The sequence below is a fragment of the Dechloromonas denitrificans genome, assembly GCF_020510665.1.
In the GTDB taxonomy this organism is placed as follows: Bacteria; Pseudomonadota; Gammaproteobacteria; order Burkholderiales; family Rhodocyclaceae; genus Azonexus; species Azonexus denitrificans_B.
The window spans coordinates 760172-817842 of sequence record NZ_CP075187.1 but is presented as its reverse complement, the minus strand read 5'-3'; the positions used below and the strand labels follow the sequence as shown (position 1 = coordinate 817842).

Sequence of the window (57671 nt, the reverse complement as noted above, 5' to 3'; positions counted from 1 at the left end):
CTTGCCGAGCCGGACGCGCAACTCTTCAAGCGCCACGTCGGCCGTTACCTTGCCATCGCCCTCGGCCAGATCGCCCCAGACGCGAATTGCGCCGCGGCCTTGCGGCAGGTGCACCGGGTAATCGACCCATTTTTGCCAGCCGGCCAGATCGGCATAATCCAGCTCGACAAATATCTTGCCCTTGAGCAATTCGAGCGCCTCGCCGAGATCGCCACGCACCTCGCCACGAATGTCGATGCGCGCCGCCAGTTCGGCCGGTGGAGCGGCAGACAGCCCGAAGCGATGGCGCCGACCGCTGTTGTCCAGCCCGAACTGCAAGTCCTCCAGCGCCAGCGGCGGCGCCTTGCGCAGGCGATCTTCCCAGACGATGCTGGCATTGCGGATGCGAATATGCTTTTGCTGCAGCACCCACTCGGCAAAAGCCGGATCGCTCTCGCCTTCGGTATCCAGCCCGGCCACGGTGATCTTGCCGCTGGTTTCGCGCCGGACATGCAGCACCGGCCGTTCGAAAGCCAGCAGATCAAGGCGTATCTGCAAACGCCACAAACTTTCCCAAGACAACACGCTCTCGACGCTGGCCAGTGAAAAAGCCGGCACGCCATTGCGATCGAGCAGCAGCACGTCATTCAACACAAGATCGGGATTCAGCCCTTCCCAGCGCGCCTCGATACGGCCGATGCGCACCGGCTGGCCGATGGCGCGGCTGGCCGCAGCCTCGATTTGCGGCTGGTAGGCCGCCACATTCGGCAGGACGGCATAGCGCAAGGCAAGGATCAGTGCTGCGAAAACCAGCCAGGCAGCGAACAGCAGCCAACCGAGCAGACGCACTGCCGGATGGGCCAGCACGGGCCATAACCAGTGCAGCCGATGGTAGACCGCGGCACGCACTTGCTGATGCGACGCTGCGCAGGCGCGAGCGCTTTCGCTATTCACGCGTCAAACCGTTTTGCCAGAATGGGTAATAGATCACTACAATCAAAAATTCGGTAAAACCCGCATTCTATCCTTTTCGGCCGACCTGCCGATTGAGCAATCATGGACAACACACTCGACCCACGCTGGCAAGCCGCCCTGGCTCACAGCCGTTACCTGGCCAATCAGCTTCAGGCGAACCCCGGCCTGATTCCGGAACTGGCTGCCACCTGGCTTGCCCCACTCTCCGAAGACCTGCTGCTGGCGCCGCTCAAGCAGGATTTCACCGATGACGATGCGGTCAAGGCGGCACTGCGCCGACTGCGCCACCGCGCCATGTGTCACATTGCGCTGCGCGACCTGTGCGGCCTGGCGCCGCTCGGTGAAATTGTCGAAAGCATGACCATGCTGGCCGACGTGACGACCAACTTCGCGCTCGACCATTACCACCGCCAGCTCGTCGCCACCTACGGCGAACCACTCGACAAGGCCGGCCAGCCGCAGCGCCTGCTGATCATCGGCATGGGCAAGCTGGGCGGGCGCGAGCTGAATGTCTCGTCCGACGTCGATTACATCTTCATCTACCCGGAAGAAGGCGACACCGCCGGCCCGAAGAGCATCGAGAACTACGATTTCTTCACCCGTCTCGGCAAGCGGGTGATTGCCGCACTCGGCGAACTGACGGCGAACGGCCAGGTATTCCGCGTCGACATGCGCCTGCGCCCGAATGGCGACTCCGGTCCGCTGGTCTGCTCGCTCGATGCGCTGGAGAACTATTTCATCACCCAGGGCCGCGAGTGGGAACGCTACGCCTGGATCAAGTCGCGCGTCATGAACGCCGGCCCGAATGCCGACGGTGCGGCGCTCGGCGAATGGATGGCGGCGCTGCGCCGCATTTCCCGCCCCTTCGTCTTCCGCAAATACCTCGATTTCGGCGCGATCAACGCCATGCGCGACCTGCACGCCCAGATTCGCCGCGAAGTGGCGCGCAAGGACATGGCCGACCACGTCAAGCTCGGCCCCGGCGGGATTCGTGAAATCGAATTCATGGCCCAGGTCTTCCAGCTGATTCGCGGCGGACGCGATCCCGGCCTGCAAATCCGCCCGACGCTTTCCGTGCTCAAATTGCTCGTCGACCGCAAGCTTCTCCCGGCCGAAACCGAAATCGAGCTGCGCGAAGCCTATGTTTTCCTTCGTCGCCTCGAACATCGCCTGCAATACGTCGAAGACAAGCAGACACACATGCTGCCGACCGATCCGGCCGGCCAGGCCAGCGTCGCGCAGAGCATGAATTTCGCGGACTGGGCGAGCATGCTGGCCGAGCTGAACGCCCACCGCAACAAGGTCAGCAAGCATTTCGAAGCCGTTTTTTCCGACCCGGAAGCCGGCGAACACCCGCTAACCGGCTTGTGGATGAGCCAGCTCGACGAAGACACGGCGATCGAAGCTTTCGGCAATCTCGGCTTCCGCCGTCCGAAAGACGCCATCGCCCGGCTTGCCGAACTGCGCGACTCCAGTCGCTACCAGCAATTGCCGAGCACCAATCGCTCACGCATCGATGCCGTCGGCCCGCGCCTGATCGAAGCAGCCGGCGCGACGAACGACCCCGACACCACCCTGGTTCGTGGCCTGAATTTCCTTGAAAGCATCGCCCGGCGCGGCTCTTACCTGGCCTTGCTGCAGCAATACCCGATGGCCCTGCGCCGCGTCGCCGACATGATCTGCGCCTCCAGCTGGGCAACCGAGTATCTCAACCGTTACCCGCTGCTACTCGACGAACTGCTCGACCCCCGGCTTTACGAAATCGCCACCGACTGGGCCGGCTTCCGCGAATCGCTGCGCCGCACGCTGGCCGACCATGCCGGTGATACCGAGCGCGAGATGGATATCCTGCGCGAAGTGCATCACGCCCAGGTTTTCCGGCTGCTCGCCCAGGATCTGGCCGGGCTGCAGACCATCGAACATCTCTCCGACCACCTGACCGAACTGGCCGACACGCTGGTTCAGGAAACCCTGCCGCTGTGCTGGAACACGATCAAGAAACGGCATTGCGAGGCACCGAAATTTGCCGTGATCGGCTATGGCAAGATGGGCGGCAAGGAACTCGGCTACGCTTCCGACCTCGACATGGTTTACCTGTTCGAAGACGACGATCAGGATGCAGGCGAAAACTACGCCCGACTCGGCCAGCGTCTGAATTCGTGGCTATCGAGCCAGACATCGGCCGGCATCCTGTTTGAAACCGACCTGCGCCTGCGCCCGAACGGTGATTCTGGCCTGCTCGCTGTCTCGGTCGACGCCTTCCGCGACTATCAATTGAAAAATGCCTGGGTCTGGGAGCATCAGGCGCTCACCCGCGCCCGTTTCTGCGCCGGCGACCCGGCGGTTGGCGCCCGCTTCGAAGCGATCCGCACCGAAATCCTGCGCCAGCCGCGCGATCTGGGCACGCTGAAGGCCGAAGTCATCGCCATGCGCCAGAAAATGGCCGATGCCCACGCCTCGCACAGCGAAACCGAATTCGACCTGAAACACGACAGCGGCGGCATTATCGATGTCGAGTTCATCGTGCAATATCTGATTCTCGGCCACGCCCATCAGCACGCCAGCCTGACCGGCAATCTCGGCAATATCGCCCTGCTCAGGATGGCCGCCGAGCTCGGCCTGATCGATGCCGGGCAAGCCGACGCGGCGGGCAATGCCTATCGCGAATATCGCCGCCTGCAACACGCCAAGCGACTGAGCGCCACGCCAGCCGCCCGGATCGAGTGCGAGCCGATCGAAAAACACATTGCTGCGGTCAACCTGCTGTGGAAGGCGGTTTTCGGGGCGTAAACCGACGGCGACCGAAAGTGCAGACGTAAAAAAAGCCGCTCGAAAGCGGCTTTTTTCTTGGGCGGAAGAAATTTATTTCTTCAGCGAATCGCGGATTTCACGCAGCAGCGTGATGTCTTCCGGCGTCGGGGCGGGTGCGGCATCGGCAGCGGGTGCGGCCGGCGTACGCAGGCGGTTCATCTGCTTGATCATGATGAAGATGATGAAGGCCAGGATGATGAAGTTAACCAGGATGGTCAGGAAGGAGCCGTAGGCAAAAACCGGGATGCCGGCTTTCTTGATTTCGGCCAGCGCCATCAGGTTGTTCGGGTTGTCGCCGAGCACGATGAAAAGGTTGGAAAAATCCAGCTTGCCGACAATGCGGCTGACCAGCGGCATGATCAGATCGCCGACGATGGAGTCGACAATCTTGCCGAAGGCGCCACCGATGATCACGCCGACGGCGAGATCCATGGCGTTGCCCTTGACTGCAAATTCCTTGAATTCCTGAAGCATGCTCATACGGGTTCCTCTGTTGAATGTTATGTAATGGCGGGATTATTCTCGGCGGCCCCGACCAGCGTCAAGGCGCCACTCATAATTTAACGCTACTTCACAAATGCTTTACATAGGCGATCGGCCGCGGCCAGAAGGGTTTCCTCCTTTTTGGCGAAGCAAAAACGGACGACACGATCGTCGCGGCCATCTGAATAAAAGACCGAGACCGGGATCACGGCGACGCCGACTTCGCGCGTCATCCATTCGGCAAAGGCGCGATCGGGCAAATCGGAGATCGCGTTGTAACGCGCCAGCTGGAAATAGGTGCCGCGACAGGGCAGCAGTTCGAAAGGTGTTTCAGCCATCAATTTGCGGAAGAAATCACGCTTTTCCTGATAAAAATCGGCCAAACCGAGGTGCCGGGAAGCATCCTGCATGTATTCCGCCAAACCCAGTTGCGATGGGGTGTGGACGGTGAAGACATTGAACTGGTGCACCTTGCGGAATTCGGCCATCAGTTCGGCCGGGCTGACGACGTAACCGATTTTCCAGCCGGTGATGTGGTAGGTCTTGCCGAAGCTGGAAACGATGATGCTGCGCTCGGCCAGTTCGGGATGGGCGCAAAGGCTGGCGTGTTTTTCGCCATCGAACAGGATGTGTTCGTAAACTTCGTCGGAGAGCACGACGATATTCGTGCCACGCAGCAATTCGGCCAGTTTGTCGAGGTCGACCGCACTCAGCAGGCTACCGGTCGGGTTGTGCGGCGAGTTGAGCACGATCATCCGCGTCCTCGGCGTGATCAGCTGCGCCACCTGATTCCAGTCCGGCGTGTAGTCGGGAAACTGCAAACGGGCATAAACCGCCTTGCCGCCGACCGTTTCAATCGCCGGCACGTAGCTGTCGTAGACCGGATCGAAGACGATGACCTCATCGCCCGGTCGGACAAAGGCGGCAATCGCCGTAAAAAGGGCCTGCGTCGCCCCGGCCGTCACCGTCACCTCGGACTCGACGTCGTAGCGCGGACCGTACAGCGCAGCGACCTTGTCTGAAATGGCCTGGCGCAACTCCGGCATACCGGCCATCGGCGCGTACTGGTTGCGGCCCTGGCGCATATGCTTGTGCACCGCGTCGAACAGCGCCGGATCGGCCTGAAAATCCGGAAAGCCCTGCGACAGGTTGACCGCGCCGCACTCGGCGGCCATGCGGCTCATCACGGTGAAGATGGTCGTGCCCATCTGCGGGAAACGGGAGTCGATCTGGAGGGAGGTTTGCATGCTGCGGTCCACGGTCGGAAAGGGGCAAATCTTGCGGCATCCGGCGTCATTCAACAAGTCTCGGCCCGCCCCAGCGGCGAAGCGATGGCGTGAAATTGCAAGCAACACTTCCTAGGCCGGGCCGGGACCGGCAAAATGTCGGCTGTGGCGAAATTTCGCCTGAATCAATCCCACGGCAAACATGAACATCAACGGCATTCCGACCCGCACCCTGCGCGCCCATCCCGAACAGCGCGTCATCGACATCATCGACCAAACGCGGTTGCCGCATGCGCTGCATTGGGTTCGCCTCACGACGCTGGCCGAGGCGGCACACGCCATCCGCGCCATGCAGGTACGCGGTGCACCACTGATCGGTGCAACGGCGGCTTACGGGCTGGCCATCGCGCTCGGCACGACGGCTGACGATACCCATCTGGCCAGCGCAGCAGCCGTACTGCGGTCGACCCGGCCGACAGCGGTCAATCTGCACTGGGCGCTGGCGCGCATGGAAAAAGTCCTGCGCACCGTCCCGCCCGAACTGCGCTGCGCTGCTGCCTGGGCCGAAGCCGAAGCGATCGCCGAGGAAGATGTCGCCCAGAATGCGGCCATCGGCCAGCACGGCCTGAAATTGTGGAATGACTTGATCGTCGCCGACGGCCAGACACTGAACATCATGACCCACTGCAACGCCGGCTGGCTGGCCACCGTCGACTGGGGCACCGCCCTGTCACCGGTCTACGCCGCGCACGATGCCGGGGTACCGGTTCATGTCTGGGTCTCGGAAACCCGGCCGCGCAACCAGGGGCTGCTCACCGCCTGGGAACTGGAACAACACGGCGTGCCGCACACGCTGATTGCCGACAACGCCGCCGGCTTGCTGATGCGCAGCGGCAAAGTCGATGCGGTGATCGTTGGCGCCGACCGTATCGCCGCCAACGGCGATGTGGCCAACAAGGTCGGCACTTACCTGAAAGCCCTCGCCTGCGCCGACAACGGCATTCCCTTCTACGTTGCTGCGCCGCGCTCGACGCTCGATTTTGCCTGTGCCGACGGCGCCGACATCCCGATCGAAGAGCGCGACGGCGATGAATTCCGTCTGGTTCACGGTCTCGACCAACACGGCCAGCCCGCCGCCCTGCGGCAATTGCCGGCCGGCGAGGATGTCGCCAACCCGGCCTTCGACGTGACCCCCAACTGGCTGGTCAAGGCGATCATCACCGAACGCGGCGTCTGCCCGGCCAGCCAGGCCGGACTGCTCGCACTCTATCCGGAAGAAGCCGGTGTCTGACCCGCGCCAGCAACTGATCGCCACCGCCTGCGCCATGGGTCCGGCCGGCCTGAATCGCGGCACCTCCGGCAATGTCAGCGTGCGCAGCGGCGACGGTTTTTACATCACGCCGACCGGGATGCGCTACGAGCAACTGCTCGCCGATGATATTCCGCTGATGGCGCTCGACGGTTCGCATCAGGGACGGCGCAAGCCCTCCTCCGAATGGCGCTTTCACCGCGACCTTTACGCCGCGCGCCCGGAAGTCGGCGCCGCGCTGCACGCCCATTCGCCGTTTGCCGTCAGCCTGGCCTGCCTGCGCGCCGACATTCCGCCCTTCCATTACATGATTGCCCGTTTCGGCGGCAACACCATCCGCTGCGCCGATTACGCCATTTTCGGCTCGGAAGCCCTGTCGACCGCAGCAATGGCCGCCATGCACCAGCGTAAGGCCTGCCTGCTGGCCAATCACGGCATGCTGGTGGCCGGCCGCGATCTCGACGAAGCCCTGGCGCTGGCCGGCGAACTCGAAGAGCTTTGCGAACAATACTGGCGCGCCTGCCAGCTTGGCCAACCGATCCTTTTGTCCGACGACGAAATGAACGCCGTGCTGCAGCAATTCGCCACTTACGGACAACAATGAAACACGATCTTTCCCGCTGGCTGCACGACCACCAATTCAGCCAGGGCAACGCCGCAGCCGAACGCAGTACACGCATCGTGATGTGGATCACCATCGCCACCATGCTGCTCGAAATCGTCGCCGGCTGGTGGTTCAACTCGATGGCTCTGCTTGCCGACGGCTGGCACATGAGTTCGCACGCACTGGCCATCGGCCTGGCTGCCTTTGCCTACGGCGCGGCGCGCAAATACGCCAACGACCCGAGCTTCGCCTTCGGCACCTGGAAAATCGAGATCCTGGCCAGCTACACCAGCGCCATCGCCCTGCTCGGCGTCGCCGGCCTGATGGTGGCCGGCTCGCTCGAACGCCTGTGGTCGCCGCAAACCATCCACTACCCGGAAGCAATTGCCGTCGCCGTACTCGGTCTTGCGGTCAACCTCGCCTGTGCGCTGATTCTCGGCCACTCGCACGAGCATCACGATCATGGTCATGGCCACGATCACCACCACGGCCATGACCACGCACACGACCACCACCATCACGAAGACCTCAACCTCAAGGCCGCCTACATCCACGTCATCACCGACGCAGCCACCTCGGTACTGGCCATCGTCGCGCTGCTCGGCGGCTGGTTCTACGGCTGGGACTGGCTCGATCCAGCGATGGGTCTGGTCGGCGCCGTACTCGTCGCACTGTGGGCCAAGAACCTGCTGCTCCAGTCCGGCCGCGTACTGCTCGACCGCGAGATGGACCACCCGGTTGTCGAGGAAATCCGTGAGGTGATCGCCAGCCTGCCGGCTGCCGGCCAGACCGAACTGACCGACCTGCACGTCTGGCGCGTCGGTAACGGCGCTTATGCCTGCGCGCTCAGCGTGCTGACCCACGACACCAGCTTGCAGGCGCTGGACATCCGCCAGCAACTCGCCATCCACGAAGAAATCGTGCATGCGACCATCGAAATCCACCGCTGCGACACCTGCGGCGAAATTCCCGCCCAAGCCTGATGCGCATCGAAGAAATCCGCCAGCAGCTGCGTGCGGCCGGCGCCAAATCCTGCCATGAAGAGCGCGTGCTGCGTGCCTGGACCCAGTTGGTCGGCCTCGATACCCGGCACCGCAAGGCCGAGGATTTCCTGCCGCTGGCCGTACGCAATCTGCTGCCGGCACTGACCGCACAACTCGACGGTCTGGTCCGCCTGCGCTCCGAACACCCCGGCGAGGATGGTTCGGCCCGCCTGCTCGTCGAACTGGCCGATGGCCAGACCGTTGAAAGCGTACTGCTGCCGCGCGACGGGCTGTGCGTTTCCACCCAGGTCGGTTGCGCCGTCGGCTGCCTGTTCTGCATGACCGGCCAGGAAGGTTTGCTGCGCCAGGTCGGCAGCGCCGAAATTGTTGCCCAGGTGGTTCTCGCCCGACGCATGCGCAAGATCAGCCGGGTCGTTTTCATGGGCATGGGCGAGCCGTCGCACAATCTCGACAACGTGATGGAAGCGATTGAAACGCTCGGCACCTCGGCCGGCATCGGTCACAAGAACCTGGTTTTCTCGACGGTTGGCGACCACCGTGCCTTCGAGCGTCTGCCGCAAGGCCCGGTCAAGCCGGCGCTGGCCCTGTCATTGCACACGACCAAGGCCGATCTGCGCGCCAGACTGCTGCCCAAGGCGCCGCGCATAGCCCCCGAGGAACTGGTCGAACTGGGCGAGCAATACGCCCGCGCCACCGGCTACCCGATCCAGTATCAATGGACGCTGCTGGCCGGCGTCAATGACAGCGATGAGGAACTGGAGGGCATCATTCGTCTGCTCAAGGGCAAGTACGCGATGATGAATTTCATCCCCTACAACAGCAACGAAGGCTTGGGCTTCGAGCGCCCGTCGGCGGCACGCGCCGGTGAAATGGCCGGACGCCTGCACCAGAGCGGCATCCTGGCCCGCCTGCGCGACTCGGCCGGTCAGGATGTCGATGGCGGCTGCGGGCAACTGCGGGCGCGCGCTTCAAGCAAGCCGATCCGGATTCATGCGCCGAAAGCCCCGCACAAATAGTTTCCCCTGCGCAATGGTAGCCCCCACACCGAATAAAACCTGAGCCTGCTGCGTACATAAAAACAAGCCAGCTCAAAATCTCGCCGACAGGTAGATTTTTATATCTCCCCAAACTAATGTGACAATTTGTCGCGCGGCAATATGCCACATTGTGGGCAAAAGCCACAAAAACTAGACTCCGGGCCGATTATTTCAAGTTTTGCTTGAAATCCGCATTCATACCCGAGGTCATCATGTTTCCCCTTTCACCTGTTAACAGACAGCTTTCGCTGGTCTTTGCGCTCAGTTTCCCATTGGCCATCCAGGCCGCAGAAAACAATCCCCTGCTCTCAGAAATGGTTGTTACAGCCACCAAAACCGAGCGCAGCATCAAGGATATTTCGTCTGCCGTAACGGTGATTGACAAGGAACGCATCGAGAAGTCTGGAGCCACCACGGTCGACCAGGTATTGCAAGGCGTCCCCGGCGTTTACGCGGCCCGCATGGATGCTTCTTCACCGAACCGTATCGCCCAGACCTACTCGCGCGGCCTGCCTGGCAATGGCCGGACACTGGTTCTGGTCGATGGCATTCCGATGAATGTCCAATATGACAGCCAGGTTGACTGGTCGCAGCTCGGCACCATTGATGTCGAACGGATTGAAGTCGTACGCGGCGCCGGCTCTGCGCTGTATGGCAACCATGCCATGGGCGGCGTGATCAACGTCATTTCCAAGGTGCCTGCACCGGGCATGCACGGTCGCGTTGAGGCGGATTACGGCAGCCTGGACACCAAACGCGGCGCCGGTGTGGTGTCGTATCGCGGGGAAAGCAGCGGATTCGCGCTTTCCGCCAGCTATCTGGAAAGCGATGGCTACAACATGTGGCGCCCGGATACCTCGACATCGAGCACACCGCTCTCCCAACGCGCCAAGACGGGGACAGAAAAGACCAATGTCGGCGCAAAATTCTTTCACGAAATCAATAACGCCAACCTGCTCGATTTCAATTTCTCCTACCTGCGCGACGTCACCACCGGCCTCTACAACATCCCCGACTACAACGCCCAGGATCGTCAACAATATCTGGGCTCAGCGCGTTACCGCCACTTCGGTGAGTCATCGGAAACCACCGTCGTACTCTACAGCCGGATTGGCCAGATGGATGCCGACAGTGCCAATGCCCCGAACGCCACCAGCCCCGATGTCTCAGCCCCCGGCACACCGGCGGCCAGCCGGATTGCCTACAGCGGCAACTTCGATGACCGCGAAACCGGCTTCCACGCCCAGAGCAGCCACCGTCTCGGCCAGCACCAGAAGCTGACCTTCGGCGGTGAATATGCCGATGGCGAGATGACCATGACCAACCGCTACCCGGCCGAACCGGGACGCCAGCAAGTCACCAGGGGCAACGTCACGCGTAGCGGCCTGTTCATTCAGGATGAACTGACTTTCGGCGGCCTGAACCTGAACCTGGCCGGACGCTGGGATAACTGGAAGACAAGCGGCAGTTTCCGCGACACGAAGACCTCCTTCCCGAATCAGGGCACCTGGACCGAACGTTCTGAAACCGCTTTTTTGCCCAAAGGCGGCATCAGTTACCGCTTGCTGGACGACTTGATCGCACGCGGATCGATCGGCAAGTCGTTCAACTCCCCCGACGTTTCTCAGTTGTACGGCAACAGCCGTCGCGGAACGACCGTCGCTTATGGCAATCCTCTGCTTGAGCCGGAAAAAGCCACCTCACGCGATGTTGGCCTTGACTACTATTTCGGCAAGACCGCCTACGCAAAATCGACCTATTACTACACGACGGCGGAAGATTTCATCTCGACCATTCAACGCGCAGGCTCGCCGGCCGGCACCACAGACAAGGTGAACTATGGCGGCGTGCGGGCGCGCGGATTCGAATTTGAAGGCATGTTGCGCGCCACCGAATGGGCCACGCTTTACGCCAGCTACACCAAGAATGACTCGATCATTACCAAATACGACCAGAACCGCAGCCTCGAAGGCAAGCAACTGACCAATGTTCCCCAGCATCAGGCCTACCTGAGAGCAGACCTCAGCCTTCCCTTCGGCCTGACCGCTTTCGGGGTCGCCAACTATGTTGGCACTCGCTACTCGAACGAAGCAAACACGACCGTTTATAAAGGCTACACGACCTTCGATGCCGGCCTGAGCAAGACGCTGACCAAAGACGTCAGCCTGCGCCTGACCCTGATCAACCTTGGCGATAAAAAATACGAAGGTATCGGCTACATAGCACCGGGCTTCACCGTCAGTAGCGGCCTGATCGCCAAATTCTGATCTCGCGGGGAGGAAGCAATGCGGTCAACACCAGTACAACAGCAAAATTCCATGGGGAAAGCCGCTTTCCTCCTCGGACTATCGATGTTCGTCAGCAACGCCTACAGCCATGGCGAATCACACGCCCCCAACGCGGCGACGCGCAACGATAGCAGGCCGGCCAGCGAAACTTTCTGGACCGCCCTGCCCGCTATTTCGCCGGGTGGCGGTCGCCCCGAACGCGGCCAGGCGAGCCTGGTAGCACGCAACCTGAGCGCCCCTGAACTGCTGGTCTACAGCCCGAACGATCCCGAATTGCCGGCAAAGCTGACGCCTGAAAACAATCGCTGGCTAGTCAGCCCGTCCAGCCCGGACAAAGGCGGACATCACTGGCTCATCGCCCGTGAAGTCCGGGGCAATACCATCGTCACGGCGACCACCGCATGGACTTTCCCGGCCAAAGGCGACGCACCGACCCGTCTGCTCAAGCAGCAACGCTCCGGGCTGGAAATTGTCCCAGACCACATTCCGGAACACGGCGGCATGCGCGAAGGTGAGGATTGGGCCTTTCACGTTCGCTACGATGGCGCCCCACTCGCCGGAACCGGCGTGCGATTCGAAACGGAATCAGGAACCCGGTCACGCGTCATCACCGATGCACAAGGCGTGGCTCATATCGCGTTCCCGCGCGACATCGACCCGGCCGAGATTGATCCTCAAGCCGGTGCGACCCGAACGCGCAAGGGATTTGTCCTGGCGGCCGAACACCAACACGGCGAAACACACCATCTCAGTGCCTTCAATTTTTTCTACTACCCGGATCTGATGCGCGAACGCAGTCTTTCCGGGGGGTTCGGCTTCCTGGCGCTTGGCATATTGCTGGCCCTGCCGCTACTGCGTCGCAAGGAGACCGGACATGCCTGATTTCATCAAAAAAATGCTCCCTAACCTGTCTCGCCTGCGCTTCATCGTTCAGATACTGACGCTATTCATCACCGTCTGGGGAAGCACCGTCGTCGGTTACTACGCCGCCGATAAAATTTCTACGGCGCTCCCTTCCCTTTCCTGCGCTTACGACAAGAGCAACGGAGGCTATTGCGTCCTGATCCCGCTGCAGCACCAGATGCATCACCGAATTGGCGAGTCACTGGTCAAGGCACAGCAGATCACGCAGCGAGTCATCATGCCGACGCTGATCGCACTCGGCACCTTCCTGATTTTCTTTGCGGTACTCGGCAAGGCTTTCTGCGGCTGGGTCTGCCCACTCGGCACGATCCAGGAGTGGATCAACAAAATCGGCCGACGTTTCAATCGCCCGCAACACCTGCTGGACAACAAAACCGCGAAACGGGCACGGCCAGTCAAATGGCTGATCCTGCTCGGGCTGGTTTTTCTTGTCCCGATTCTTGCCGGCATGGGCGTTGCCCCACACTCGATGGGTAATCCATATTGCGATATCTGTCCCTCACGCATCGCCACCACACTGCTGACCGGCGACCCTGAGCAAATTGCGCTCAAGCAAACATCGACCGGCAGCATGATTCTCAGCGCGATTGCCAACATCCTGACCGGCTTCACGCTGATCGGCGCGCTTGCCATGCGCCAGCCGTTCTGCCGGATTTGCCCGATGCTGGCGATGAATGCCACTTTCCGTCATCTGTCGCTGACGAGACTCGTCAAGGTCGAAAACGACAAATGCGACAAGTGCGGCATCTGCACCAAAGCCTGCCCGATGGACATTCCCGAAATACACCATGAGCATGGCCTGAAAGCATTCAGCGAGGACTGCACCCTGTGCGGCCGTTGCGCCGAATTCTGCCCGGACGATGGCATCATCAAAGTGAAATTCGGGCCCTTTGCACTCTTCTCGTCAAGCCGCGACTATTACAAAAATCGGGTCAAGATCGAGTCACCAGAAGGCATGCCTAAACCGATCAAGTTTGTCCGCAAACCAGTCGTGGCGAGCAGCGATGCTGGCTGAAGCTGAAGTTTCGGCATTTTCGGTTTTTCTGCTGGGCCTGTCGCTCGGCCTGACCGCCTGCGCCGTCACCTGCCTGCCCTTCATCGGCACACTGGCCTTTGGCAAAGCAGAAGGTGCCGCGAGCGGCCTGCGTGACACCGCATTCTTTCTCGGCGGCCGGCTCATTTCCTACACCCTGCTTGGCGGACTCGCCGGCTTGCTGGGTGCGTGGTTTGTGCGCGAACTGGCATCCGGCATCGGAAATTTGGTGATTGGCTTAAGCAGCCTGTTTGCTGCGGCATGGCTAAGTTGGCCAAGCCATGCCCGTTGCGGCTCGATCAAGCGCCTGAACGGTCTATCGCCAATACTGCTCGGCATGGGGCTGACCCTGATCCCCTGCGCGCCACTGGCCACCTTGCTGGCAGCGGCCGCACATGGCGGGAGTGCCGCGCACGGCGCCTGGTTCGGGCTGCTTTTCGGCCTCGGGGCGCTACTTACACCAATGCTGGTCCTGATTCCCGCCGCAGCCGGTGTCGGCCGTGTGCTCCGGCAGGAACATGAATGGCTGGTCATCTGGTTGCGCCACGGCGCTGCACTGGTCATGGGGCTGCTCGGTATGCGGCGCATCGACCTGTTCATGCCAGGCAGCGGCGCTGCTCTCCTGGCGATTGCCGGCCTGATCGTATTCTGGAAGTTACTACGTGTGCGCCGGACACAAGCACCGATGCGACGAACCATACATATCAGGCCTGTTTCCTGATCAGCTCAGTTCGTGCCGTTCGTGCTCGACCCGCACGATGTAACGCTGAATCCGGTTCTGATCGGCGAAGGGCAAGTCGTCGAAATTCAGGCCGATACGCCATTGCCGCTGCCCCGAGCGAGCTTCCTGCTCGGTCAGGTGATGCACCGACACGGCCGTAAACAGCGGGCCACTGTCCTCGGGTAGGGTAATCCGGCAATTCTCCATTTTCAGGCCGACGATCAGATCATCGGGTAGCATCGCTGCGGTCAACCCGATCCCCGACACCGAAATGTCGTGGGCCGGCAAATTGAGCAGCGCGCCGCCCGACAAGCGACCGAAAAACTGCAAGGGCTGGACGCGCGGCGTCTCGATGCGAAAATTCTCGCGCCGCTGCAAACGCACCAGCACCTTGGGCAGCGTCACGACAAAGGCCCGGGCGCCCTCGAAATTGACGTCCATCGCCGGGCCGGCCGAAAACTGGACCTGAATGCCGCCGGGCCGCCCGACGAACAGATGCTGCTCGCTCTCGCGGAAGCGACGATTAAGCTCCGGACTTCCGCTGCAATCGAAAACCAACTGTCCCTTGTCCGGCAAAACACCGAGCAGGCGGGTCGGAAACGGTTCGCGCTCCGGGCCGAAAAGAACCGTGAATGGCGTACGTTCGCGACCGAAGCCGAGCAACATGAACTGGATTTCGGTCCGCCCGGTGATATGGAAACGCGCCTCGATTTCCGCTTCGGACAATTGGGCAATCTGGCTCATGCCGGCCCCATCACTTCGAGCACGCGCAACAGCGACGAGGTGTCGTCGCGCCCCCAGCCTTGCGCCATCAAGGCGTTCAATTGCTGGCCGACGGCTGCGGTCAACGCCACCGGAACGCCGCTTTTGCGTGCCGCCTCAAGCACCAGACCGAAATCCTTGTGATGCAGGCGCGCCTCGATGCCAGCCGAAAAATCGCGCCGAACCATACGCTCGCCCATCACATCGAGCACACGCGAAGCCGCCGATCCGCCAGCCAGTGCCTGTTTGACCGCAGCACAATCGACCCCGGAGGCAGCTGCCAGGTGCATGGCTTCGGCGGCGGCCTGAATCGCCGCGACCATGATCATCTGATTGCACGCCTTGGCCACCTGACCGGCGCCATTCGGGCCGACATGGACAATCCGCTGGCCGAGACAGTCGAGCAGCGGACGAACCCGTTCCAGCACCTCGGCCTGGCCACCGGCCATGATCGCCAGCGAGGCGTCGATCGCGCCCTGAACGCCGCCGGACACCGGGGCATCCAGCATCTCGATACCCTTTTCCCGCAGTCCGTCGGCAATCCGGCGCGCTGCATCCGGCGCGATGGTCGAGCAATCGACCAGCACCGAACCGGGCGCCATACCCTCGATCAGCCCGGACTGGCCGAGCGCGACCGATTCGACATCGGCGCTCGACGTGATCACGGTAAACACGACCTCGCAGGCGCGGCCCAATTCGGCCGGTGTGGCGCAGACCGTCGCCGGCAAATCGCCGACCGACTCAGGGCGCCGTGCCCAGACGTGCAAGCCGTGTCCGGCACGCTGCAGATGCAGCGCCATCGGACGCCCCATCACGCCCAGGCCGATGAAACCGACTTTCATGTTTGTCCCGACAGGCTTTCAAGCAATTTGAGCACGGCAATCGAATCTTCCTCGCCGTGGCCGGAGCCGACCATGGCATTGAACATCTGCGCCGTGGCCGCCGACCCCGGCAGGCTGAGGCCCAGTTCATGCGCCGTCTGCATCACGATATTCAAATCCTTTTCATGCATCCAGCTCTTGAAGCCGGGCTTGAAATTGCGGTCCAGCATGCGTTGACCGTGGTTTTCGAGGATTTTCGAGTAGGCAAAACCACCGAGCAGCGCCTCGCGCACCTTGCTGCGGTCGACGCCATTCTTGGAGGCAAAAGCAAAGGCCTCGGCAACGGCCAGCACGCCCATGCCGGTGATGATCTGATTGGCCGCCTTGGTCACTTGTCCGGCGCCGCTTTCGCCGACATGGACGATATTCTTGCCCATGCATTCGAAAGCCGGATGCGCCGTGGCGAAGGCCGCTGCTGAGCCGCCCGCCATGATCGACAAGGTGCCGGCAATGGCCCCGACCTCGCCGCCGGACACCGGGGCATCCATGAAATCGACCCCGGCCGCCGCCAGTTCGGCGTGAATGGCACGCGCCGCAGCCGGTGCGATGGTGCTCATGTCGACCGCAACCAGTCCGGGGCTGGCGCCCTGCGCCACGCTACGCATGACTTCGGCGACGTCCGGGGCATCAGCCACCATTGAAACCAGCAATTCATTGCCACGCGCTGCCTCGGCCGGGCTGGCTGCGGCAATCGCGCCGGCCTCGATCAGGGGCTGCATGGATTCGGCGCGACGCGCCCAGACGGTCACTGTATGACCGCCCTTGATGAGATTGAGCGCCATCGGGCGCCCCATGATGCCAAGGCCGACGAAACCGATTTTCATGCTGGACTCCGAGTCAGTGAGGCTCGAATTTTAGGGGAGCCGGCCGGCCGGTCAAGCGCTTAATGCTTTTTGGCCGTCGCGCCGAGAAAAGCATCGAGTTCGACAATTTTATCGGCGGCAACCGGACGGAAGAAATGGAAGCCCTGCACCCGTTCGCAAGCCATGTCGCGCAGGAAGGCCGCCTGCCCCGGACTCTCGACGCCTTCGGCAACGAGGTTCAGGCCGAGCGAACGGCCGAGCGCAATGATCGACGAGACCAGCGATGCGGCATCGCCGTCCGATTCGACATCGGCCACGAAGCTGTGGTCGATCTTCAGACGATCAACCGGGAAACGGCGCAGGTAGGACAACGAGGAATAGCCGGTCCCGAAATCGTCAATCGCCAGCTTGACGCCCATCGCCTTCAATTCGTTCAACACGCTGATCGAGGAATCGGCGCTGTGCATCACGACGCTCTCGGTGATTTCAAGCTCCAGCCGGCTGGCCGGCAAGCCTGTTTCGTCGAGAATGGCTTTGACCGACTGGGCAAACTCCGGCTGGCGGAACTGGAGGGCCGAAATATTGACGGCGATCTCCCCCAGGTCGATGCCCTGATCGAGCCAGGCACGCGCCTGCTCGCAGGCCGTCCGCAGCACCCAGTGACCGAGCGGCAGAATCAAGCCGCTTTCCTCCGCCACCGGGATGAAATCAGCCGGGGGGATCATGCCGCGCTCGGGATGCTGCCAGCGGACCAGCGCCTCCAGGCCAACCACCCGACCGCTCGGCAAATCCACCTGCGGCTGGTAATGCAGCACCAACTGGCGTTCGGCCAGCGCCTTCCACAACTCGTTTTCAAGATGCAGGCGCTTGTTGGCTGCCGCGTTCATCGGGGCGGCAAAAAACTGGTAATTGTTACGGCCGGTCGATTTCGCGTAATACATCGCGGTATCGGCATTACGTATCAATGTTTCAGGAGAGTCACCATCGTTCGGAAACAGGGCAATTCCGATCGATGGGCTGGTATGCAATTCACAGCCGTCGACCAGGCAAGGTTCGCTGACTTCGCGCACCAACTGGTGCACGACTTCAACCACCCGGCTTTCGCAGGTAAACGCTTCGAGCACAACGACGAACTCGTCGCCCCCGAGCCGCATGACATGCTCCCCCGCGCCGAGTACCCGGCGAAGGCGCGACGCCACTTCGCAGAGCAACTTGTCGCCGGCGTGATGGCCGAGCGAATCATTGACCGTTTTGAAATTATCGAGATCGATGACCAGCACCGCGAGCTGTCCGGCATTGCGACGAATGGCGGGGATGGCCGACTCCAGCAGCTGGTTGAGCGCCAGGCGGTTGGGCAAGCCGGTCAGCGGATCGTGATGGGCCATGTATTCGATGCGCGCCTCTTGCGCCTTGCGGGCGCTGAGATCGGCGAAAACGGCGACATAGTGGGTCAGCGTCTCGCGACGGCCTTGGCGGATCGCACTGATGGTCAATTGCTGGGGGTAAATCTCGCCGCCTTTGCGCCGATTCCAGATTTCGCCTTCCCAGCGGCAAGACTCGCGGATCGCTGTCCACATCGACTGATAGAAATCGGGGCCATGCCGGCCCGAGCTCAAAATACTTGGTTTATTACCGATCACGTCCGCGGCGGAAAAGTCGGTAATCCGTTCAAACGCCGGGTTGACCGCGACAATCCGCAAGTTGGCATCGGTCAGCATGATCGCCTCGGACGAATGACTGACCAGGGTTCGATGCAACTCGAGTTGCTGCCCGGCATGGCGCAACAAGTAAGCGGAAAAGCCGGCACAGGCGAGCAGGAGGAAAGAAACCAGGGAGGTGGCAGACAACGGTGAAGCGTGCCAGTCTGCCAGTCCGAAGACGGCAGAGAGCCAGAGCAGCGCGATGACACTCAGCGAAACAGCGATAAGCCGACGGCCGGCAACGACCGGATTGTGAATCAAGATTGTGTTACCAAACCCTTTTTGAGGCCGGCAGTTTAACCGAGACACAACAATGTTTCAGCATATAATTCTCCAGCGCCACGAAGCACGCCAAAGGCATATAGGACAGATACTTAGCGCCGGATACTAAGCCTTGATATCAATAAGATTTGTCGCTTTTTCAGCCACAACAGCCACCCTTTCCAGCACTTTTCTTGACACCCAGGCGAGCCAGCAGCTTTTCCGGCGGGCAAAACCCGGTAAACCCGCTTTGCAACAGGTTGAAGCCGACAAACGCGGTAAAGGCAAGAAACCATTCCGAAACAAAAACCGGGCTGGCGTGATAGCCCAGCGCCAGCGACAGCAGGACAAAAAAGCCAGCCATGATGCGGATGATGCGTTCGATGGTCATGATTGATACTCCTTGCGGAAAGCGGCGTAGTAGAGCACCGGGATAACCACCAGCGTGAGCAGCGTGGACACCAGGATGCCGAAGATCAGGCTGAGTGCCAGCCCGTTGAAGATCGGATCGTCGAGGATGAACAAGGCGCCGAGCATCGCCGCCAGTGCGGTCAGCGCAATCGGCTTGGCCCGGACGGCGGCCGACTGGATCACCGCATCGTGGAAATTCATCCCGGCGTCGACCTGCTGGCGAATGAAATCGACCAGCAAAATCGAGTTGCGGACAATGATGCCGGCCAGCGCGATCATGCCGATCATCGAGGTGGCGGTGAATTGCGAGCCGAACAGTGCGTGGCCGGGCATCACGCCGATGATGGTCAGCGGAATCGGCGCCATGATGATCAGCGGCACGAGATAACTGCCGAAATGGGCCACGACCAGCAGGTAGATCAGGATCAGGCCGACCGCGTAAGCGATGCCCATGTCGCGGAAGGTTTCGTAAGTCACCTGCCACTCGCCATCCCATTTGACGCTGTAGCCGGCATACGGATCCTGCGGCTGGCGGATGAAGGTTTCGGACAGCGTGCCCCCCTCCTTGAGTGTCATGCCGTTGATTTTCGAACGGATGTCGAACATGCCGTAGAGCGGTGAGTCAAGCTTGCCGCCCATGTCGCCGACGACATAGACGACCGGCAGCAGGTCCTTGTGATAAATCGTCTTTTCGCGCGCCTGGTCGCGCACCTCGACCAGTTCCGAAACCGGCACCAACTGGCCGTCACGCGCCCGCACGCGCAGCTTGAGCAAGGCATCGAGCGAGGACTGTTTTTCAGCCGGCAAGGCAATGCGCACCGGGATCTCGAATTTTGAGTCGGCGTTGCGGGCCGGCGTCACATCCTGCCCGGCCAGCCCCATGCCGACCACCCCGACGATATCGCTCTGGGCCACGCCGAGCAGTGCCGCCTTGCTTTGCAGGACGTGGAGAACGATTTTTCGCGAATCGGCCTCGATATAGTCGTCGACCGCGACAATGTCCGCTGTCTGCGCGAAGGCGGCACGCACCTGCTTGCCGACTGTTCGTTGCCCGTTCATGTCCGGCCCGTAGATTTCTGCCACGATCGGCGAGACAACCGGCGGCCCGGGCGGCACTTCGACCACCTTGGCGACGCCGCCGTTACGCTGGCCGATTGCCTCGATGCGTTCGCGCAGGGCAACGGCAATCTGGTGGCTCTGCCGCGAACGGTGATGCTTGTCGGCCAGATTGACCTGGATATCGCCCTTTTCAGGTGCCGAGCGCAGGTAATACTGGCGCACCAGGCCATTGAAATTGATCGGGCTGGCCGTCCCGGCGTAGGCCTGGTAATTGACCACGTCGGCCTCCTGCGCCAGTTCGGCGCCGATCTCGTGCAGCACGCGCGCGGTTTCTTCCAGCGGCGTACCGACCGGCAGATCGACAATCACCTGGAACTCGCTCTTGTTGTCGAAAGGCAGCATTTTCAGCACGACGAGCTGGAAGTAGGCCAGCGACACCGAGCCGAGAATGAGCAGCACCACGGTGATGGCCAGCTTGATGCGGGCAGTCCCGCCGGTCAGCGGATCGAGGAAGGGCGTCAGCAGCTTGCGGAAAGTGGCATCGAGCCGGGCGTCGAGTTTCGAGACTTTGGGTGCACCGGGCGCATCGCCGTGCGACTTCATCAATTTCGCCGCCAACCACGGCGTGACGATGAAAGCGACGGCCAGCGAAATGGCCATGCCCATCGACGAATTGATCGGGATCGGGCTCATGTACGGCCCCATCAAGCCGGTCACAAAGGCCATCGGCAAGAGCGCGGCGATCACTGTCAACGTTGCCAGGATGGTCGGCCCGCCGACCTCATCAACCGCACCGGGAATGATTTCCAGCAAGGTTTTTTCCGGATGCAGACCCTGCCAGCGATGGATATTTTCAACCACGACAATCGCGTCATCGACCAGGATACCAATCGAGAAAATCAAGGCAAACAATGAAACGCGGTTGAGCGTGAAACCCCAGGCCCACGAGGCGAACAGCGTCGCAGCCAGGGTCAGCGTCACGGCCACGCCGACGATCACCGCCTCGCGCCGGCCGAGCGCGAAGAAAACGAGCAGGACGACAAAAGCCGTCGCGAAGATCAGCTTGCCAATCAGTTTCTGCGCCTTCTCGGTCGCCGTTTCGCCGTAATTGCGCGTCACGCTGACCTCGATGCCTTCCGGAATCACGGTGTTTTTCAGGCTTTCTATCCGGTTGACCGCGGCACTGGCCACATCGGCGGCATTGACGCCGGGCTGCTTGGAAAGCTGCAAGGTGACAGCAGGAAACTCCCCCTCCCGACTACCAAACCAGGCATAAGCCCGAGGCTGGTCCGGCCCATCTTGGACCGTGGCCACATCGCTCATGAAAACCGGGGTCCGCTTGCCGGCCTCGCCGCGCACGGCAATAACCAGCTGTTTCACATCGGCCGCCGATTCGAGGTAAGTCCCGGTTTGCAGCAGCATTTCGCGGTTGCCGGCGATCAGGCTGCCGGACGACTGCAGAGCATTCGACATTTTCAGCGCCCCGGCAATGTCCTGCGGCGTCACACCATAGGCGTTCATTCGCTCGCCATCCATCAGCACACGGATCGCATGCTCCGGCCCACCGAGGGTAGACACATCGCGCGTCCCCTTGATCCGCTTCAGTTCGATCTCGACGGCACGAGCCACCTGCTGCAGGTCGAAAGCCGAACGCTCGGCATCCTTGCTCCAGAAAGTCAGGGAAACGATGGGCACGTCATCGATGCCACGCGGCTTGATCACCGGCTCCTGGACGCCCAGATTGGGCGCCAGCCAATCGCGATGCGAATGCACGGTGTCGTACAGACGCAGTACTGCGTCGTTGTATTTGACCCCGACATCGAACTGGACGGTGATCACCGCCATGCCCGGCCGCGACATCGAATAAACGTGTTCAACACCGTGCATGCGCGACAAGACCTGCTCGGCCGGGCGAGCTACCAGATTCTCGACATCCTTGGCCGACGCTCCGGGAAAGGCGACCAGCACGTCGGCCATGGTCACGTCGATTTGCGGCTCTTCTTCACGCGGTGTCACCAAGGTGGCAAAAATGCCCATCAGGAAGGCGACCAGCGCCAGCAAGGGCGTCATCCGCGAAGCCTGGAAGGCGGCGGCGATACGCCCGGAAATACCCGGCGAAGAATGATTGGCGCGGCCCATCGCCTACTTTCCCGACTTCAGCTGAATGGCTGCCTTGACCGGCTCGGTCACCACTTTGTCGCCACTGGCCAAGCCGGCCAGCACCTCGACCTCGCCGGCCCCGACCACTTCGCCCAGACGCAACTGGCGCAGGCTGAGACGCTGATCCGGCATTTGCACATAAACGGCGGCCACTTCACCGCGCCGCACCACCGCGGCCATCGGCACGGTCAGCTTGTCGGCCCGGCCGATCACGAAATGGACCCGCGCCGACATACCCGGCGTCGCTTCCGGCATGGCCGGCAGACTGACCCGGACCTGGGCGACATGGGTTGTCAAATCAGCCGTCGGCAACAGGTTGACCGCAACAGCGTCGACCCATTTGCCCAGTTCCGGAAACTCAACCCGCGCCGCCCTGACCGTACGCATGTCCTTCAATCGGGCTTGCGGCACGCTGGCCGTGACCCGCAAATCCTCCGGCTCGTAGATCGTAAACAGTGCCTTGCCAGGCGTCGCCATGTCGCCCATTTCGGCATGGCGGCGAGCAACGACGCCATTGATCGGCGAGACGATACTGGCGTGACTCTGGCTGGCACCGGCTGCGGCACGATTGGCATTGGCTGAATCCAGCTCGGCCCGCGCCTTGTCGAGCGCCGCCGGGCTCATGAACTTCTGCGCCACCAGGCTTTTCGTGCGTTCGTAATTGACCTTGGCATTGGCCTGCAGCGCCTCGGCTGCACGCATCGACTCCTCCGCCTCACGCGCATCGATCCGCATCAGCAGTTGGCCTTTTTTGACGCGCTGGCCGGCATCCGCCCTGACCTCAAGCACGCGGCCAGCCACCTGGGCACCGACCGTCGCCTGCTGCACGGCTTCGACCAGCGAATCGGCCGGAAAACTCAAATCAACCGGATGCAGCTGGACGGTCACGACAGGCAGGGTCTGAGCCTGGACCGCTGCGGTCAACGCCAGAAAAAGCCCGAAAATCAGATTTGCTTTCATTTATATAAGAATACACTAATTTAGTGTATCGACCAAAGCCGGCCCACCGCTCCGGAACGAGTCGCTCAGTCGTGCCTGGCGGGAATCGGGGCGACGCGGGGAATCGTCAGGACGAAGCGCGTCCCGCACCCGGCCGTGCTGCTCATGACGATATCGCCACCAAGCAAGTCACGCGCCAGATTGAGCACGATTGACAAGCCCAGACCACTGCCGCCCTGGCCCAGGCGCGTGGTGAAGAAGGGATCGAAAACCCGGCCCTGCGTGTCCTCGGGAATCCCCCGGCCATCATCTTCAAAAACCAGCTCGACCGAAGCCTCGCCGCAGCGTCGGGCCGTGACGCGCAAGCACCCATCGTCCTGCCCGGCAAAGGCATGCAGCAGGGCATTTTCGACCAGATTGGTCATGATCTGCCCGAGGGCGCCGGGATAGCTGTCCATCGGTATCCCGGACTCCGCATCGAGCACCAGTTCCTGCGGCAACAGCAGAAAGCGCGGCGCCAGTGTCATGCGGATTTCATCCAGCGCGGTTGCCAGATCGAAATGGCGCCGCCGATCACTGGTCTGATCAACCGCCACCTGCTTGAAATTGCGGATCAATTCGGCGGCCCGGTGCAAATTGCGCTCAATCAGGCTACCCGAGTCACGCAGGTCGGTGATGAACCCATCCAGCACCGAGCGCCGCAACTGGCCCTCATCGACCAGGCGGGCCAGGGTGCGGATACGATCCTGGACGGTGGTCGCCACCATCAGGGCATTGCCAATCGGCGTATTGATTTCATGCGCCACGCCGGCTACCAGGCCGCCCAGCGAAGCCATGCGCTCATTGCGGGCCAGCGCCTTTTCTGCTGCCCGACGCTCTTCCGTTTCATTGTGCAATTGCTCGGTACGTTCATCGACCCGCAACTCCAGCTCCTGGTTGAGTGCCTCATAGCGAGCATTCACCGCACGCAGCTCGGCCTCGGCCTGCTTGCGTTCAGTCACATCGACGTAAGAACTGACAAACCCGCCGTCCGGCAGCGGTGTGCCGCGCACCTCCAGCACACAACCATCCGGCCGGGTTCGCTCGAAGCGGTGGGGCACATTCAGCTTCAGCTGGGCCACCGCCTGGGTCATATAGGTTTCAATATCAACTTGACCGTATTCGCCTCGTTCGGCATTGAAGCGAATCAGGTCGATCAGCGTCACCCCCGGACGGGTCAGCAATTCATCAGGGAAGGCCAGCAACTCCTGGAACTGGTGGTTGTATTCCACCAGGCCGAACTCAGAATCCACCACCGAGACACCGCCGGGAAAGTGTTCGAGCACCGAGCGCAACCACTGGTGGCGCATGGCCAGTTGCTCGCTGGCCAGTTTCTTTTCCCGCTCGATGCGCAGGCGGTCGGTCATGTCGATGCCAACGCTGAAGACACCGATCGGCTGCCCCGCTTCATCGCGCACGATGCGGTTGCGCCAGGCCACCCAGACGCGCTGGCCATTCTTGCGGATATTCTCGTTCAAGCCGCTTTCGTAAGCAGCCGGGTTCTCGAAAATATCACTCATCAACCGAACCAGATCCCGACCGGAAGACTCCTGCACCGGAACGATTGTTCCAATCACCGAGTGACCGATGATTTCGTGTTCGGCAAAACCAAAAAATTCGAGGCCGAATTCATTCAGGAAAAGAATGTTGCCATCCTTGTCCCATTTCAACAGGATGCTTGCCGCCGACTCGACCAATTCGCGGTATTTCTCTTCCGACAAGCGAAGCGCAAGGGTTTGTTCGGCGACTTTCCGTCGCAACAGTTGCGGCTGATGCAACAGCAGATAAATGACGAACCCGGCAAACGATGCCAGCAGGCTGACCGCCAGACTATCCAGCAACAAGCTGCGCCATGAATACCAGCCGCCCTCCGGTGCCACACTCAAGATCCACTCACCGTTCGGCACGACAATCGGGCTATCGACGGGACTATCGAGCGGACGATCCGAGGTGCGGGCAAAAACATGGCGCTCCTGCGTACCGGGACGCACACGCCACAATTCAAACCCATAACCGGCGGTTTCAATGGCATCGAGTTTGGTCGCCGAGAGCAAATCGGGAACCCGGATCAGGACCTGGATCAATCCCCAGAATTGCTCATGGCCCGCCTTGTCCTTGATAAACACCGGATTGCGACCAACCACGCCGACGCCGCCCTGACGCAGTTCGAACGGCCCGGTCAACCCAAGCGCCCGGCGCTCGATGACCTGACGCGCCTCTGGCCCCTGAAGGGGATCGGCCAAAGGGCTGAAACCGATAACCCGCTCATTGCCGACCAGTGGCTCGACATCGCTGATCACCCCGCCGGGGGCCAGCTGCAGGGCTGTAATGCCACCAAATTGCTCGATCAGTTCACGCGCCAACAGCGGAAAATGGTCGATCCGCCCGCCCCCCTGCCGCAACACGGCAGCCAAGGCGCCAGCCGCCGACAGCGAACGATCCAGGCGCCCGCCCAGGTCATGAGCAACGGCAGAAGCCAGTTGGCGCGCCTGAATTTCATTCTGCTGGCGAGCCGAGCGCTCGACAACGTAAGCCACATAGGCGCCGAGCAACGCAACCAGCACAAAACCCACTGCAGCACCAACGAGCGCCCAATTGCGCCCGCTCGGCCTGCTTCGGTCTTCACTGGTATTGCCTAAAGTCATAGTCAGCTCCCAGTGCTATGAAACTACAACTTTAGTCAGATTTCCAGATATTCCTGCAACCGGTTTCCACCAGCCACCAGGTTGCCGCCGCGCCCATGGCTGCGCACAGGGTCACAATCAGCACGCCCCCCTGCCAGGCGGCCACATCATAAAACCGGGCGCCACTCACCATGGCGCCTTGCCAACCTCTATCCATGACCCAGCCCACCAGCGGCTGGAGCAAGGCCCCGGCCATGAATCCCCCCATGTTTGCCACGCTGGTCGACATGCCGGACAGCAAAGGAGGATTCACTTCCTTGGCGCAAGCCCAGGTCAAACTGAATCCTGCGGTCGACAGTCCCAGCAGGGCGAAAAGCGCGTAGGAAAGCGATAGTGGCATCGTGATGCAGGACAGCAGAACCAGCCAGATCGCCACAAAAACATGGGACGTGACGATCAGCACCGGCTTCCGGCGGCCGAGGCGGTCGGAAATCGTGCCGATGAAAAAACATCCGATGGCAAATCCGCCAAACCAGAGCGACAAATGGGTCGTCGCTACGGCACGCGACAAGCCATGCACCTGAACCAGATAAGGTGTCGCCCACAATCCGGCAAACGTGAAGAAAGACCCCGACATCCCGGTATTAACCAGAGCGGCAGGCCAGGTGGCGCGATTCCGAATCACCGACAGCAAACCTGAAATAACGACAGTCCGGTCAAAGACAGGCCGGCTTCCTCCTTCATGCTGTTGCGGACTATCCCGCACCATGATCCAGCACAACACGCCCAAAACCAGCGATACGGCGCCGACCCCAATGAACACACCGCGCCAGCCGGTGATTTGAGCCAGGGTCGACAAGGGGGCGCCAGCCAGCACGGAGCCCAGATTACCAATCAACATGCAGACGCCGACGAGGGTCGCAAAGCGATTCTCCTCAAACCACACGGCCACCAGTTTCAGCATCGCAATGAACGTCACCGATACGCCCAGACCCACCAGGGTTCTACCCATCAAGGCCTGATCGAGCGTCGGTGCAAAACCGAAAAGAAAGCTGCCGATGCCGCCGATCAAGCAGCCGAGCACCAAGATCCGGCGCGGCCCGAGCGTGTCGGCCAGAATACCGGTCGGGATCTGCATCACCGTATAGACGTAGAAATAAGTCGCCGCCAGTACGCCCAGAGAAGCCGCGGAGGTCTGGAACGAGGCAGCCAGATCCTGGGCAATGCCAGCGGGCGCAAAGCGCTGAAAAAACGAAAGGACGTAGGTCACCGCGACAACGCCAAGAATCCACCAGCGACTACGCCGCTGCGCCGGGCTAAGGCTTTTCATGCTGTCTCTCCGAATCGGGATTTTTAGTTATATGGCGCTCTTGACGGGCGCTCTGGATGGAACGGGAATTACTTGAGCGTCAGAACCCACTTGGCCAGCGTGGCGGCTTCCGCATCGCTGACATTGTTCGGCGGCATCGGGACCATCCCCCACTCATTCTTGCTGCCGCCCTTGATCTTGGCGGCCAGCGCTGCTTCGGCACCTTTCTCGGCACCTCGTTTGGCAACGATATCCTTGTAGCTCGGGCCGACAATCTTCTTGTCGACCGAATGACAGGTCATGCAGTTCTTGGCTTTGGCCAGATCTTCCGAGGCCAGCGCGCCCCCCATCATGGCAACGGACAGGCCGAGCAATGCGATGCAATGTTTCATGCAAACCTCCAGGTCGTTGATAGCCAGTCGAATGCCGGCTTGCCTGCGCAGTCTAACCCGGAGATGAAACGCAACCTACCCCTTGCGGCGCAACAACACCGTGAGAACAGGCGGCGTCAGCAAGGTGGTCAGAATGACCATGATGACAATGACCGAGAACATCGTTTCACTCATCACCCCCAGCGACTTGCCGACCATCGCAAAAATCAGGCCGACTTCACCGCGGGGAACCATGCCCCAACCGACCACCCAAGGGTTCTGGCCTTTGCCGGCAGCGAATCCGGCCAGCAATTTACCGACGACAGCTGCCGCGGTAACTCCCAGGGCAACCACGACTGTCTGCGGATCGCCGAGCGTCGCCAGATCGACCTGCATGCCGGTCAACACGAAAAATACCGGTACGAAGAAGAAGCCGATCGGCTCGATCAAATGTTCATGCTGGTGATGCGTATGGCGCGTCAGGACGGCGCGAATCTCGGCAAGACGACCGGCCGGCAGTTCGGGGCCAAGCAAGGGTTCGATTTCCTGAACCATCTTTGGCGTCTCGAACTCCTTGAGGAAAACCGGCTCGAAGAGCAAGCCGGCGGCAAAAGCACCGATGATCGGCGCCAGGCCGACAGCATGAGCCAGCCAGGCCATCAACAGGCCAACGGCCAAAACCATCGAAAAAAGCATCGAGTGACTGTCATCGAGGCGCGACACCCGACGCAGCAGGTGCGGCGCAATCGCCCGACCCAGGGCAATCGAGCCGCCCAGGAAAAGCACGGCCTCACCGATGATCATCCCCACCTGGCCGAAGCTGACGCTCCCGGCCTGAACGAGGCTGGAAACGACGGCCAGAATGACCAGCCCCAGCACATCGTCGATCACCGCAGCACCGAGGACGATCTGCGCCTCAGGCATTTTCAGCCGGCCCAGATCGCGGAACACCCGTCCGGTAATGCCGACCGACGTGGCCGACAACGTTGCCCCGAGAAACAGGTAGGCATTGAAATCCTTGCCCGGCAACAGCAACGGGCCAACGACAAACGCACCAAGGGCGAATGGCACGATGATTCCCACGGTGCCGACAGCCGAAGCACGCACACCAACGCTGACCAAATCACCCAGCCGGGTTTCCAGGCCGATCTGGAGCAGCAGGATGATGACCCCGAGCTCCGCCATGAACATGATGATCGGATCGCGGGCAATGCTGTCGAAATACTCAATCCCGAACAAACCGAGATTGCCCAGCGCCACGCCGAGCAGCAACTCGCCCAGCACGGCAGGAAAGCCGATGCGCTGGGCCAGCGGGGCAAAGAAACGGGCGGACAGGATGATGATGGCCAGCCACAACAGATTTTCGCCAATCACGTCGGAGCCTGCCGCCAAGGCTGGCCAGGCAGCTGCCAGCAACACCACGGGGATCAAGCGACGCAAAGGCAGGGACATGGTTTACTTCACCTCGGCAGGAACGACGTGAGCCGACTCGACAACGGCTCCAGCATCGCCCTTGGCAACGATTGTCTCGGGATGCCAGCCGAGCACGGCGAGCATGACGAAGAAGCCGACCACATAGGCCACGGCAACGTGCCAGCCGTGGCGCATCCACTGACCGACCGACTTGGCTTCAGGGTACATATTGGACAGCGCCACCCCGGCCGACGAGCCGAACCACAGCATCGAGCCGCCAAAACCGACGGCATAGGCCAGGAAACCGAAGTCATAGCCGCCTTGCTTGAGCGCCAGGGCGGTCAGCGGAATATTGTCGAACACGGCAGAGACAAAACCAATTCCCAATGCGGTCGGCCATGAAGCGGCCGGCAATTCCTCGACCGGCATCATCGAGGCAATCACCACCAGTGAGAGCAGGAAAATCGTTCCCTTGAGGTTTTCCGGAAGGATTTCCCAATCCGGCCGGCGAATACCGACCGTCAGCAGGATCGCCGCCCAGACAGCCACGCCAATCGCCGGAAAACTCTCTGCCAGCGAGGAGAAGCGGGTATTCATCAGGACGTTGGTGATAATTGCAAAAACCAGAATCAGCAGCACGATCCCGACGCGCGCCCAATCGACCTTGGTATGGTCATGTGCATTTTTCAGGATCGGCGAATAAGCATGCTGCTGTTTGGCGGCAATCACGCCGCAGATACACAATGCCACGGTCGACGCGACAATCGCCTCAAAAACCTGATCCGGACGAACGCCGGCAATCCACATCATGGTCGTCGTCGTATCGCCAACCACCGACCAGGCTCCGCCGGCATTCGATGCCGCCACGATGCCCGCCAGGTAACCGATATGCACACGCGCCCGGAACAACTGGTGCGCCATCGCACCGCCAATCAAGGCTGCTGCAATGTTGTCGAGGAAGCTGGAAATGAACCAGACCATGACCAGCAACAGAAAGGCGCCTTTCCAGTCATCCGGCAGGAATTTCGGCAGAATGACCGGCACGTGGCTCTTCTCGAAATGACGGGCCAGCAAGGCAAACCCCATCAACAGGCAGAACAGGTTGGCCAGCGTCACCCACTCATGCCCCAGGTGGCTGAAAAAGCCCGCCACGCCGATGCCCGTCTTGAACCCCGTGAACAGGATTTTGTAGACTGACACGGTGAACAACCCGGTCAGTGCGACATAGAAGGTGTGGTTGTGAAACAGCGCCACCCCGAGCAGGGTCAGCGCGAAGAGAATGAAATCAACCGGAATGCCGGCGACAGCCGGGCCACTGGCAGCAAATGCAGGCGCGGCGATCAGGCCAAGGACGAAAACTGAAAGATGGCGGAGTGTCATGCGAATCCCGGAATTTTGATATTCGCCCGATTTTAACACCCACCCCCAAAGCTCTGCCGAGTGTGGAAAACCCTTAACTCAGGCGGCCATTTCAATCAGCAGGGTTTCGATTTCAAGCCGTCCCACCGGGCCGGCCATCGCAATCAGTGTGAATCCGGGTTTGAGCAGAAAATCGCCATCCGGATTGAATTGCCAGTTACCGTTCCGCTCCCGTACCGCCAGCAAAACATAGTTGGCGCTGCGCAACTTGAGCGACCCGAGCGGTTTTGGAATGAACCCGGCGGGCACCAGCACCTCTTCGACCCGGAGATTCTTTTCCGACTTGAGCATTTCATCGAGGAATGAAACAACGTGCGGCCGAATCATGGCCGAAGCGATGCGCATGCCGCCGGTAAAGTCCGGCGAAACAATGGCATCGGCCCCCGCCTTGCGCATTTTCTCGATATTCCGGGTTTCCTGGCAGCGCGCCACGATGCGTACATCGGGTTTCAGTTGCTTGGCGGTAATGACGATCATCAGATTGCGCGAATCGTCGCCGGTTACGGCAAAGACACCCTTGGCGTGTTCGAGATCGGCCGCCAACAAGATGTCGTCGTCACTGGCATCGCCATGCAGATAAAGGAAACCCGGGCTTTTTTCCTTGTACTCAAGCAAGCGCAAGGTGTCTTCATCAACGGCGACGTAATGGCGGTTGGTCGCTTCAAGTTCGTGCGCAATATTCCGGCCAACGCGGCCAAAGCCGCACAGGATGTAATGCCCTTTCAGTTTCTTGATCGCTTTTTCCATACGTTTTCTCTGCAATGTTCCATTGAGATCTGTTTCCAGCAGCGCCACCGTCACGACCGAGAAGAGCATCGAGAGGTTGCCGGCGCCCAGAATGCCGATGATTACGGTCAGGATGCGGGCCGGCTGATTGCTCGACATGTCGATGATTTCACCGAAACCGATGGTGGCCACGGTGATGAAGGTCATGTAAAAGCAGTCGAACCAGGAATACTTGCCTTCGGTCAGGACCATGTAACCGACGGTCCCGAAGACATGCACGGCAAACAGCATGCCGACGGCGATATAAACCAGACGAACGATGTAGCCGGTCTGGCTGGCGTTGATGACAGACAATTCGCTGTCCGCCTAGTCGCTGACCGGCACGGCCTGGGTCATGAAAATAACTGCCTTGCCGCCATCCATGTTGGCATGGAGTGACTCAACCAGCGGCGGATTGATCGGTTGTTCGGCATCCCAGCGGATCACGAAATTGGCACCGGAACCGCCCGAGGCATCATTCAGTTCGACAAAAAGCTCCAGCGTTCCCAGCGGGGGAATCAGCATCGGGATCGGCACTCGCTCGCCGAGCAGCTTGCCGTTGGTATCGAAATACTTGGCCGAACTGACCCGCAGCGGGCGCTTGCTGTCGGTATTACGAACACTGACCAGCGTGGAGAGGAGCACCTGGGAGGCCTTGCCGCTTTTCCCCAGGTTGCCGTAAAGCATGTGCGAATAGACCGGCAGGTAAAGCGTCTGGGCCTTGACCAAAGACCGGGCCTCCTGGGCGAATGCTGCGGTCGACCAGGTGAACATGGCCAAAATGAGCACCTGCCAGCAGGCTCGGCCGAACTTGAATTGTCTCATCACTCCCCCGCTCTGTTTTTTCCCCGCACGACTGGTTCGGCAAGCGAATATCAGAATTCGCCACAATTCTGCCATAGCTCTCCGGAGATCGCCGCGACATCGCTGCTTTTGCCTTACGCGACGGGCAAGAACAGCAGTAAGATCATCAAAAGCGCATCTAAAAACAGGGGAGCGTGATGCAGGGGTTCTTCAAGAAGTTGTACATGACCGGCGATTTCTGGGGCGGGCTGGCCGCCATGCTGGTTGCCCTGCCGGCCGCCATCGCTTTCGGTGTCACCATCTACTCGGCCATCGCCCCCAGCCATGCCGCCCTCGGTGCGCTGGCCGGCATCATCGGGGCAACCGTGATCGGGCTGATCGCATCGACGCTGGGCGGCACCGACCGCCTGATCAGCGCACCATGCGCGCCTGCGGCAGCCGTGCTTTCCGCCTTCGCCATCGAGCTGACCCGGCAAGGCGTACCGGAAGGCAACATCATCCTGATGCTGCTGATGCTCGGCATCCTGGCCGGACTGTTCCAGGTGCTGTTCGGCATGGTCGGCATCGGCCGACTGATCAAATACATCCCCTATCCGGTTGTCAGCGGCTACCTGACCGGCGTCGGCCTGATCATCATCGGCAGTCAGATCAACAAGCTTCTCGGCGTCGATGGGACAACCCACTGGTTTCATGCCATTGTCTCTCCCTGGCTGTGGGATTGGCGGGCCGTCGCCGTCGGCGGGGCAACCATCCTGGCCATGAGTCTGGGGCCCAGCCTGACCCGAAAACTCCCCGGGACGATCATCGGCATCATCGTCGGGATTACCACCTACTTCGTGTTGGCCGCCCAGGATGCAAGACTTTTTGAAGTTACCGGCAACCCGCTGATCATTGGTGCGCTCGGCGCCAGCGGCGATGGCTACCTCAGCTCGATCACCAGCCGCTGGGGCGAAATCGGCGATCTCCGCCTGTCGCAAATAGCCGCACTGCTCGGCAGCGCGCTGACCCTGGCTGTTCTACTCTCAATCGACACCCTGAAAACCTGCGTCGTCCTCGACCAGATGACGCGCAGCCAGCATGACCCCAACCGCGAACTGGTTGCCCAAGGGATTGCCAATGTCGCCTCCTCCTCGGTCGGTGGCATTCCCGGAGCCGGGACGATGGGCGCGACGCTGGTCAATCTGTCGAGCGGCGCGACGACCCGTGCCTCGGGCTTGGTCGAAGGCATCTCGGCGCTGGTCTTTGCCCTGCTGCTGAGCAGCTTCATCGCCTGGATTCCGGTCGCAACCCTGGCGGGCATCCTGATCGTCGTCGGACTGCGCATGATCGACCGCGAACCGCTGCGCTTCATCCAGTCACCGGCTACTGTTTTCGATTTTGGCGTGGTCGTCACCGTCGTACTGGTCGCCTTGAGCATCGGCCTGATTGCGGCATCGGCCGTTGGCGTGGCGATGGCGATCCTGCTTTTCCTGCGCGAGCAGATTGGCGGCTCGGTCGTGCGCCACAAGTTCTATGTCAACCAGATGTCGTCAAACTGGCATCGCCCGGAATCCGAAACGCGCATCCTCGAACAAAAGGGCGACCAGGCGGTGATTTTCGAATTGCAAGGCAGCCTCTTCTTCGGCACAACGCAACAACTGTATGCCCAGCTGGACCCGGAAATCAAAACGCGCGGCTTCATCATTCTCGATATGAAGCGGGTTCAATCGGTCGACGTCACGGCGGCCCATTTGCTACGGCAAGTGCGCAATTCACTCGCCGAGCGAAAGGCGCTGCTGCTCTTGTCGAATGTCCGCGAGAACCTGCCGAACGGCCGAAATCTGCGCGAGTTCCTTGAGCAGACAGGCGTTACCGAAGATGAAAACAGCGTTCGCCTGTTCAACGAACTCGACAGCGCCATCGAATGGGTCGAAGACCGATTGCTGGGCGAAGAGGAAAAAGCCCAAATCGAGACCGAAGTGGCCCTGCAACTTTCCGAAATGGAACTGTTCCGCAATCGTAAGGACGAAACGCTGGCCGATCTGGAGTCCCGCCTCGACAAGCGTATTTATGCGGCCGGTGAAACGATTTATGCGCGCGGCGAACCGGGTGATGCGCTGTACCTGATCCGGCGCGGGTCGGTCCGCATTTTTGCCCCGCTGGGTGCCGGCCGGACACGACACATCGCGACCTTCGGGCGTGGCGACTTTTTCGGCGGGCTGGCGTTCCTGGATGGACGGCCGCGCGGCAACGATGCAATTGCCGGCACGGAAACCGAGTTCTACGTCCTGTCGCTGGAACAATTCAACATTCTGGCCGACGAACACAAAAAGCTCGCTTTTACGCTGTTGACCGCGATATCGCGCTCACTGGCCCTTCGCCTGCGCCATGCCGACACTGAAATTGCGATGTTGCAGGAATACTAGGGACTTAAACGGTATTCAACCTGCGGTACTCAGCCGGTTCAGCAGGAGCCCCGCCAAGGCTTGCCATTGGACAGGCTTGGCAATATGTCCGAGCGCCATGCTCTCGGCGCGCGCCAGGAAATCGGGATCGCAATGGCTGGTAATCAGCATGATCGGGATGCTGCGGCCATGTGTTGCACGAATGGCCGCAGAGACTTCGAACCCATCCATTCCTTGCATTTCGACATCAAGCAAAACCAGGTCGAACGTTCCGGCACGAAAAGCCGTCAGTGCGGCCAGCCCCTCTTCGACAACGGTTACGACAAAGTCAGGCTCAGTCAGAGCAGCCTGCATCAACAGGCCGACGGTTGGATCATCGTCGGCCACCAAAACGCGAAACGGCAAGCGACTCATGTTGCAACCTCCGCCAGCACCACATTCAATGCCACCTCAACCCGTCCCCACTCGGCACGCATGGCCTCGACGCGGGCAATAATCTCCGCCATCGATGCGTTATTGCCCAGTATTTCAATTTCGCGGCAGCGCTCGGCCAAACCGTTGGCGCCCACATTGAAACTGCTTGATTTGAGCGCATGGGCAGCCGAGATCAAAGTCGATGCGCTCTGCGCCTCAATGCCCTGCTCGAAACGCGCCAACTCTCGGGCCGCCCCCTTCAGATAAGCCTGGATCAGTTGCCGAATCAAAACGTCGGATTTGTCGGGCGACAAGGCTCGAATCTTGTCCAGCGCAGAAGGATCAAGCGGCGGCTCACGCTGCAACGGCACCGCCGCAACCGGTGCCGGCGGCGCTGATTGGCGGCGCTCAACCGGCAACCAGCGCTTCAGGACAGCAAGAATCTGCTCCCCGCTATAGGGCTTGGCCAGGTAGTCATCCATACCTGCGGCAACGCAGCGTTCGCGATCTCCCTGCATGGCGTTGGCCGTCAATGCGACGACGGGAATCCGCCGTCCGGAGCCGATTTCCCGCTCACGCAGGGCCTGCGTTGCAGCAAAACCATCGAGTTCGGGCATCTGGCAATCCATCAGGACCAGATCGAAATTCTCGACCGCCATGAGATCGAGGGCCAGACGCCCGTTGGCTGCCGTTCGTACTTCAAGCCCGGCGCGCTCCAGATGCGTACAGGCAACAATCAGATTGCTTTCATTATCCTCGGCGACCAGCACCCGGCCACGCAAACGCTGGCGCTCGTTCCCTGAGCCAGCCACAGGCAAGGGACGGCGACTGAGAGCCGCCTCAATCACGGCAAGCAACTCACTTTCCCGCACTGGTTTGGCCAGGCACGCCGTGACATCGAGACTGAGGCGCTCCTCCTCCGAGATCCCGTCCGACGAAGCCGACAACAAGACAATCCGCATCAACGCAAAACGCGAATCCAGGCGCACGGCACGAACCACATCAAGCCCCGAAAAATCAGGCATTTCCAGATCGATCAGCAGCAGACTGTAGGGTTCCCCCTCATCGATCGCCGAACGCATGCCGGAAAGAGCTTCCAGCCCGGAGGACGCATTGTCCACCTGGTAACCTTCGCGGCCGACCTGGGAAATAAGAATATTGCGGTGCGTCGAATGATCATCGACCACCAGCAGACGCGCTCCGCTCATTGCCGCTTCGGGCAAGGCGGCGGGAAGGATGGGCGCAGCCGCGACAGGCAGGCACAAATCGACACCGAAACAGGAACCCTGGCCAAGCAAGCTGGTCAGCCTGAAACTTCCGCCCATCATTTCAACCAGGCGCCGACAAATGGCCAGCCCCAAACCTGTCCCGCCATACTTGCGCGTCGTTGAACCATCGGCCTGGGAGAAATGCTCGAATATCTTCTCCTGTGCCTCGGGGGCAATACCAATCCCCGTGTCTGACACGGTCAACGTGAATTTCAGGTGCTTTTCTGTTTGCTCAGTCAAACTCAAGCGAAGGATCACCTCGCCACGCTCGGTAAACTTGACGGCATTGCTCAGCAAATTGGCCACAATCTGGCGCAGTCGCAACGAGTCTCCACAAACAAACGGACCATCGCCCGGCGGCAGGTCGGCCAGCAATTCGAGCCCCTTTTTCCTGGCCCCTTGGGCAAACAACTCGATCGACTCTTCAAGCACTCGTCGCAGGCTGAAATCTGCAGCTTCAAGCTCCAGTTTGCCCGATTCAATTTTCGAAAAATCGAGAATGTCGTTGATGATGCCCAGCAGGTGCTTGCCGGAACGCTCAACGGCCTCGACGAATTTCCGCTGGCTGCTGTCGAGAGGCGTGTTGAGCAACAACTCGGTCATCCCGAGTACGCCATTCATCGGGGTGCGGATTTCATGACTCATCGTTGCCAGAAATTCGCTTTTTGCACGACTACCCGCCTCGGCTGCGTCCTTGGCATGCCGCAATTCACGCGTCCGCTGTTCGACCAATTGCTCCAGGCTACCAAGATGGGCCGCCAACCAGTGATCGCGCTCCTGAATCTGCTCCAGCATGCTGTTGAAGCCATGGGCCAGGACATCGAACTCGGAAATCCCGGTGGCCATCGCCCGAATGTCAGGATGGCCGGTCGACGCCTGCGTCATGCAACGGGTGAATTCCTGCAGCGGAGCGATCAATCGGTCAAGCTCCCGGGCCTGGAGGCGCAGGGCCAGTAGCAGGGCAATCACAAAACTGACCAGAATCAGCGCCAGATACAGCAGCAGTTCGTGATAAAAATCTTCCAGATCAAGGCTCAGGCCTATCCAGCCGACCTGTTGCCCGCCGAGCTGCGCGGGGGCCATGAAGTCAAGTTTCGACCAGCCAAATTTGTAACCTGCTGGCAAATGGATCAATGCCGGTATCGAGGAGCTTTCCCCAGCATTTTTTTCGTCCGAGAAGAATACGGAACGATCCTGGCGCAGCAAAACAACGGCAGTGACATCATGCAAGGTTCGCAGGGACGCAAATGCAGCACCGACCGCAACTTGATCATTAGCCGACAAGCCGGCGGCCAGTTGCTCATTCAAGTGCGAAACATGTCGCCGACCGTCTTCAAGCGAGCGATGAAACCCGACCCCAGCAGCCACAAACAGTACGGCAACCGAAACAAAGGCAATCGCCACGGCCAGCATGCGCAAATTAATGCGTGCCAAACGGGCACGCAACGAAAAATGTTTTTCCAGCAAACTCACGCTGAACCTCCGGCATCGTGTGTCAGCGAAACCAGTGCGACGGAAGCTGTTTTCCATGTCCCCCTGAATTCATCGAGCAGAAGCTGGCGCAAGGCATCCAGTCCATGGGCGGGCACCCCCTTCGATACGGATGTCACGGCCAACTCCAGATCTGCCGCCCGCACGGCCAGGCGAATCGCTCCCACATTGGCCGCAGCGCTACGCAATGCATGCACCTGCTTGCGCTCCTGAATCAAATCGTCGCCGGCCTCGTGCCAAGACGTCTCCCAATCCGCAAAATGATCGACAAACAGAGCCAGGGCTTGCTGCCACAACGCTGGCTGACCAAGCATGCGGTCAACAGCTGCAGGGACATCAAAACCATCAAGTACATCGGGTATGGGCATTGGATAACCGAAATGGGGAAGGAAGGAAAAGTGCGATAAACACCGAGCAGCCGATATTATTATTCAGTCAGGCACAAGCAGAGCAGCTTTAAGATTCGTAAAATATTCCTAATGCTTTTCATTGCATTACAATTCGCCCTTTAATCTTGGCCAAATCGAGCATCATGCGTCAGACAGCGCTCATTGTTGAAGACGATCCTGGCACACGGCACGTCCTTCGGACCACCCTGGCCTCCGCAGGAATCGAATGTCTCTTTGCCGAAAATGGTGCTGCAATGTGGCGCCAGCTGGGTGAAAACCCGGACGTCATCATCCTCGACCTAAGCCTTCCCGACGCAGACGGCATGGAACTGCTTCGACAACTGAGGCAGCAATCCGAAATCCCCGTCCTGATTCACTCGACACGCTCCGATGAAATCGAACGCATCATTGGCATAGAAATCGGGGCTGATGATTTCATGCCCAAACCCTGCAACATGCGCGAACTACTGGCCCGAGTCCGCGGCTTGCTGCGCCGCAGTCAGGCCCGTACGGCTCTGCCGACACGCAACGATGCGCGACATATCCGTTTCGGACAATGGACCCTGGATACAGCCTCACGCGAACTGATCAACCAAGACGGCCGACCGACACCGATCGGCGTGCCTGGCTACGCCCTGCTCTCATCCTTTCTCGACCACCCGTTCGAACCCCTCTCACGCGAACATCTCTCTCGGGTCCTGAAACGGGAACACACACCTTACGACCGGATCATTGACGTACACGTCAGCCAGATTCGACGCATTCTTGGCAAACAAGCCGATGGCAGCAGCTTCATCAAGACATTGCGCCTGCAAGGCTATGTCTTCATCGCACCGGTTGAAACATCCCCCTGAAAATATTTGTCCGAAACAAAAAAGGCCACGCAATTGCGTGGCCTTTTCAGACTGCTGACGAACCCCCGATTTTTCGGGGGTTTTGTTTTTCTGGTTGGAAATCAGGGAGACTCCTGGCTTCAAGCCGAAGCGAGGCGGATTCTGAAATTCAGGTTAGGAACCCCGATCTGCCAAAGATGGCGGGCGAATGGGGCGGCAAAACGGGTTCGTGCGAGGATTTTGGCCAATAAGGCTGCCGCCTTGCGGGCCAGCAACAGGGCCATCTTCTTCATGTTCTGACAGGCCGCCGAGAGCAGGCACTGCGCTTGCACCTTGGCCAAGCCACGGAAACGGGCGTAACGGTGGCCGTGCAACTCCTTGGCATCGGCAAAACTGCGCTCCACCGTTTCCTTGCGCCGGGCGTACAGCCGTTTGCCCAGGTCGCTCAGGCGATTGGCGTTGATCGCTTCCTTGAAACCTTCCCAGAGATGCCGGGTCACGAGCTTCTGATGGTTCCGGCTCTGCGTGCATTGCCCGCGCACGCCGCAATCGGCACACCGCGCCGGGTTCGAGGCGTATTCGCGATAACCCAGCCGGTTGGTCGTCCGGTACGGTAGAACCTCCCCGGCCGGGCAGCGGTAGCAGTCCTGGACCGCATCGTAGAGATAGTCCCGTTTGTAGAAATAGCCATCGCGGTGTGTGGGTCGCTTGTAGCCCATCACCCCGAACAGTGCCCGCTCGAGAATGCCCTTGCAGACTTGCGGGGTGAAATACCCGGCATCCAGCCCGACGGCGCCCACGGCCAGATCAAAGCGCTCCATGACCCGATCCAGGCGGGCAAGGTAGGGCTGGCTGTCATGGACATTGCCCGGCGTGACATGGGTATCGACGATCAAAGCATGCACGCCATCGACAGTCCGGTGATCCAGATAGAAGAAGCCGGTCGGCTTGTTGTCGCGGGCCATGAAACCTGCGTCGGGATCGACCGTGCTGACCTTGACCTCCTTCATCGGCGGTGTCGAATCATCGTCATCACGCTTGAGCGGCTTCTTGCCCGCGGCGGCTCGGTCCGTTTCGATGGCTGCATCCAGTTCGGCCAGGTAGGCCGCAGGGGTTTGCTCAACCTGATGCACTTCAAAGTGCCGCTTGTTCGCGTTCGCCTTCAGGTGGGTACTGTCGGTGTACAGCACCCGCCCGCCAATCAGCTTATGCTCAATGGCTTGCTCGACAATCCCGTCAAAGATGCGTTGCTCAATGTCCGTCCCGACAAAGCGGCGACGGCGATTCTGCGACAGCGTCGAGGCATCTGGCACTTTGTCCGTCAGCCGAAAGCCGAGAAACCAGCGGTAAGCCACATTGACCTCGATTTCCTTCACCAGCCGGCGCTCGGAGCGAATCCCGAACAAGTAGCCAATAAACAGCATCTTGAACAACACCACCGGATCAATCGCCGGTCGGCCATTGTTCTCGCAATACAGGTGCTGGGTCGCTTCACGAATGAAATCAAACCGGATGTGTTGGTCGAGCAGCCGGAGCAAGTGGTCTTTCGGGACCAATTGCTCCAACGTCACCATCTCCAGTTCCGTTTGGGCGGGGTAGGCAGGTTTGAGCATGCCGACATTATAAAAAATAAAGCCCCCAATCGCTTGGAGGCTTTGTCAGCGGTCTGAAAAGGCCACGCAATTGCGTGGCCTTTTCTTTGAAAGCATCCGGTTCCGAAGAAAATCAGAACCGGAAACGGATTACTTGACGGACTTGCATCCACCGGTGGTGCTACCGCCGCAAGGTACCGAGCTCTCGCGGTTGATCAGCCACTTGCCACCAACCAGAATCATTTCCAGGGCCTTCTGCGTCGTGTCGTTATAGCGGTTCGACTGATAGATCTGGCGGAAACTGACTTGCGCACGATCGGCACCTTCCATCCGAACGCTAACATCCTGCAATTCAACATTGATGTGCTCACGCGTCGAGATACGGCTGCGACGCAGTTGCGCCCAGTCTTCCCGCGATAGCCCACCATCCGGCGTGAAGGTCGGCGCATAGAAGCCGCTGTAGGCGTTGTAGTCTTTCGCCGCCCAGGCTGCTGCCCAGCCCTTGACCCGCGAAAGGACTTCGCTGTCCGGTGCGGTTGCGGCGACCGGCGAGGCTGCGGGCACGAAGGGGGCTGGCTTGACTTGCAGTTGGGCCATCGCACGGGCATTCAGTGCTTCACGATCCGGGACCGGCACGCCTGCGGTTTCGTTCGGGCAGAGTTCTGCCAGGTCGACCTGGGCGAGTTCTTTCGCTTCCGGGGTCGGCGTGTCGAGCTTTTGCAGGCCCAGGTGTTCAAGGAGTGTGCCCATGCCGGCGTAGGTCCGCAGGTAGGCGAGGCTCAGGTCGGAGTCTGCATTGACTGCGTTGCGACGCGCACTGAGCAATTCGTTTTCGGTGTCGAGCAGGTCGAGCAGGGTGCGCTGACCGACGTTGAACTGGTCGCGATAGGCGTCACGGGTCTTTTCCAGCAGGCTGACCTGGGTGGCCAGGGCGGTGGCTTGTTCGCGCAGGCGGGCGACGTCGTTGTAGGCGATGGCCAGGGTTTGCCGGGTGTCGCGGCAGGCTTTTTCCCGTAGGTCGAGCGAGAGGTTCTTGCGCTCGATGTATTGCTTTTCACGGGCTCGGTCGGCGCCGCCGTTGAAGAGGTTGAAGCTGACGACGAGTTCGCCGACGGTGTAGTTCCGTTCGCCTTTGGCGCCCAGGTAGTTGTCGGTGCTGTCGGTCCGGGCGCGCAGGTCCAGTTTGGGGGAGTAGGCAGCGCGACGGACGTCCAGTTCGCTTTGGGCGGCTTCGGTGTTCTCGACGGCGGCGAGCAGGGTCGGGTTTTTCTTGTACAGAACGTCCAGCGCAGCTTTCTGGCTGGCGGGCAAGCCGCTGCTAACCTGGCTGGGTGGAACGATCACGCTGGGCGGCTGGCTGTTCACGATGCGCTGGTAGCGGGCCGTGACGTCGTGCAGGTTGGCGGTTTCGGTGGTCAGGTTGATTTCGGCCAGGGCCAGGCGGCTGCCGGCTTGCTCAAGGTCGACCCGACGACCAACGCCTGATTGCGTACGACGCAGCAGTTGTTCGTGGGTCGCTTTGTGCTGGACGTAGTTGTCTTCGGCCAGATTGACCAGGAAGCGGTAGCGCAGCACATCAAGGTAGGCGCGCGAGGCTTCCAGGGCAACGGCTTCCGAGGCGTCCAGCAGTTCGTAGTAACGAACCAGCCGGGCCTTGTCCAGGCGACGAACTTCGTTGCGCGTGGCAAAGCCGTCGAACAGGATCTGGTTCAGGCTCAGGCCGTAGCCGCTGCGCGTGTATTTGTTCGTCGTGCTGCTCGGGGCTTGTTCCAGGCTTTCCCGGCCGGTCCCGGCCGTGAAATCAACCCGCGGAAAGTAGCCGCCCCGGCCAACACCAATCTCTTCTTCCGCGGCCTTGTAGTTGTGCCACTTCGACGTCACTTCAGGACTGTTCAGCACTGCCTTCTGCGCTATCTCCTTCAACGTCCCCTGTGCCTCCGAACTCGGCGCACTATGGCCAAGGGTGGGAAAAACAACGGAAAGGAGCAGAACGAGCAATGCATTCGGTTTCATATATGCGAACAATCCAAAAAGTCTTCAATCGAGCCAAAGGGCCTTGAACGTATCAAACAGCCAAAAGTTGTCGGCCAAAAATCGTTCAACTAACCCCGAATGGGCTATACGGGAGGCAGTATAGGGGAGCCAAGCGCCTCATTTGTAAGAAATCGTAAAGGAAGGATCGCAACACTTGTCATAAATTGCAACACCACCCCACCCTTTCAAAGCCCCCGAAAATTCCGATTGTCAGAATCTGCATCCTCCCTGTCAGACTTGGCAATGGGCACCTGAGGATGACTGCCCTAGCATGCATCCGGATCAACAACGAACAGGATTACCCATGCAAGCTTTTCAGGAGTATTACCCCGAAAACGTCGCGCACTGCTACGGCTGCGGTCGGCTCAATCACGACGGCCATCAAATCAAGACATTCTGGGATGGCGACGAAACGGTAACCCACTTCCAGCCACGGCCTGAGCACACCGCCATTCCGGGGTTTGTCTATGGCGGCCTGCTGGCCTCACTGATTGACTGCCATGGCACGGGAACCGCCGCCGCAGCGATGTATCGTGCGGAAAACAGGGCGATGAATAGCTTGCCGGCCTTTCGCTTTGTCACCGGCTCGCTGCAAGTCAGCTACCTGAAACCCACGCCACTCGGCCCACAACTGGAAATTCGCGGACGTATCAAGGAAATCAAGGGGCGCAAAGTGGTGGTCGAAGCTACGGTCTACGCGGAAGGCATTGCCACGGCACGCGGCGAAGTCGTCGCCCTGCAAATGCCCGACACTTTCACATCATGACCTGAAGCATCGCCCCGCGAGGGTGCAGGGCAAGCACCGCCCTCCCCTTGCGCCTTTACTTCCCGCGATGAAGAAAATAGACTTTTGAGTCACTTGAACATCGACTCGAAAATCAGCCATGCGCCGCCTGCTCACGTTGTTCATCGTTTTCTTGTTAGCAGGCTGTGCCACCGTCGTTGCCCTGCAGCTTGAAGATCGCTACGGCCCGGCCGATCCGGCACGTTTTGACCAACGCCCAACAGGCGCGTCAGCCGCCGCGCCAGACTATCAAAAAGACATCCAGCCGATCCTCGATCAGCGCTGTGTCACTTGTCACGCCTGCTACGACGCCCCCTGCCAACTCAACTTGACCAGTTACGCCGGCCTGACCCGTGGCGCCAACCCGGAAGTCGTCTATGCCGCCGCACGCCTGCTTGCGGCTCAGCCAACGCGGCTCGGCATTGATGCACAAAGCAATGTCGAATGGCGGCAGATGGGCTTTTTCCCTGTCCTCAACGAACGGCAACCCAGCCTTGAAGCCAATCGCGAAGCAGGTGTCATGCACCGCTTGCTGACCCTGAAACAGGAAAACCCCGGCCCCCGGATCGGAGCGCTGAATGATCCGGATATTGATTTCTCACTCGATCGCAGCGCCCAATGCGTGGTAGCCGAGGGACTCGATCTCTATACCCGCAGCCATCCAACCCGCGGCATGCCCTTCGGCCTGCCACCGATCTCAAGCGCAGAGCATCGTACGCTGACCCGCTGGATCGAAGCCGGCGCCCCTTATTCACCACCGCCCCCCGTACCCCAGACAGTACAAACCCAGGTTGCCGACTGGGAAAGCTTTCTCAACGGGGACGACCTGAAATCACGCTTGATGGCCCGCTACATCTTCGAGCATTGGTACATCGGACACTTCCACTTTGACGAATGGCCCGGACACTTTTTTGAACTGGTACGCAGCAGCACGCCCCCCGGCCAGCCCATTCGTCTGATCGCCACCCGTCGACCGTACGACGACCCGGCGACCGATCGTGTGTATTACCGCTTGCAGCGCATGGAAGCCACCTCGGTGGCCAAAAAGCACATGCCGCTCAAGCTCGATGCCGCGCGCATGGCCCGCTTGCGCGAGTGGTTCATTTCGGCGGATTACCCGGTTGCCGAACTCCCTGGTTACGCTCCGGAACAAGCTTCGAATCCTTTTGCCACGTTCCATTCGCTCCCGGTCGACGCCCGCTACCGTTTCATGCTCGACGAAGCCCAGTTCACGCTGATGGGCTTCATGAAAGGGCCGGTTTGTCGCGGACAAGTCGCACTGAATGTGATCAACGATCATTTCTGGGTGGTCTTCGTGGCACCGGACAGCAAGGAAACCAAGCTGATGAACGCCATGCTGGATGCCGCCACGCCGGCACTACGCCTGCCTGCCGAGCACGAAAGCACAGCCGGGCTCCTCGCATGGCGCCAGTATGCAAAACTCGAAAGCCAGTATCTCGAAACAAAAAGCAACATCCTGGCGCGCTCGGCAACACGCGAATTCCTGCCCCATGTCCGTAATCTGTGGGATGGCGACGGCAACAACCCGAATGCCGCGCTCACCGTTTTCCGTCACTTCGACAGCGCCTCGGTTGTCCGCGGCCTGGCGGGAGAACGCCCGCAAACCACATTGCTCCTCGGCTACCCGCTGTTCGAGCGGATGCACTACCTGCTTGTCGCCGGCTTCGATGTCTATGGCAACCTCGGCCATCAGGTTGCCACCCGGCTGTACATGGATTTTCTACGCATGGAAGGCGAACAGAATTTCCTCACCCTGTTACCGCTCAAGGCACGCCAACCGGTGCTCGACCGCTGGTATCGCGGGCGCAGCGAGCCCCACATCCGGTACTTTGCCGACGCAACCAGTTACTTCCCCAAGGAAAGCGGCATGCGCTATCGCAGCAAATCGCCGCTCGACGAGTTGTACCAAATCCTGCAGCAACGCATGTCGGGAATTCGTGACAGTACGCTCGACTTCAAGGCCAGCGAATGGTCGGCAATTGCCCTGGGAGCACTTCGGCAATTATCGACAACACACGGCATCGCGGCTTCCCACATGCCGGAAAACAGCCTGCTGGCAATCACTCAGAACGATGGCCGGCTTCATGTCGTATCGCTGATTCGCAACAGCGCACACAGCAACGTCGCCGAACTTTTCAGGGAGGCGACGCGGCGCTTGCCGCAAGAAGATACGCTGCTTGCGCTCGATGGCGTGGTCGGCGCCTATCCGAACGCCATTTTTGCGGTCGACGCATCGGAACTGTCATTTTTCAGCCAGGCAGTTGCCGGCCTGTCGAGCAATGAAGACTTGGTTCGCCTGACCGAACGCTTCGGTATTCGCCGGACCGATCCGCGCTTCTGGCCGTTGAGCGACGCCATTCACGCCGACTGGCGCCAGAGAACGCCGAATGAGGCGGCCATTCTTGATTACAGCCGACTCGAAAACAACTGACCGGGACAGCGGGCGCCCGCGATGAAATATCCCCGTAACATGAAACCTTCATCATGCCGCCTTTGACCCTGAGTACGAGCACGACCATGGATTTGCTGTTGTGGCGCCACGCCGAAGCGGAGGATGGCGAAGAAGACATGAAACGCCGGCTCACCGAGCGCGGCGAAAAGCAGGCCCGTTTGATGGCCACGTGGATTCACGCCCACCAACCGAAGGATTTGCGCATCATCGTCAGCCCGTCGGTCCGCACCCAGCAAACAGCCGAAGCGCTCAAGCTGCCTTTCGAAACCCACCGCAAGATCGGTCCGGAAGCCTGCGTTTCCGAGCTGATCGCCGCCTCGGGCTGGCCCAATGCCAATGGTTCGGTACTGATCATCGGTCACCAGCCTTCACTCGGCCGCATGGCATCGCTACTGCTTGCCGGCCATGAGGCCGAATGGACGATCAAAAAAGGCGCCTTGTGGTGGCTCAGCAACCGCGTTCGCCGCGGTGAAACGCAAACCGTTCTGCGCGCCGTACTCCCGGCAGAATTACTGGACTAGACAAGCGCCACGCTTAGGCGTGAAATGAACCTTTTCCCATTAACGTCAGGAGAGGGCATGGTCACCACAAAAAAAACAAGCACAAAACCACCGGTCGCAACTATTGCTGCTGCACCGAAAAAACCTGCAACACGCCAGGTCAAGGCCAGGCCGGCCAATCTGGGTGACCGCCCCCCCAGCCTGAGTCAGTCGGGCATCGAATCCTTCACCGTTAAAGCCGCGGTCGACGGCGCCCAGGAATCAAAACTCGGCGCCATGCGCGACGTGATTGCCGGCATGCCGCCGGAAGAGTCCGCCGCATTGCTCAAGAACCTGCTCAAGCAGCAAGGCATCCTGACCGGCGAGCAGCCGACGACGCCGGATGAAGAACTGGCCAAGGACTGGCGCGACGGCGGCTATCCGTACAAGAACCTGATGCAGCGCCGCAACTATGAGCGGCAGAAATACCGCCTCCAGGTCGAATTGCTCAAGTTGCAAGCCTGGGTCAAGGAAACCGGACAGAAGGTCGTCATCCTGTTCGAAGGACGCGATGCGGCCGGCAAGGGCGGCACCATCAAGCGTTTCATGGAACACCTGAACCCACGCGGCGCACGGGTTGTTGCACTCGAAAAACCGAGCGAAATCGAACGCGGCCAATGGTACTTCCAGCGTTACGTGCAGCACCTGCCGACCAATGGTGAAATCGTCATGTTCGACCGCTCGTGGTACAACCGCTCCGGTGTCGAACGGGTGATGGGCTTCTGCTCAGACCAGGAATACGCCGAATTCGTCCGTCAGGCGCCGGAGTTCGAGCGCATGCTGGCGCGCAATGGAACACATCTGATCAAGTTCTGGTTCTCGGTCAGCCGTGAAGAGCAGCGCCGCCGCTTCGGCGAACGCAAGGTACATCCGCTCAAACAGTGGAAGCTGTCACCGATCGACATGGCCTCACTCGACAAGTGGGACGACTACACCAAGGCCAAGGAAGCGATGTTCTTCCACACCGATACGGCCGATGCACCGTGGACGGTGATCAAGTCGAATTGCAAGAAGCGCGCACGACTCAACGCCATGCGCTATGTCCTGCACAAACTGCCGTACGCCAACAAGGACACGGACAGGATCGGCAACCTTGACCCGCTGATTGTCGGCCGCGCCAACGTCGTGTATGAACGTGGCGAGCAGCAGGGACTGCCGATTCTGTAACTAGCTGATGACGTAGGAGGCGCAGCCGGTTGCAATCAACTGGCCGGCATCGTTCTCCAGGGTCATCTGGACCGAAGCAATACGGCCACCGAGACGGGTAATCCGTCCGGTGGCCGTAAATTTTTTGCCGATCCCCTGGTGCAGATAATCGGTTCGCAGATCGATGGTGCCGATCCGGCCGAAACGATGACCAACCTGCTCGGTTGTCTCGCTGTTGAATTTTTCCGCGATGGCAACCGTTGCCGCCAGGCCGCCGACAGTATCGAGCACCGTGGCGATCACGCCGCCATGCAGGCGGCCATGCAGGAAGTGCCCGATCAGGTCGGGGCGCATGGCAAAACTGATTTTCGGGGCTGCCGGATCGAGCGATTCGACCTTGAATCCGAGCAGTTCGTTGAAACAGAGCTTATGTTCGAAAACATCGCGCAGCGTAGCCTCAAGGCGGGCTTGCTCTTCGGGAGAGCGACGGGGAAGCGGAATGGAAGTCATCGCCGGTTTTTAGCATAAAAAAGGGCGACGGTGTCACCGTCGCCCAAACCGAACGCCTTGCGGCGCAGAGAAGAACCGTAAAAACTATTTCTTGCGTGGCGCCGGCACGTCGGTACAAGTACCATGCGCCACTTCGGCCGCCATACCCACCGTTTCGCCCAGCGTCGGGTGCGGGTGAATGGTTTTGCCGATATCGACCGAGTCGCAGCCCATTTCGATCGCCAGACAGACTTCGCCGATCATGTCGCCGGCGTTCGGACCAACGATGGCCCCGCCGATGACGCGATGCGTTTCGGCATCGAAAATCAGCTTGGTGAAGCCGTAATCGGCACCATTGGCGATGGCGCGACCGGAGGCGGCCCACGGGAACTTGGCGGACTCGACCTTGCGACCTTCCTTCTTGGCCTGCTCCTCGGTATAGCCAACCCATGCCACTTCCGGATGGGTGTAGGCAACGCCCGGAATCACGGTGGCGTCGAAAGCGGCTTTGTGACCGGCCGCAACTTCAGCCGCAACGTGCGCTTCATGCACCGCCTTGTGGGCCAGCATCGGGTTGCCGACCACATCGCCGATGGCGAAGATGTGCGGCACGTTGGTCCGCATCTGGGCATCGACGTTGATGAAGCCACGGTCGGTGACCGCGACACCGGCCTTGTCGGCACCGATCTTCTTGCCGTTCGGCGCACGGCCGGCGGCTTGCAGGATCATGTCGTACTTGACCGGCTCGGGCGAAACGCCTTCACCTTCGAACGTCACGTAAAGACCATCTTCACGGGCGTCGACCGCGACAGTCTTGGTTTTCAGCATGATCTTGTCGAAGCGATGCGTATTCTGCTTCTCCCAGACCTTGACGGCATCGTGGTCAGGCCCTTGCATCAGGCCATCCATCATCTCGACGACATCAACCTTGGCACCCAGCGTCGAATAGACGGTGGCCATTTCGAGGCCGATGATACCGCCGCCGATAACCAGCATCTTTTGCGGCACGAAACGCAGTTCGAGCGCGCCGGTCGAGTCGACAATGCGCGGGTCCTTCGGAATGAAGGGCAGATGCACCGCAGCCGAGCCGGCGGCGATGATGCATTTCTGGAACTTGATGACCTTCTTCGAACCGGTCTTGTCCTGCCCCGTACCTTCGGTGACTTCAACCTCGATGTGGTGCGGATCGAGGAAGGTGCCGAAACCGCGCACGATGTCGACCTTGCGGCCCTTGGCCATGCCGGCCAGGCCGCCGGTCAGCTTGCCGACGACCTTGTCCTTGTGGGCGCGCAGCTTGTCGATGTCGACTTGCGGTGCGGCGAAGGTAACGCCGAGGTCGTTGGCGTGTTCAGCCTCCTCGATCACTGCAGCAACGTGTAGCAGTGCCTTGGACGGAATGCAGCCAACGTTGAGGCAGACGCCACCCAGGGTAGCGTAGCGTTCGACGATCACCGTCTTCATGCCGAGGTCGGCCGAACGGAAAGCGGCGGAGTAGCCACCCGGGCCGGCACCGAGGACGAGCATCTCGCACTCGATGTCGGCACCGCCGGTATGGCTGCCGGCAACCGGGGCGACTGCTGCGACCACAGGAGCAACGGCTGGCCCTAGGGTCGACTGTGCTGCCGGGGCAGAAACCGGTGCTGCTGCGGCAGCGCCCGTTTCGACTTTGATCAGCAGCGCACCTTCGGCCACCTTGGCGCCGAGCTGGACCAGCACTTCCTTGACCACGCCTTCAACCGGGCTCGGCACATCCATGGTGGCCTTGTCGGATTCCAGCGTGACGATGGCGTCGTCGACCTTGATGCTGTCACCAACCTTGACGAACAGCTCGATGACCGGCACTTCGGCGAAATCGCCGATATCGGGGACTTTGACTTCAATAATCTGGCTCATCGCATTCCCCTTAAACGATCATCCGGCGCATGTCGGCCAGCAGTTCGGCGACATAGACGTTGAAGCGGGTGGCCAGCGCGCCGTCGATCACGCGGTGATCGGCAGTCAGCGACATCGGCAGGGTCAGGCGCGGCACGAACTGCTTGCCGTCCCAAACCGGCTTCAGCGAGGACTTGTTGACGCCGAGGATGGCGACTTCCGGCGCATTGACGATCGGTGCGAAGTAAGTGCCACCGATGCCGCCCAGGCTGGAGATCGTGAAGCAGGCACCGGACATGTCGGCCGGCTTCAGCTTGCCGTCGCGGGCTTGCTTGGCCAGTTCGCCGGATTCCTTGGCAATCTCGAAGACGCCCTTCTTGTCGGCATTCTTGATCACCGGCACGACCAGGCCGTTCGGCGTATCGGCCGCGAAACCGATGTTGAAATACTTCTTCAGCACCAGGTTGTCGCCGTCAAGCGAGGCGTTGAATTCCGGATACTTCTGCATCGCCTTGACGCAAGCCTTGATCAGGAAGGCAAGCATGGTCAGCTTGTTGCCGGACTTCTCGTTTTCCTTGTTCAACTGAACGCGGAAGGCTTCCAGATCGGTGATGTCGGCATCTTCGTGATAAGTCACGGCCGGGATCATCACCCAGTTGCGCGACAGGTTCTGGCCGGAAATCTTCTTGATGCGCGACAGCGGCTTGACCTCGATCTCGCCGAACTTGGCGAAATCGACCTTTGGCCAGGGCAGCAGGTCGAGCACGCCACCGCCGGTGACGCCGCCAGCCGCCGAAGCGACCGGGCCGGAAATGACACCGGACATGACGCCCTTGACGTACTTGGTCAGGTCTTCCTTGACGATACGGTTCTTCGGACCGGTCGCCGGCACCTTCGACAGATCGACACCGAGTTCGCGGGCATAAGCGCGGACCGACGGCGAAGCATGCACCTTGGCACCGAGCGGCAGGGCCGGCGCCAGCGCCACTGGGGCTGCTGCGGTCGACGCGGCAACCGGGGCAGAAACCGCAGCCGGAGCGGCAGCGGCAACCGGCGCAGCGGCTTGAGCGACAGGCGCGGCAGCCGGGGCCGAAGCACCCGTTTCAACCTTGATCAAAACAGCACCTTCACCCACCTTGGAACCGAGCTGGATGAGAACTTCCTTGACCGTACCGGCCACCGTCGAAGGCACATCCATCGTCGCCTTGTCGGATTCCAGGGTCACAATCGCGTCGTCGACCTTGATCGTATCGCCGACCTTGACGAACAGTTCGATGACCGGCACTTCGGCGAAATCGCCAATATCCGGCACCTTGACCTCGACCACACCACCGCCGGCAGCAGCCGGGGCGGCAACAGGCGCAGCCACCGGGGCGGGTGCTGCGGCCTGAGCGGCCGGAGCCGGTGCAGCGGCTGCGGCGCCACCGGTTTCAACCTTGATCAGCAGCGCGCCTTCGCCCACCTTGGAACCCAGCTGGACCAAAACTTCCTTGACGACGCCGTCGACCGTGGAAGGCACATCCATCGTAGCCTTGTCGGATTCGAGGGTAACAATGGCATCGTCGACCTTGATGCTGTCGCCGACTTTGACGAACAGCTCAATGACCGGAACGCTTTCGAAGTCGCCGATATCGGGGACTGTGACTTCAATGATTTGGCTCATGTTGTCTCTCCCTTAAACGCTCAGCGGATTCGGCTTGTTCGGATCAAGGTTGTACTTGACCAGAGCGGCAGCAACAACTTCGCGCTTGATTTCGCCGTTGTCGGCCAGCGCTTTGAGGGCAGCCAGCGTCACCCAGTGACGATCGACCTCGAAATGGTGACGCAGCTTCTCGCGGGTATCCGAACGGCCGAAACCATCGGTGCCCAGCGTGACGTACGGTGCCTTGACGAAGGGACGGATCTGCTCGGAGAACAGCTTGATGTAGTCGGTGGAGGCGATGACCGGGCCCTTGGCGCCAGCCAGCTTCTGTTCGACGTGCGACAGTTTCGGCGCTTCGAGCGGGTGCAGCAGGTTCCAGCGCTGGACGTCCTGGCCGTTGCGGGCCAGTTCGTTCATGCTCGGACAGCCCCACAGATCGGACTCGACACCCCAGTCGGCCTTGAGCAGGTCGGCCGCAGCGATCACTTCGCGGAAGATGGTGCCGGAACCGAGCAGTTGAACGCGCGGACCAGCCGATTCGCCACCCTGCTTGAACAGGTACATACCCTTGATGATGTCGGCTTCGGCGCCGACCGGCATTTCCGGGTGCTCGTAGTTCTCGTTCATTACCGTCAGGTAATAGAAGACGTCTTCCTGCTCGGCGAACATGCGGCGCATGCCGTCCTGCGTGACCACGGCGACTTCGTACTGGAAGGTCGGGTCGTAGGAGATGCAGTTCGGGATCAGGTTGGAGAGAATCAGGCTGTGACCGTCTTCGTGCTGCAGACCTTCGCCGTTCAGCGTGGTACGACCGGCGGTACCGCCGATCAGGAAACCACGAGCGCGCTGGTCGCCTGCTGCCCAGCAGAGGTCGAGGACGCGCTGCATGCCGAACATCGAGTAGCAGATGTAGAACGGAATGGTCTGGACGTTATGTACCGAGTACGAGGTGGCGGCGGCGATCCAGTCGCTCATCGCGCCCGATTCGTTGATGCCTTCCTGCAGCACCTGGCCAGTCTTCGATTCCTTGTAGAACATCAGCTGGTCATGATCTTCCGGTACGTAGTTCTGGCCTTCCTGATTCCAGATGCCGACCGAGCGGAACATGCCTTCCATGCCGAAGGTGCGCGATTCGTCGGGCACGATGGGCACGACGTTCTTGCCGACATTCTTGTCCTTCAACATCATGTTCATGATGCGGACGATAGCCATCGTCGTGGACAATTCGCGGCCTTCGCCGGATGCCTTCAACAGGGCAGCAAAGGTATCGAGCGCCGGAACCTGCAGCGGATCGGCCTTGCGGCGGCGCTGCGGCAGGAAACCGCCGAGGTCCATGCGACGCTGGCGCATGTATTTGTATTCTTCGGAATCTTCCGGGAAAGTCAGGTACGGCAGCTCTTCCAGCTTGTCGTCCGGTACCGGCAGATTGAAACGATCGCGGAAACGGGCGATCTGATCCTTGTCCATCTTCTTGGTCTGGTGCGAGGTGTTCATCGCTTCGCCAGCCTGGCCCATGCCGAAGCCCTTGATGGTCTTGGCCAGGATCAGGGTCGGCGCCCCCTTGGTCTTGGTCGCACGGTCATAGGCGGCAAAAATCTTGAAAATGTCGTGGCCACCACGGTTCAGCGCCCAGACTTCGTCGTCGGTCCAGTCGGCAACCAGCTCGCGCAGTTCCGGCGTGTTGAAGAAGTGTTCGCGAACGTAGGCGCCGTTCTTGGCCTTGAAGGTTTGATACTGGCCGTCGACCAGTTCCATCATGCGCTTCTTGAGAATGCCCTTCTTGTCGCGCTGGAAGAGCGCATCCCAATGCGTGCCCCAGACCAGCTTGATGACGTTCCAGCCGGCACCGCGGAATTCGGATTCGAGTTCCTGGATGATCTTGCCGTTGCCGCGCACCGGGCCATCCAGACGCTGCAGGTTGCAGTTGATGACAAAAATCAGGTTGTCGAGCTTTTCGCGACCGGCCATGCCGATGGCGCCCAGCGATTCAACTTCGTCGGTCTCGCCATCACCCAAAAAGGCCCAGACCTTGCGATCACTGGCCTTGGCCAGTCCGCGCGAGTCGAGGTACTTCATGAAACGGGCCTGGTAGATCGCCTGGATCGGGCCGAGGCCCATGGAAACAGTCGGGAACTGCCAGAAGTCCGGCATCAGCCACGGGTGCGGGTAGGACGAAATGCCCTTGCCGTCGGTTTCCTGACGGAAGTTGTCGAGCTGGCTTTCGGTCAGACGACCGAGCATGAAGGCGCGCGAATAAACGCCCGGCACGGAGTGGCCCTGGAAGAAGATCAGGTCGCCGCCGGACGGATCGTTGATGCTGCGCCAGAAATGCGAAAAGCCGACGTCGTAAAGGGCGGCGGCTGAAGCGAAGGAGGCAATGTGGCCGCCGACGTTGGTTTCCTTGTTGGCGCGCACGACCATGGCCATGGCGTTCCAGCGGATATAGCTGTGAATCTTGATTTCCATGTCCGCATTGCCGGGGTATTTCGGCTGCTGATCGGCGGGAATGGTGTTGATGTATTCGGTATTGGCCGAGTAAGGCAGATCAACGCCGGCTTCGCGGGCCTGGCCGATGACTTTTTCGATCAAGTAGTGAGCGCGCTCGGCGCCCTCCTGGGTGATGACGCCATCGAGCGCCTCCATCCATTCTTTGGTTTCCTGGGGATCTACGTCCGTCGGATCAGGTAGGGCATTCGGCTGGTTGGCCATCTTTCGTCTCCAAAAAGGTTGGTTGTCTTCTTGTCGTGCCTGCTTAGCCCGACAACTTTAACTCTTGCTTCTTGCTGCGCGAATCCGTGTTTACACCTATGCGGTATTTCGCATTGTAAAAACAAAAATCATAATGCGCAATATTATGGATATCCCTAATGCAAAAAATCCCGCCCGGAAGTGAGACAAAAACAAATCTGACAATGAGTTGCGCTGTATCAAATTGCGGCATCACCGAGTTCTTATAATCGAAAGCTTTTGTCATTGATCTCAGGAGCCTCCATGGCAGCAGTGATGCCCGCACCGGCCGCAAGCCGGTTGCTCATGTCCGGTAACGAAGCCGTCGCCCGCGCCGTCTGGGAGTCAGGCGTCAAGGTGGCCGCCGCCTATCCCGGCACCCCGTCGACCGAAATGCTCGAAGTCATTTCGACTTACCCGGACCTCTACGCCGAATGGTCGGTCAATGAAAAGGTTTCGCTGGAGGTCGCCATCGGCGCCGCCTACGCTGGCTCGCGCGCCTTCTGCTGCATGAAGCATGTCGGCATGAACGTCGCCTCCGATGCGCTGATGACGCTGACCCTGACCGGCGTGATCGGCGGACTGGTCATTGCCATTGCCGACGACGTCGGCCTCTCCTCCTCGCAGAACGAGCAGGATTCGCGCTACTGGGGCCGCTTTGCTCACCTGCCCGTCCTCGAACCGGCCGATTCGCAGGAAGCCTATGCGATGACCAAGGTCGGCTTCGAGTTGTCCGAACGCTTCCAGGTACCGGTCATTCTGCGCATGACGACGCGGATCAATCACGTCAAATCCGTCGTTCAGGTCGGCGAGCGCGAAGTTTTCGCCGGCGCCGGCTTCAAGAAGGAACCGGCACGTTTTGTGATGGTGCCGGGCAACGCTGGCAAGCGCATTCCGCTGATGTTCAAGCGCGACAATGAACTGCGCGCCCTGGCCGAGCAATCGCCGCTCAACTTCATTGAAGACGGTAGCGACAAGCGGGTTGGCTTCATCGCCTCCGGCCCGGCTTACATGCACGTCAAGGAGTCCTTCCCGAACGCGCCGGTGCTCAAGCTCGGCCTGTCCTGCCCGGTGCCCTTCGAAAAATGCCGCGAACTGGCCGCCCTGGTCGAACAGGTCGTCGTCGTCGAAGAAGTCGAGCCGCTGGTCGAAACCGAGCTCAAGGCCCAGGGCCTCAAGGTGCTCGGCAAGGAGATCCTGCCGCTTCAGGGCGAGCTCGCCCCCAATGTGCTGCGCCCGGCCATTGCCCGTCTGCTGGGCGAAAACGTGCCGGCAACGACGTCGACCGCAGCCGTCCAGATTTTCCCCCGACCGCCGACCATGTGCGTCGCCTGTCCGCACCTCGGTGTTTATTACACCCTTTCCCAGGTCCGCAATCTGACCATCTCCGGCGACATCGGCTGTTACACGCTGGGCGCCGGCCACCCGTGGAATGCGCTCGACACCTGCGTTTCGATGGGTGCCTCGATGGGCATTGCGCTCGGCATGGACAAGGGGCGCGGCGAGGCCGACAAGGACAAGCGGATCGTTGCCGTGATCGGCGACTCGACTTTCCTGCACATGGGCATGCAGGGCCTGCTCGACATGGTGTACAACAAGGGCAACGTCACCGTGTTGTTGCTCGACAATCGCGCGGTCGGCATGACCGGCGGCCAGGACAATCCGGGCAACGGCCGCGATATTTATGGCGACGATGCGCCGCGTATCAACTTCGCCAAGCTGGTCGCCGCCCTGGGCGTCAAGGAAGAGCGGATTCACACGGTCAACCCGTATGAATTGCCGGTTTTGTTCAAGACCATCCGCGATGAAGTGAAGGTGCCGGAAGTCTCGGTCATCATCACCGACCAACCTTGCGTGCTGATCAAGGACTATCACAAGCTCAAGCCCTTCGAAGTGCTCGACGACAAATGCACCGGCTGCGGTAACTGCCTCGATGTCGGCTGCCCGGCCATCCACGTCACGCGACGCGGCAAGGAGGTCAAGGCCTCCGGTCGCGAGGTCGACCTGGCCTTCGTGCGCATCGAAAGCTCGGTGTGCACCGGTTGCGGCCTCTGCGTCCAGCCCTGCGCGCCGGATGCCATCGTGCATCACGTGCCGGTTTCACCGATCAAGCTGGTCAAGAACTGCGGAGCCTGAAGATGAGCGAAAACACCAACATCCTCGTCGTCGGCATTGGCGGCCAGGGCGTCATGACGGCGACGGAAATCCTCGCCGAGGCAGCCATCGCCATGGGCCACGACGCCAAGAAAACCGAAGTTGCCGGCATGGCCCAGCGCGGCGGCGTCGTTTCCTCACACCTGCGCTTCGGCCAGAAAGTGCTTTCGCCGCAGATCACGCCCGGCACGGCTGAAGTCCTGCTCGGCTTCGAGTCGGCCGAAGCGCTGCGCTGGCAGCACATGCTGCGCCCGGGCGGCATCACGCTGATGAATACAGCACGCCTCGTGCCGCCAGTCGTTGAACTTGGCCTGTTCGATTACCCGGCCGACCCGCTGGCTGAAATTCGCCAGATGGGCAACAAGGTCGTCGCTTTCGACGCCACCTCGATCGCCCAGCAACTGGGTGACATCCGCCTCGGCAACACCGTGATGCTCGGCGCCATTGCCGATCATCTCCCCTTCCCGGCCGAGGTTTTGCTCGACTGCGTACTCAAGCGCTTCCAGCGCAAGGGCGAGAAGCTGGTCGAACTGAATCGCCGGGCTTTCGAAGCCGGACGCAGCGCCGTCGGGGCAGCCGAAGCAGCCTGCGCGTAATCTGGTAAAATACCCGGCTGTTCAAAAGGGAAAGGCGCCCGCCTTTCCCCTTTTCATTTTTGTTGGATGCGACGATGACGGCACAAATTATCGATGGCAAGGCCCTCGCCGAGGAACTGCGCCAGAGCTTCAAGGCTCGTGTGGAGGCACTCACCGCCAAGGGACAACGCCCCGGCCTGGTGGTCATTCTGGTCGGCGCCGACCCGGCCTCCGAAGTGTATGTACGCAACAAGGTCAATGGCTGCCTGGCCATCGGCATGCACTCCGAGAAGATCACCTACGATGCCACGGTCGACCAGGCCGAAGTGCTCAAAAAGATCGCCGAACTGAACGCCGACCCGGCGATTCACGGCATTCTGGTGCAACTGCCGCTGCCCAAGCATTTCGATGAAGAAGCCGTGCTCGAAGCCATTGCCGCCGACAAGGATGTCGATGGTTTCCACGCCGAGAACGTCGGCGCGCTGGCCCAGGGCAATCCGCGCTTCATCCCCTGCACGCCGTATGGCGTGATGAAGATGTTCGAAAAGGGCAACGTCGATCTGAACGGCAAGGAAGCCGTCGTCATCGGCCGCTCGAACATTGTCGGCAAGCCGATGGCACTGCTGCTGATCAACGCCGGCGCTACCGTCACCGTTTGCAACTCGCGCACCCGCGATCTCAAATTCCACACCAGCCGCGCCGACATTCTGGTCGCCGCGGTCGGCAAGCCGAAATTCGTCACCGGCGACAT

The 57671-nt window shown here is 60.4% G+C and carries 44 protein-coding genes (2 of these 44 running past the window's edge); 18 read left to right on the top strand and 26 right to left on the bottom strand.

The window, feature by feature from the left end:
* A protein-coding gene (locus KI614_RS03825; protein WP_226408001.1) for a YhdP family protein crosses the window boundary here: on the bottom strand, window positions 1–933 show its beginning. 2946 nt of this gene lie to the left of the window's left edge; 933 of the gene's 3879 nt are visible here — the first part of the coding sequence; its start codon is at window positions 931–933; its stop codon lies beyond the left edge, outside the window.
* A gap of 102 nt (window positions 934–1035) precedes the next feature.
* Here KI614_RS03825 and glnE point away from each other — a divergent pair, with 102 nt between their 5' ends.
* Window positions 1036–3744: a bifunctional [glutamate--ammonia ligase]-adenylyl-L-tyrosine phosphorylase/[glutamate--ammonia-ligase] adenylyltransferase gene (glnE, locus tag KI614_RS03820; protein ID WP_226408000.1), complete on the top strand. Its 2709-nt coding sequence runs from the start codon at window positions 1036–1038 to the stop codon at window positions 3742–3744.
* A gap of 72 nt (window positions 3745–3816) precedes the next feature.
* Here glnE and mscL read toward each other — a convergent pair whose 3' ends face one another.
* Window positions 3817–4245, bottom strand: a complete 429-nt coding sequence (gene mscL, locus KI614_RS03815) for a large conductance mechanosensitive channel protein MscL (RefSeq protein ID WP_226407999.1) — start codon at window positions 4243–4245, stop codon at window positions 3817–3819.
* Between the two features lie 86 nt (window positions 4246–4331).
* Window positions 4332–5495 carry a pyridoxal phosphate-dependent aminotransferase gene (locus KI614_RS03810; protein WP_226407998.1) on the bottom strand — a complete coding sequence of 388 codons (1164 nt, stop codon included), beginning with the start codon at window positions 5493–5495 and terminating at the stop codon, window positions 4332–4334.
* A 181-nt stretch (window positions 5496–5676) separates the two neighbouring features.
* On the opposite strand from KI614_RS03810, the gene mtnA reads away from it, so the two are divergent.
* The 8 genes from mtnA (at window position 5677) to KI614_RS03770 (ending at window position 14394) form a co-directional block, all read left to right on the top strand.
* On the top strand, window positions 5677–6765 hold the full coding sequence (gene mtnA / locus KI614_RS03805; protein ID WP_226407997.1) for an S-methyl-5-thioribose-1-phosphate isomerase: 1089 nt from the start codon (window positions 5677–5679) through the stop codon (window positions 6763–6765).
* A gap of 34 nt (window positions 6766–6799) precedes the next feature.
* Window positions 6800–7387 (top strand): class II aldolase/adducin family protein, encoded by a 588-nt coding sequence (locus KI614_RS03800; RefSeq protein WP_413464189.1) that lies wholly within the window; start codon window positions 6800–6802, stop codon window positions 7385–7387.
* Entirely contained in the window at window positions 7384–8370 is a 987-nt protein-coding gene (dmeF, locus tag KI614_RS03795) for a CDF family Co(II)/Ni(II) efflux transporter DmeF (RefSeq protein ID WP_226407995.1), read from the top strand. Before KI614_RS03800 ends, dmeF begins: the two co-directional genes overlap by 4 nt.
* Complete coding sequence (locus KI614_RS03790; RefSeq protein WP_226407994.1) at window positions 8370–9407, top strand: RNA methyltransferase; 1038 nt, start codon at window positions 8370–8372, stop codon at window positions 9405–9407. The genes dmeF and KI614_RS03790 overlap by 1 nt, the downstream gene beginning before the upstream one ends.
* Window positions 9408–9640: 233 nt before the next feature.
* Entirely contained in the window at window positions 9641–11695 is a 2055-nt protein-coding gene (locus KI614_RS03785) for a TonB-dependent receptor (RefSeq protein WP_226407993.1), read from the top strand.
* 51 nt (window positions 11696–11746) lie between these two features.
* Window positions 11747–12598, top strand: coding sequence for a DUF4198 domain-containing protein (locus tag KI614_RS03780; RefSeq protein ID WP_226407992.1), 852 nt, complete (start codon window positions 11747–11749; stop codon window positions 12596–12598).
* Window positions 12591–13655: a 4Fe-4S binding protein gene (locus KI614_RS03775; RefSeq protein WP_226407991.1), complete on the top strand. Its 1065-nt coding sequence runs from the start codon at window positions 12591–12593 to the stop codon at window positions 13653–13655. Before KI614_RS03780 ends, KI614_RS03775 begins: the two co-directional genes overlap by 8 nt.
* Window positions 13645–14394, top strand: a complete 750-nt coding sequence (locus KI614_RS03770; protein WP_226407990.1) for a sulfite exporter TauE/SafE family protein — start codon at window positions 13645–13647, stop codon at window positions 14392–14394. Before KI614_RS03775 ends, KI614_RS03770 begins: the two co-directional genes overlap by 11 nt.
* On the opposite strand, the gene KI614_RS03765 is transcribed toward KI614_RS03770, so the two are convergent.
* From KI614_RS03765 to KI614_RS03700, 14 genes are all read right to left on the bottom strand, one after another.
* On the bottom strand, window positions 14395–15138 hold the full coding sequence (locus tag KI614_RS03765) for a flagellar brake protein (RefSeq protein WP_226407989.1): 744 nt from the start codon (window positions 15136–15138) through the stop codon (window positions 14395–14397). It abuts the gene before it with no gap.
* Window positions 15135–15998 carry an NAD(P)-dependent oxidoreductase gene (locus tag KI614_RS03760; protein WP_226407987.1) on the bottom strand — a complete coding sequence of 288 codons (864 nt, stop codon included), beginning with the start codon at window positions 15996–15998 and terminating at the stop codon, window positions 15135–15137. Before KI614_RS03760 ends, KI614_RS03765 begins: the two co-directional genes overlap by 4 nt.
* A complete protein-coding gene (locus tag KI614_RS03755) occupies window positions 15995–16861 on the bottom strand; it encodes an NAD(P)-dependent oxidoreductase (RefSeq protein ID WP_226407985.1) in 867 nt (288 codons plus the stop codon). The genes KI614_RS03760 and KI614_RS03755 overlap by 4 nt, the downstream gene beginning before the upstream one ends.
* Window positions 16862–16920: 59 nt before the next feature.
* A complete protein-coding gene (locus KI614_RS03750; protein ID WP_226407983.1) occupies window positions 16921–18801 on the bottom strand; it encodes a putative bifunctional diguanylate cyclase/phosphodiesterase in 1881 nt (626 codons plus the stop codon).
* Between the two features lie 160 nt (window positions 18802–18961).
* The gene (locus tag KI614_RS03745) at window positions 18962–19192 is read right to left on the bottom strand and encodes a DUF2892 domain-containing protein (protein ID WP_203468761.1); all 231 of its coding nucleotides are present in this window, start codon (window positions 19190–19192) and stop codon (window positions 18962–18964) included.
* A complete protein-coding gene (locus tag KI614_RS03740; protein ID WP_226407981.1) occupies window positions 19189–22410 on the bottom strand; it encodes an efflux RND transporter permease subunit in 3222 nt (1073 codons plus the stop codon). The genes KI614_RS03745 and KI614_RS03740 overlap by 4 nt, the downstream gene beginning before the upstream one ends.
* Before the next feature lie 3 nt (window positions 22411–22413).
* Window positions 22414–23391, bottom strand: coding sequence for an efflux RND transporter periplasmic adaptor subunit (locus KI614_RS03735; RefSeq protein ID WP_226407979.1), 978 nt, complete (start codon window positions 23389–23391; stop codon window positions 22414–22416).
* A gap of 65 nt (window positions 23392–23456) precedes the next feature.
* On the bottom strand, window positions 23457–26054 hold the full coding sequence (locus KI614_RS03730) for a PAS-domain containing protein (protein WP_226407977.1): 2598 nt from the start codon (window positions 26052–26054) through the stop codon (window positions 23457–23459).
* Window positions 26055–26085: 31 nt separating this feature from the next.
* The gene (locus tag KI614_RS03725; RefSeq protein ID WP_226407975.1) at window positions 26086–27363 is read right to left on the bottom strand and encodes an MFS transporter; all 1278 of its coding nucleotides are present in this window, start codon (window positions 27361–27363) and stop codon (window positions 26086–26088) included.
* 68 nt (window positions 27364–27431) lie between these two features.
* The gene (locus KI614_RS03720) at window positions 27432–27734 is read right to left on the bottom strand and encodes a c-type cytochrome (protein WP_226407973.1); all 303 of its coding nucleotides are present in this window, start codon (window positions 27732–27734) and stop codon (window positions 27432–27434) included.
* A 75-nt stretch (window positions 27735–27809) separates the two neighbouring features.
* Window positions 27810–29165, bottom strand: coding sequence for a cation:proton antiporter (locus tag KI614_RS03715; RefSeq protein WP_226407971.1), 1356 nt, complete (start codon window positions 29163–29165; stop codon window positions 27810–27812).
* A 3-nt stretch (window positions 29166–29168) separates the two neighbouring features.
* Window positions 29169–30506: a citrate transporter gene (locus KI614_RS03710; protein WP_226407970.1), complete on the bottom strand. Its 1338-nt coding sequence runs from the start codon at window positions 30504–30506 to the stop codon at window positions 29169–29171.
* 78 nt (window positions 30507–30584) lie between these two features.
* The gene (locus KI614_RS03705; protein WP_226407969.1) at window positions 30585–31625 is read right to left on the bottom strand and encodes a potassium channel family protein; all 1041 of its coding nucleotides are present in this window, start codon (window positions 31623–31625) and stop codon (window positions 30585–30587) included.
* Between the two features lie 12 nt (window positions 31626–31637).
* A complete protein-coding gene (locus KI614_RS03700; protein WP_226407968.1) occupies window positions 31638–32135 on the bottom strand; it encodes a DUF3124 domain-containing protein in 498 nt (165 codons plus the stop codon).
* Window positions 32136–32311: 176 nt separating this feature from the next.
* Here KI614_RS03700 and KI614_RS03695 point away from each other — a divergent pair, with 176 nt between their 5' ends.
* On the top strand, window positions 32312–34519 hold the full coding sequence (locus KI614_RS03695; protein ID WP_226407967.1) for a SulP family inorganic anion transporter: 2208 nt from the start codon (window positions 32312–32314) through the stop codon (window positions 34517–34519).
* Between the two features lie 15 nt (window positions 34520–34534).
* On the opposite strand, the gene KI614_RS03690 is transcribed toward KI614_RS03695, so the two are convergent.
* From KI614_RS03690 to KI614_RS03680, 3 genes are read right to left on the bottom strand one after another with little or no spacing between them, the layout of a single operon-like run.
* Window positions 34535–34912: a response regulator gene (locus KI614_RS03690; protein ID WP_226407966.1), complete on the bottom strand. Its 378-nt coding sequence runs from the start codon at window positions 34910–34912 to the stop codon at window positions 34535–34537.
* Window positions 34909–37653 (bottom strand): response regulator, encoded by a 2745-nt coding sequence (locus KI614_RS03685; RefSeq protein ID WP_226407965.1) that lies wholly within the window; start codon window positions 37651–37653, stop codon window positions 34909–34911. Before KI614_RS03685 ends, KI614_RS03690 begins: the two co-directional genes overlap by 4 nt.
* Window positions 37650–38039: a hypothetical protein gene (locus KI614_RS03680; RefSeq protein WP_226407964.1), complete on the bottom strand. Its 390-nt coding sequence runs from the start codon at window positions 38037–38039 to the stop codon at window positions 37650–37652. The genes KI614_RS03685 and KI614_RS03680 overlap by 4 nt, the downstream gene beginning before the upstream one ends.
* A 164-nt stretch (window positions 38040–38203) precedes the next feature.
* On the opposite strand from KI614_RS03680, the gene KI614_RS03675 reads away from it, so the two are divergent.
* The gene (locus KI614_RS03675; protein ID WP_203468748.1) at window positions 38204–38914 is read left to right on the top strand and encodes a response regulator transcription factor; all 711 of its coding nucleotides are present in this window, start codon (window positions 38204–38206) and stop codon (window positions 38912–38914) included.
* 119 nt (window positions 38915–39033) lie between these two features.
* On the opposite strand, the gene KI614_RS03670 is transcribed toward KI614_RS03675, so the two are convergent.
* On the bottom strand, window positions 39034–40506 hold the full coding sequence (locus KI614_RS03670) for an IS1182 family transposase (protein WP_226405571.1): 1473 nt from the start codon (window positions 40504–40506) through the stop codon (window positions 39034–39036).
* A gap of 129 nt (window positions 40507–40635) precedes the next feature.
* Window positions 40636–42498, bottom strand: coding sequence for a TolC family outer membrane protein (locus KI614_RS03665; protein ID WP_226407963.1), 1863 nt, complete (start codon window positions 42496–42498; stop codon window positions 40636–40638).
* Between the two features lie 325 nt (window positions 42499–42823).
* Here KI614_RS03665 and KI614_RS03660 point away from each other — a divergent pair, with 325 nt between their 5' ends.
* From KI614_RS03660 to ppk2, 4 genes are all read left to right on the top strand, one after another.
* Window positions 42824–43285, top strand: a complete 462-nt coding sequence (locus KI614_RS03660) for a PaaI family thioesterase (RefSeq protein ID WP_226407962.1) — start codon at window positions 42824–42826, stop codon at window positions 43283–43285.
* Between the two features lie 118 nt (window positions 43286–43403).
* A complete protein-coding gene (locus KI614_RS03655) occupies window positions 43404–45755 on the top strand; it encodes a fatty acid cis/trans isomerase (RefSeq protein WP_226407961.1) in 2352 nt (783 codons plus the stop codon).
* A gap of 86 nt (window positions 45756–45841) precedes the next feature.
* Window positions 45842–46297: a SixA phosphatase family protein gene (locus tag KI614_RS03650; RefSeq protein ID WP_226409222.1), complete on the top strand. Its 456-nt coding sequence runs from the start codon at window positions 45842–45844 to the stop codon at window positions 46295–46297.
* Between the two features lie 57 nt (window positions 46298–46354).
* The gene (gene ppk2 / locus KI614_RS03645) at window positions 46355–47482 is read left to right on the top strand and encodes a polyphosphate kinase 2 (RefSeq protein ID WP_226407959.1); all 1128 of its coding nucleotides are present in this window, start codon (window positions 46355–46357) and stop codon (window positions 47480–47482) included.
* Here ppk2 and KI614_RS03640 read toward each other — a convergent pair whose 3' ends face one another.
* From KI614_RS03640 to aceE, 4 genes are all read right to left on the bottom strand, one after another.
* Window positions 47483–47971 (bottom strand): thioesterase family protein, encoded by a 489-nt coding sequence (locus KI614_RS03640; RefSeq protein WP_203468743.1) that lies wholly within the window; start codon window positions 47969–47971, stop codon window positions 47483–47485.
* Between the two features lie 84 nt (window positions 47972–48055).
* Complete coding sequence (lpdA, locus tag KI614_RS03635) at window positions 48056–49843, bottom strand: dihydrolipoyl dehydrogenase (RefSeq protein ID WP_226407958.1); 1788 nt, start codon at window positions 49841–49843, stop codon at window positions 48056–48058.
* Window positions 49844–49853: 10 nt separating this feature from the next.
* Complete coding sequence (gene aceF / locus KI614_RS03630; protein ID WP_226407957.1) at window positions 49854–51485, bottom strand: dihydrolipoyllysine-residue acetyltransferase; 1632 nt, start codon at window positions 51483–51485, stop codon at window positions 49854–49856.
* A 12-nt stretch (window positions 51486–51497) separates the two neighbouring features.
* Window positions 51498–54173, bottom strand: a complete 2676-nt coding sequence (gene aceE / locus KI614_RS03625; protein WP_226407956.1) for a pyruvate dehydrogenase (acetyl-transferring), homodimeric type — start codon at window positions 54171–54173, stop codon at window positions 51498–51500.
* Window positions 54174–54455: 282 nt separating this feature from the next.
* On the opposite strand from aceE, the gene KI614_RS03620 reads away from it, so the two are divergent.
* From KI614_RS03620 to folD, 3 genes are all read left to right on the top strand, one after another.
* Window positions 54456–56327, top strand: a complete 1872-nt coding sequence (locus tag KI614_RS03620; RefSeq protein WP_226407955.1) for a thiamine pyrophosphate-dependent enzyme — start codon at window positions 54456–54458, stop codon at window positions 56325–56327.
* A gap of 2 nt (window positions 56328–56329) precedes the next feature.
* Entirely contained in the window at window positions 56330–56941 is a 612-nt protein-coding gene (locus KI614_RS03615; protein WP_226407954.1) for an indolepyruvate oxidoreductase subunit beta, read from the top strand.
* Window positions 56942–57015: 74 nt separating this feature from the next.
* A protein-coding gene (gene folD / locus KI614_RS03610) for a bifunctional methylenetetrahydrofolate dehydrogenase/methenyltetrahydrofolate cyclohydrolase FolD (RefSeq protein WP_203468737.1) crosses the window boundary here: on the top strand, window positions 57016–57671 show its 5' portion. It continues 199 nt past the right edge of the window; 656 of the gene's 855 nt are visible here — the first part of the coding sequence; it begins with the start codon at window positions 57016–57018; the stop codon falls past the right edge of the window.

What these genes read in the sequence shown, in the direction of transcription:
- KI614_RS03640 (WP_203468743.1), bottom strand. Translation starts at nt 47,971, where the DNA reads ATGACTTCCATTCCGCTTCCCCGTCGCTCTCCCGAAGAGCAAGCCCGC.
- KI614_RS03745 (WP_203468761.1), bottom strand. Translation starts at nt 19,192, where the DNA reads ATGACCATCGAACGCATCATCCGCATCATGGCTGGCTTTTTTGTCCTG.
- KI614_RS03650 (WP_226409222.1), top strand. Translation starts at nt 45,842, where the DNA reads ATGGATTTGCTGTTGTGGCGCCACGCCGAAGCGGAGGATGGCGAAGAA.
- KI614_RS03680 (WP_226407964.1), bottom strand. Translation starts at nt 38,039, where the DNA reads ATGCCCATACCCGATGTACTTGATGGTTTTGATGTCCCTGCAGCTGTT.
- KI614_RS03700 (WP_226407968.1), bottom strand. Translation starts at nt 32,135, where the DNA reads ATGAGACAATTCAAGTTCGGCCGAGCCTGCTGGCAGGTGCTCATTTTG.
- mscL (WP_226407999.1), bottom strand. Translation starts at nt 4,245, where the DNA reads ATGAGCATGCTTCAGGAATTCAAGGAATTTGCAGTCAAGGGCAACGCC.
- KI614_RS03670 (WP_226405571.1), bottom strand. Translation starts at nt 40,506, where the DNA reads ATGCTCAAACCTGCCTACCCCGCCCAAACGGAACTGGAGATGGTGACG.
- KI614_RS03780 (WP_226407992.1), top strand. Translation starts at nt 11,747, where the DNA reads ATGGGGAAAGCCGCTTTCCTCCTCGGACTATCGATGTTCGTCAGCAAC.
- KI614_RS03790 (WP_226407994.1), top strand. Translation starts at nt 8,370, where the DNA reads ATGCGCATCGAAGAAATCCGCCAGCAGCTGCGTGCGGCCGGCGCCAAA.
- KI614_RS03800 (WP_413464189.1), top strand. Translation starts at nt 6,800, where the DNA reads ATGGGTCCGGCCGGCCTGAATCGCGGCACCTCCGGCAATGTCAGCGTG.
- KI614_RS03665 (WP_226407963.1), bottom strand. Translation starts at nt 42,498, where the DNA reads ATGAAACCGAATGCATTGCTCGTTCTGCTCCTTTCCGTTGTTTTTCCC.
- KI614_RS03730 (WP_226407977.1), bottom strand. Translation starts at nt 26,054, where the DNA reads ATGACTTTAGGCAATACCAGTGAAGACCGAAGCAGGCCGAGCGGGCGC.
- KI614_RS03810 (WP_226407998.1), bottom strand. Translation starts at nt 5,495, where the DNA reads ATGCAAACCTCCCTCCAGATCGACTCCCGTTTCCCGCAGATGGGCACG.
- KI614_RS03735 (WP_226407979.1), bottom strand. Translation starts at nt 23,391, where the DNA reads ATGAAAGCAAATCTGATTTTCGGGCTTTTTCTGGCGTTGACCGCAGCG.
- aceE (WP_226407956.1), bottom strand. Translation starts at nt 54,173, where the DNA reads ATGGCCAACCAGCCGAATGCCCTACCTGATCCGACGGACGTAGATCCC.
- KI614_RS03765 (WP_226407989.1), bottom strand. Translation starts at nt 15,138, where the DNA reads ATGAGCCAGATTGCCCAATTGTCCGAAGCGGAAATCGAGGCGCGTTTC.
- KI614_RS03690 (WP_226407966.1), bottom strand. Translation starts at nt 34,912, where the DNA reads ATGAGTCGCTTGCCGTTTCGCGTTTTGGTGGCCGACGATGATCCAACC.
- KI614_RS03715 (WP_226407971.1), bottom strand. Translation starts at nt 29,165, where the DNA reads ATGTCCCTGCCTTTGCGTCGCTTGATCCCCGTGGTGTTGCTGGCAGCT.
- KI614_RS03675 (WP_203468748.1), top strand. Translation starts at nt 38,204, where the DNA reads ATGCGTCAGACAGCGCTCATTGTTGAAGACGATCCTGGCACACGGCAC.
- KI614_RS03615 (WP_226407954.1), top strand. Translation starts at nt 56,330, where the DNA reads ATGAGCGAAAACACCAACATCCTCGTCGTCGGCATTGGCGGCCAGGGC.
- KI614_RS03660 (WP_226407962.1), top strand. Translation starts at nt 42,824, where the DNA reads ATGCAAGCTTTTCAGGAGTATTACCCCGAAAACGTCGCGCACTGCTAC.
- lpdA (WP_226407958.1), bottom strand. Translation starts at nt 49,843, where the DNA reads ATGAGCCAGATTATTGAAGTCAAAGTCCCCGATATCGGCGATTTCGCC.
- KI614_RS03655 (WP_226407961.1), top strand. Translation starts at nt 43,404, where the DNA reads ATGCGCCGCCTGCTCACGTTGTTCATCGTTTTCTTGTTAGCAGGCTGT.
- ppk2 (WP_226407959.1), top strand. Translation starts at nt 46,355, where the DNA reads ATGGTCACCACAAAAAAAACAAGCACAAAACCACCGGTCGCAACTATT.
- KI614_RS03695 (WP_226407967.1), top strand. Translation starts at nt 32,312, where the DNA reads ATGCAGGGGTTCTTCAAGAAGTTGTACATGACCGGCGATTTCTGGGGC.
- KI614_RS03740 (WP_226407981.1), bottom strand. Translation starts at nt 22,410, where the DNA reads ATGGGCCGCGCCAATCATTCTTCGCCGGGTATTTCCGGGCGTATCGCC.
- KI614_RS03760 (WP_226407987.1), bottom strand. Translation starts at nt 15,998, where the DNA reads ATGAAAGTCGGTTTCATCGGCCTGGGCGTGATGGGGCGTCCGATGGCG.
- KI614_RS03710 (WP_226407970.1), bottom strand. Translation starts at nt 30,506, where the DNA reads ATGACACTCCGCCATCTTTCAGTTTTCGTCCTTGGCCTGATCGCCGCG.
- mtnA (WP_226407997.1), top strand. Translation starts at nt 5,677, where the DNA reads ATGAACATCAACGGCATTCCGACCCGCACCCTGCGCGCCCATCCCGAA.
- KI614_RS03755 (WP_226407985.1), bottom strand. Translation starts at nt 16,861, where the DNA reads ATGAAAATCGGTTTCGTCGGCCTTGGCATCATGGGGCGCCCGATGGCG.
- dmeF (WP_226407995.1), top strand. Translation starts at nt 7,384, where the DNA reads ATGAAACACGATCTTTCCCGCTGGCTGCACGACCACCAATTCAGCCAG.
- aceF (WP_226407957.1), bottom strand. Translation starts at nt 51,485, where the DNA reads ATGAGCCAAATCATTGAAGTCACAGTCCCCGATATCGGCGACTTCGAA.
- KI614_RS03785 (WP_226407993.1), top strand. Translation starts at nt 9,641, where the DNA reads ATGTTTCCCCTTTCACCTGTTAACAGACAGCTTTCGCTGGTCTTTGCG.
- KI614_RS03620 (WP_226407955.1), top strand. Translation starts at nt 54,456, where the DNA reads ATGGCAGCAGTGATGCCCGCACCGGCCGCAAGCCGGTTGCTCATGTCC.
- glnE (WP_226408000.1), top strand. Translation starts at nt 1,036, where the DNA reads ATGGACAACACACTCGACCCACGCTGGCAAGCCGCCCTGGCTCACAGC.
- KI614_RS03770 (WP_226407990.1), top strand. Translation starts at nt 13,645, where the DNA reads ATGCTGGCTGAAGCTGAAGTTTCGGCATTTTCGGTTTTTCTGCTGGGC.
- KI614_RS03720 (WP_226407973.1), bottom strand. Translation starts at nt 27,734, where the DNA reads ATGAAACATTGCATCGCATTGCTCGGCCTGTCCGTTGCCATGATGGGG.
- KI614_RS03725 (WP_226407975.1), bottom strand. Translation starts at nt 27,363, where the DNA reads ATGAAAAGCCTTAGCCCGGCGCAGCGGCGTAGTCGCTGGTGGATTCTT.
- KI614_RS03775 (WP_226407991.1), top strand. Translation starts at nt 12,591, where the DNA reads ATGCCTGATTTCATCAAAAAAATGCTCCCTAACCTGTCTCGCCTGCGC.